This window comes from Flavobacterium shii (genome assembly GCF_025847235.1).
GTDB lineage: Bacteria > Bacteroidota > Bacteroidia > Flavobacteriales > Flavobacteriaceae > Flavobacterium > Flavobacterium shii.
The window spans coordinates 1-57,671 of the sequence record NZ_JAOZEW010000027.1; the positions used below are offsets into that span (position 1 = coordinate 1).

Below are 57,671 nucleotides of genomic sequence, written 5' to 3' on the forward strand. Positions count from 1 at the left end.
ACTAAGATATAAATATTTGTGTCCACACGGTAGGATGGAAACGGCATCCTTTTTCTGGCTCCTTTTGACAGAAAAAGATATAGTGTACAGCGGGAAATAGCTCCTGAAAAAGAAACTAATCCATGCATTCCATTAACAGTAAATCGCCATCGGTATGGGTAATTGTAACAATTCCATCTTTGGCAACGGCATTACTAATGCCAGTTCTATACCCGATTGTAAGTGTATCGTTTTGTAAGGGATATACCAAGTTATCTGAAGAAATACCGTTTACGACTCCAACTGGGATTAGCGAGATAGGAGTGTTGGCGGTGTACCATTTTTCAAATTTATTGGGTAATATAAATATTTTGGAATGATCGTCGAGAATTACAATCTTGAGTAAGTTTCGGTATCGAACAATATTGGTAAGGTTTGTAATGGTGTGATCGGCTCTTTTTCCTGTTGCCCAAACTACATTTGCAGCGGGGATTTTTCGCTCAATTAAATACTCAAAAGCTTTTTCCAAATCGGTTTTATCCTGATCTGGAGTATGTACAATCTCTATAGGATATTGAGATGTTTTATATTTTTCGGTGTCGAATCCACGATCGAAATCACCCAGAAGGACATCCACTTTTATACCTAATTCGACTACGCGCTCCATAGCTGAATCCAGTACTATTACCAAAGGAGACCATTCTAATAATTGTCCTAATAACTCAGGATTACAGGCAGCGCCATTGGCAATGATTAATGCAGGTTCTTGGTCGTCGCGTACGATATGGTGTGAGGACATTTATAGTATGGATTTATAATGTGCTGCAAATGTACGAAAGTAAAAAGTAAATGTTTTTCTACTATTAGGGGATTAAGGGAGTTTTTTACCATTAAGGGATTAAGTTTTTTTCTGCCACAGATTATGAAGATTTGAAAACTTTGCGAACCTTGCGTAGTTCTTTATGAATCTTTGCGGTTAATTTTTCTACCACAGCTTCTTAATGGAGTTTAATGCCTTAATGGTGAGTGTTTTATTTTTTTGACTTTGAAAGCAACTGCATCAACTTCTATTAACATTCCGTCGATGGCTAATCTTGGAACTGGAATTAATGTGCTTGCAGGGAATGGTTTGTTTTTCCATACTTTATTAATTTCTTCATTCCATATTTTTAGTTTTTCTTGTGAATGGTCTACTATTAGAATGGTAATTTTCATAACATTTTCTGGTTTTATTTTATAACTGTCCAGAACTGTTACAATATTTTTTAATGCTACTTGAGTTTGCTCTCGAAAGCTATTGCTTAAAAGGTGTTCTTTTCCTAATCCACCACTTTGTCCGGAAATGTAAACAAGCTCCCCAGTTGTGGAAACTGAGGATGTATGACTAAAGCGATAAGGTGTTGGATCGAATAGAGATTCTGGATTTTTGAAAGTTTGAGCTTTTGCATTAAATGCAAATAGGGAACATAGGGAAAGAAGTAAGTGTCTCATGATTTTAAATTTTTTGAATTAATTATTTGCAAAGGTTGCTTAATTCTAATTCTTAAACATTTACATATGTTGAGACTAGGTAGATTTATTGTTAAAGTATAAAAAAAATGCTCTCAATTACGAGAGCATTTTTTATGAATTTTAATATTTGTGTTTAATCGGAATCCAAATTTCTTCTTCGGATGTCGGATCTTCATGTTTGTATTTTTCTCCCATTACTGCAAAATGGGGTCTGTTTTCTAATGAGTATTCAGATTTAGGCAACCAATCGGTGAAAATATATTGATATGTTTCGTTTCCATTGCTTGCCGATCCTTTATGGATAAAAACTGCGTAAAGTCCGTTTGGGATTACGATGGATTCCATGTTGTGCGGAATCGCATCGAAATCTTCGACTTCGATACCTGCCCATTTTTCAAATTCATTTGCTGGATTAAAATGAACAAAATGAAATTCGGGATAGACTTCGATAGAATACAGTTTCGAACCGATATTGTTTTTTATTTCATTTCGGTTCGGCATAAAACTTTGCCATAGCTCTTTTGTTTTATTAATTGTAAAAGAGGTTATTATTCGTTTTCCAACGATTTTCTTTTTGGTCAGAATTTCAATTCTTGGTTCCATATTAAATGTTACTGAATTGTATATTTTCGAGTGTCAATTTCGCTAAGTGAAAAATACCCTAACGGATAGTTGCTCTTATCTGTCATGTTAATAACATTACCTCTTACTGTTGCAGGAGGAGATTGAAATGGACCACCACCATTACTACCGGCAATGCTTATTAAAATCTTCATGTAATTGTAATAATCTTTAGATATTCCTATTTGTTTAACCTCAACTACATCACCCGGCTTTAAATTTTCATTATCTGATGAACTAAACATTTCATTTCCGTTGGTGAATTTGTCTTCGTCGGCAGAATAGGTTGTAGTTACCTGATTGGAGTAAGCGTAGTGGTATAAATAGTAATTAGTTTCGTCGGCCGGATCATTAAAATATGTTTTTATTTCGATGTCTTTTTTTGTGAAACCACCATCATTTTTTTGTTCAATTCTGGTGATTGGTGCGACTGATTTAAAAATTTCGGTTGCATTATATGTAGCACCTCCACTTATAACTGTTAGAATATAGGTTTCGTTGATAACTGGCTCAAAATTATTGCATACATACTGTCCTGTTTGAGGTACTTCTGTAAAATTAAATACTTTGTTAGTACTGTTTTTAATAAAAATTGTAGCTCCAGATACAACTGGAATTGTATTATTATAATAATCTGTTGTAGTAGTTAGTTTTATAACTTGTTGATTTCCGGTAGTTCCTTTCGTCCAGTTAATGGCGGCTTCGACAACTAATTTTGGCGGCTGAGTTTCTAGATCAACATTTACAACTTCTTCACAACTTGTGAAAAACAATACTGAGAAGAATACGATTAATAAGGGTATCTTTTTCATATAAAATATTTTTATCTCCTTTTTGAAGGATTTAATTTAAAATTTAAAATTATAGGTAACTGCAGGAACCATTCCGAAAATTGAAGTTTTTACTGCTTCATTAACCCCTGTATCTGTGTTTTGTCTAAAATTAATGGACGCAGCATTTTGTCTGTTATAAAGATTATAAATGCTAAAAACCCATTCCCCTTTCCAGTTTCTGCCTTTGTTTGATCTTGGAGTTAATGTTGCCGAAATGTCTAAGTGATGGTAAGCAGGTAATCTGTTTTCATTTCGTAAGCCATAACTCGGAACTTTAACACCAAGATATTCGTATTGTCCATTTGGATAGGTTACAGGTTGTCCGGATTGTAATGCAAAATTAGCTCCAAAAGACCATTTCTCGTTTAGCGAATAAGCACTTGTTACTGCTAGATTATGAAGTTTATCATAAGCTGAGTTATACCATTGTCCGTTATTGATTCCTGTTTCCTCAGGAGTTCTTCCTGGAGTTTGTTGTTGTGATTTGGATAAAGTATAAGAAACCCAACCCGTTAGTTTTCCAGCATTCTTTTTAAGCATTAATTCTACACCATAAGAACGCATACGTCCATTTAAGATTACTTGCTCAATAGCATCATTTGCTATTAAATCGGCACCATCGATATAATCTAATCTGTTTTGTATTTTTTTATAATAGGTTTCTACTTCAAGAGAGTAATCTCCATCTTTAAAATTTTTAAAATAACCCAACGCAACCTGATCCGCAATTTGTGGTTTAATATACTGGTCACTTGGCATCCAAACATCAAGAGGAGTAGGTGATGAGGTGTTTGAAATTAATTGTAAATATTGTGCCATTCTGTTGTAACTAGCTTTAACAGCTTGATCTTCGTTTATTTGGTATCCTATAGAAAAACGTGGCTCTAAATTATTATAGTCATACATTGTTTTGTTATTGCCATAATACTGAGTTCCTATTGGGGTTGCCTTTTCATAAATTTGTCGGGCAGAATTAAAAATAACAGGGTTATTATTCTCATATAAGTTAAGAGTTGAAGCTCCTAAACGATAAAACGTACTAAAACGAAGTCCGTATGAAAGGGTTAGTTTCTTAGTGATTTGATTTTCGGCTTCAATATAAACAGCAGGTTCAAATGCATATTTTTTATCTAATTGATCTGGATTAACTCCAGAGTTTACACCTATTGGGGTAATAGTTCCAGGGTTAAATTGGTAGTAAATACCATTTAAACCATAATTTAATTTGAATTTATCTGAAATATAATTTTTGAAATCATATTTGATATTGTAATTTTTTATACCAGAATCCCATTTAAGTCCTGCTAAATCCAAATCAAGTCCATAATAATAATCGCTATATATCAAAGACAAATTTGAGAACAATTTATCAGAGTATAAGTGATTCCAACGTAAGTTAAAAGTAGTGTTCCCGTAGGTATTAGAAAAACTTTTGTTTATGCTAAATACATCACGTCCAAAATAACCGGATAAATATAAGCTGTTATTGTCATTTAATTTATAACTGAATTTGGCGTTCAAATCATAAAAGTATGCTGAGTTGTCTTTTTGATCTTCGGATAATTTAAGGAATAAATGTGCGTAAGAAGCTCTTCCTCCAATTAAGAATGAACCTTTATCCTTTACTATTGGGCCTTCAAGTAAAAGACGGCTTGAAATTAATCCGATTCCACCATTCATATGGAAATCTTTACTATTTCCATCTTTTTGATAAATATCAAGAACAGATGATGCTCTACCACCGTAACGGGCAGGGATTCCACCTTTGTATAGTTTTAAATCTTTAATCGCATCCGGGTTAAATACAGAGAAAAATCCAAAAACGTGAGAAGAATTAAAAATAGTAGCTTCATCAAGAAGAATTAAATTCTGATCTGCACCACCACCGCGTACGTTAAAGCCGGAAGCGCCTTCGCCAGCATTAGTAACACCAGGCAATAATAAAATAGATTTTAATACATCGACTTCCCCCATAACAACAGGCATTTTCTTTATTGCCGAGATAGAAAGTTTATTTACACTCATCTCGGGAGTACGCGTATTTGCTCTTCCTCTATTATCGGTAATAACTACCTCTTGGAGTTCTTCGCCACCTTCTTTTAAGGAGAAATTGTTTTTAACATTTTTTGTCAAAGAAATGGTGTTTTCAAAAGACTGATACCCAACATAACTTATTTCTACCTGATACTCTCCTTTTGGAGCAGTAATAGAGTAAAAACCATATTCGTTTGTTGTAGTGCCAATTTTTAATGAAGGGATGTAAATGTTGACTCCGATTAGGGTTTCATTATTTTTAGAGTCAGAAATGGTACCGCTTAGGGTAAATTTTTCTTGTGCGAACGAAGAAAAAGCAATGAGAAATACAATAAGAAACGAGCTAACTTTTTTTGTGATCATTGTTTAAATTTTGAATTCCCTAGTATGACGGTAGAAGATGGAAAATATTACAAAACTAATGTTAAATGTGCGTTAAAAAAAAAGACAGCCGTTTCGGGCTGTCTTTAATGTGAGAAATATAATGAGAACTTATATTTTAGCTATTTTGGCCAAGATGGCATTAAACGTTGGACTTGGACGCATTGCTTTGCTAGTTAATTCTGGATTTGGTTGGTAATATCCACCAATATCTTGAGGTTTTCCTTGAGCAGCAATTAATTCAGCATTTATTTTATCTTCGTTTTCTGCAAACTCAGCAGCGATAGGAGTGAAGATCGTTTTTAATTCAGCATCTTTATTTTGAGCAGCCAAAGCCTGAGCCCAATAGAAAGCTAAATAAAAGTGAGAACCACGGTTATCGATTTGTCCAATTTTACGTGCAGGAGATTTATCGTTTGCAAGGAACTTGTCATTTGCCTCATCAAGAGTTTCAGCAAGAACAATTGCTTTAGAGTTGTTTAAGGTTTGTCCTAAATGCTCTAAAGAAGCACCAAGAGCCAAGAATTCTCCTAATGAATCCCAACGTAAGTAACCTTCTTGAGTAAATTGCTCAACGTGTTTAGGAGCAGAACCTCCAGCACCAGTTTCAAACAATCCACCACCATTCATTAAAGGAACGATAGACAACATTTTGGCAGAAGTACCAACTTCAAGAATTGGGAACAAATCTGTAAGGTAGTCACGTAATACGTTTCCAGTTACAGAGATAGTATCTAATCCTTTAATGATTCTGTCAAGAGTAAAGTTTGTAGCATCGATTGGGTTCATGATACGAATATCTAAACTAGTAGTGTCATAATCTTTAAGGTAAGTTTTTACTTTCTCGATTAATTCTCTATCGTGTGCTCTGTTTTCGTCTAACCAGAAAACAGCAGGTGTATTAGATAAACGAGCTCTATTTACAGCTAGTTTTACCCAGTCTTGAATAGGAGCGTCTTTTGCCTGACACATTCTAAAGATATCTTTATCTTCAACAGCTTGTTCCATTAAAACAGTTCCGTTAGTATCAACCACACGTACAACACCATCACCTTTCATTTGGAAAGTTTTATCATGAGATCCGTACTCTTCTGCTTTTTGAGCCATCAAACCTACGTTTGGTACACTTCCCATTGTAGTTGGGTCGAAAGCACCGTGTTTTTTACAAAAATCGATAGTTGCAGTATAAACACCAGCATAAGAACGGTCTGGGATAATAGCAACAGTATCTTGTTGTTTTCCTTCTTTGTTATACATCTGTCCAGAAGTACGTATCATAGCAGGCATAGAAGCATCTACAATTACATCCGATGGGACGTGTAAGTTAGTAATCCCTTTATCAGAGTTTACCATTGCTAGAGCAGGACCGTTAGCAATAGCTGCGTCTAAAGCAGCTTCAACTTCGGCTTGTTGAGGAGTCCCTGCAATTTTTGCATAAACATCACCCAATCCATTTCTTGTATCAATATTTAATTGGCTAAATAAAGTAGCGTATTTTTCGAATACATCTTTAAAGTAAACTTCTACAATTGCACCAAAGATAATTGGATCAGAAACCTTCATCATAGTAGCTTTCAGGTGAACCGAAAGTAATAGGTTTTCTTTTCTAGCTTCTTCGATAGTTGTAGCAACAAAACTTTTTAAAGCATTTACGTTTAAAACAGCACTGTCAATTATTTCTCCTGCTTTTAGTGGAGTACTTTCTTTTAAAACAGTAGTAGTTCCGTCTTTTGCAACAAATTCAATTTTTACATCGGTAGCATTAGGAACAGTAAGCGATTTTTCACTTCCGTAAAAATCACCGTTTGGCATAGATGCAACGTGAGTTTTTGAGTTTGGTGACCAAGCTCCCATAGAGTGAGGATTTGCTTTTGCAAAATTCTTCACAGCTCTTGGCGCTCTACGATCAGAGTTTCCTTCACGTAAAACAGGGTTTACTGCAGAACCTAATACTTTAGCGTATTTAGCTTTAATTTCTTTTTCAGTATCGTTTTGAGGGTCTTCAGGGAAATTTGGAATTTTATACCCGTGAGATTGCAATTCGGCAATAGCAGCTTTTAATTGCGGAACCGAAGCTGAGATGTTTGGCAACTTAATAATGTTTGCCTCCGGTTTAGTAGCAAGTTGTCCTAGCTCAGCCAAGGCGTCCCCTGTTTTTTGAGAATCGGTCAAGTACTCCGGAAAATTAGATAAAATTCGAGACACCAACGAAATGTCTCTAGTTTCAATAGCAATACCCGCTGTAGCAGTAAATTCTTGTACAATAGGCAAGAAAGAATAAGTCGCTAATAAAGGCGCCTCATCAGTTAAGGTGTAAACAATTTTTGAATTCTGTGTCATTTTTTTTTTTTTTTTTAATATAATCGTATCGCCACGGAATGACGATGTAAAAGGTATGGTTGGCTCAAAATGAGCGAAGCAAATATAAGAAAAACAGTCCGAAAACGGTTGCGTTTTTATCAGAATTCCTTAAATTAACAGATTGCTATTTTAACGAGTTATAATTAACAGATCAGTGGTTTTCAAGCCAAAGAATTACTGTTTTGTTAGTTTGTTTAGAACAAAAAAAATCCCGATTCACAAATAATGAATCGGGATCTTTATGGTAAAGAGATAAATAATTATCTTCTTTTGTCTCTAATCTTAGCTTTTTTACCAGTAAGTTCTCTGAAGTAGAAAATTCTAGCTCTACGTACAGCACCTTTTTTGTTGATTTCAACTTTTTGTAAAGCTGGTAAGTTAACTGGGAAGATACGCTCAACACCAACAGCACCAGACATTTTACGAATAGTAAAAGTTTCTGTGTTACCAGAACCTCTTCTTTGAATAACAACTCCTTTAAAAAACTGAGTTCTTGTTTTTTCACCCTCTCTAATTTCGTAGTAAACAGTGATAGTGTCTCCAGCTGCGAAAACTGGGAAATCTTTTTTTGCAACAAATTCGTCTTTAACGAATTTCATTAAATCTGCCATGATATCTTTAATTATGGTTTTGTAATAGAGCAACATACACGGATTTCGCCAGAGGTTGGTCTAATTTGGCTGCAAAGATAGAAAAAATGTTTAATGTTTAAAGTTTTTCTTGTTTAAAGTTTTTAGACTCAGTTTACAGTTACAGTGTTCAGCCTCAATAATTAGTGTCCAGTTGCAGTAATCAGTCTTGATTTATGTTTATAGTATTTACTCTCAATTTTTAATACATACAATTTTCAAACAGATTACTGCGAACTTTTAAATTCTTTTTAATTTGGTTGTTGTTGCGTAACACAATGAATCATTCCTCCATTTGCATATAAATTACGAACATCAATACCAATTACTTTTCTGGAAGGATATAAATTTTGAATCAATTGATTAGCAATAACATCATTTGGGTCGTTATAATTAGGAACCAAAACAACCGTGTTTCCAATATAATAGTTTACATAAGAACCTTTGTATCCTAGTTTTTTGCCATAAGTTGTTACTACATTATTTTTAGATAATGGTAGTTTTATAAAAGTATAGCTTTTACCGTTTTTGTCTTTTGAGTTGTATAATGTGTTAATGTCAGTTTGTGGTACTTCCCAATACATCAAATCATTTTCATTCATAGTAACAATTGTGTTTGAATTACCAAAACGAGCAAAACCATCAATATGCATATCCGTAATTTCTCTCCCAGCTTTTCCTTCTAACCAAATAAAATGGGTTATTCCTAAATATTTTTTAAAATTTGTTTCGGCTTGTAATTGAGTCATTGCCGGATTGCGATTCGAATTTAAGATTGCGCTTTTGGTAGCTAATAAAGTACCATTGCCATCTACCTCTACAGCTCCACCTTCGTTAATCATTATAGAATTTAAATTTACAACAGAAATTTTTTGATCTTTTGCAATTTGCGCAGGTATAGTATTGCAATTTTCGAATGCAGCTTTTTTACCCCAACCATTAAAACCCCAATCCTGAATGACTAGTTGATTGTTTTTGTCTTTTACATAAATAGGGCCATTATCTCTTACCCAAACATCATCGGTTTTATATGTTTTAAAATCAATATTAGAGAAAGAAACACCATCAGCTTCTAGTAAAGTTGTGATTCTGTTTTTTTCAGTAGTATCATAAGCAACAATATGTACTTTTTCACTTCCTGTTAATGATTTGGTCATAGCGACCCAGGTTTTATCTAAGTCATTTCGATAGTCAATTCCGTATTGATATTGATGAGGCCATTGCAACCAAGTTCCTTCATGTGGGGCTGATTCTTCGGGCATAGTATACATAATTTCGGTATTTATTGATTCATTTGGCACTGCTGTAACTGTATCTTCTTGGCAAGAAGTGATTAAAGGAAATAGCAATGTAGTTAGAAATAACTTTTCCATCTTAGTTTGAGTTTGTTATAAATTTACTTGTTTAGCGTCATTTAATACTAGTAGCTTGACAAGGCAAATGTATTTCTAAAGAGGAACCATACAGTTGTCCAAAATGGACAAATTAAATAAGCGGAATAAAAATTGCCGTAAGATAATCAGACTCGTTGTCACAGTTGGCTTCATTTTTTATATACTTTTCAATCACAGGTGAATGTGAGAATTCAAAATCATTACTAAGAAACCATCCTCCAAAGATTTGTTGGTAAGTATCCTCTATGGTTTCATAACTTCCTTCATGAAAAAAACTTGCATACTTACCTCCAAAAATTGTCTTTAGTGGAAGGTTTTTAATTGTGACACTAGTAGCAATGCAAGCCTCATAAGTACATTTAGATTTTTCGGTAATCAAAATATCATCAGTTATAACGCCAAAGAAATCAGTATTGGTTCTGGGGAAATCATTTTTCAATATGGTATCCCAAAGATTTTCTATTTCAGGGTTGATGTAAGAAGTTTTACAACTCAGGTAATAAACGGTTATTTCGGGAATAAAAAATATTTCTGGTTTTAAAATACAAAAAATAGCTTGTTGAGGATGAAGATCATTCAATAAAAGTTCTTTTTGATTTCGTGCCAATGAAGGAGAACAATTGAAATGTTTTTTGAAAGTTTTCGAAAAAGACTGCACATCAGCAAACCCGACTTCAAGAGCAATGTCAGAAATTGGCGCATTCGAATACAAAAGTTTTTTATAACCATTTTCTATTTTCAATCGGGTTTGATAAGCACCAATTGTTTCATTAAATAAAGAATAAAAAATACGTTGTAAATTTCTGTATGAGTAACAAGAAATATTTTCAAGAGAATCTATTGAGATGATTTGATTGTAATGTGTCTCAATATAATTTCGAGTGTTATAAATACGTTTTAGATTAAAATCATTCATTTTTTAGTTTTCAGAAAGCAGTAATTAGATTATAGTATTTACTCTCAATTTTTAATACGCCAGTTTGTAAACTGTAACTGAGTACTGCCACTGAATACTAAAAACTTATTTCTCCTCCAGTAAATCAGGGCGTCTATTTTTAGTATGTTCATACGCCATATCTTCCCTCCATTTATCAATTTTAGCAAAATGACCGCTAGTTAAAACATCAGGAACTTTCCATCCCTTATAATCAGCAGGGCGAGTATATATAGGACCCGACAATAAATTATCCTGAAAACTATCAGTCAAAGCCGAAGTTTCGTCGCTTAAAACACCAGGAATCAAACGAATCAAAGCGTCAGATAAAACCAAAGCACCCAATTCGCCACCAGATAAAACATAATCGCCAATCGAAATTTCTTTAGTAATAAAATGATCGCGCACACGCTGATCAACACCTTTATAATGACCACATAAAATAATAATGTTTTCAAGCATCGACATCGTATTAGCCATCTTCTGGTTTAGTGTTTCCCCGTCAGGCGACATATAAATAATCTCGTCGTACGCTCTTTCGCTTTTTAAATGCGTGATGCAAGCGTCAATTGGTTGAACCGTCATAACCATTCCGGCACCACCACCAAAAGGATAATCATCAACACTCTTCTGTTTATTGGTTGTATAATCGCGTAAATTATGAAAATGAACCTCGACAATTCCCTTGTCAATAGCACGTTTCATAATCGAAGCTTCAAACGGGCTTCGCAATAACTCAGGTAAAACAGTAATAATATCTATGCGCATTTTTTCTTTTCAAAAGGTTCTAGGCTGCAAAGATACAAAGTAAATATTTTAGAAATTTAAAGATTAAAGAATATAGAATCAAGATTTAGAGAAACAAGAGAAGAGATTTAAAGAATTAAACAAATTGTTTAATTAGTATGTCACAATTATATGTCACAATTAAACGATTAACCAAATCAACGATTAAACTTTTTAAATTAACAACTAACCATTAATAATTCACAATTATAATAAGGAGCTATTTCCTGCTGTTCACTATATCTTTTTCTGGCAAAAAGAGCCAGAAAAAGGATGCCGTTTCCATCAGGGCTAGAATTGTTTGTATTGTATTTTTTTATTTTTTTGTAAAAAAAGTTTTCATAAATTATATTTTATATATTCGCTTTATTATGAAAATCTAGATAGGATGAAAAACATAATATAACATGAAATATTTGTAAGATTATGGTTGATAGTAACTTGTTGTCCGAAAGCCTCCAGATTAAATTGAAATTTAAATATTCAGCTTGGTTTTTTATTTTGGATCAAATATTGAGGTTCTTATTGTTAATTGCTTATTTACAAGATTATTTTCAAAAAATTCATTTTTTAGTTTTTCAATATTCTCTTTTGTTTATTGTTGGGCTACTATATAATTACTATAAGAATAAACTAGAAGGAAAATACTCAGCCTTTATTAATGTAAAATATAAAGATGAAAATCCTAAAATTACAATTAATGAAGAAATTCCATATGGGTTATTTATTTATCAAGCTCTTTTTGGTTTCATATTTTCTTTTTGGTTTTTCTATAATGATTTTGAATCACATGTTTGGTATATGTATATTGTTATATTTTTATTTTCTCTAATTTCTGCTGGATTTTGTATTTTGCCTCTAATTTTTACAATACGATATAGGGAGTCAATAGGTATAATAAGTGCTACACCAACCCTTGAAAAAAAAAATTAAAAAATCAAAAAACATTATTGAATCTGTATATGAGGATGTCAGTGATATTTATCCGGATTTATTTGTCTCTGATAAAGTTGTTGGATATGGAGCTATTGAATTAGATCCGGTTGATTTAAATGACACGAGAATAGCCAAATTGGAAAGTGAAATGAAAAATATTAACTATAGATCTGAAGCTTGGATGCTTGAAAGTGTTTTTTTAGGAGGATTAGCTTTTTCAGGTTTTCTAACTGTAGCATCAGCGAATTTTCTAGGTAAAGAACCAGAAGTATTCAGTGAATTTTTAAGACATTTTAAAATTTATTATGAAAAATGCTTTCAAAATGAAATTACAAGTTGGGTTACCCAAATTGGGAATCATTTTTTTAGAAACGATTTATATATTCTTATTATGCTATTATGTCTTTTAAGTAGTGTATTTTTTCTTCTTGTATTAGTTTTAAGATTTAGATTAAACAGTTTGACCTTAAGTATGGATCATTTAATCCGAATTTTAAATATTTTTAATCAAAAGAAGATGAGCTTTTTAATTTAAGAATGGAAAGCAAAAACGAGGATTATCAGAGGATTAGAATGGGTAAAATCCAAAAAAAAATTGATACAGCTTTAATCGATGCTGATAATTTATTAAGAGAATTGCTGCCTACTTCAATTATGATGAATACATATAGAATGATTGCAGTTCTTTTATTTTACATGGTACTGATTTTATCGGGGTTTTATTTTATGCCTTCTATTGCGGTATTAATTTTCTTTCTGTTCTTATTTACACAAGTTTTTGGTTATTTTCAAAAATATTCAAAAATAGAAAGGATTAGACATCTTTTGAAAAAACATTAAAAGTTTTGAATGCTAGCAAGAGTATCTCTACTAATTAATCTAAAGGAGCATTGAAAAATCTTCAAAAAAGATAAGTTTTGATCTTCTTTTTGCTGAATATTCTGAATTGACAAATAATTCTAATATTATTTATATAAGACCTATTGGGGATTTTAATACTTTACAAAAGAAACAAATTGAATTAGTTAGACAATATCTAGAGATTTTCTTTCAATTAAAAACCAAAACATTAGAGAAACTCTCTAATGATATAATTCCTAGTTCAGCCAGACGAATTGGACATGAAGATAATGAACAGTTCTTAGCAGGTTATATCTTAGACAGTGTGCTTAAAAAAGAAAAACCATTAAACAGAATTGCTTTAATGGCATTAACAGAAGTAGATTTGTTCCCTAAACCCGAATGGAATTATATGTTTTTGGGTTAGCATCTTATAGAGATAAAATAGGAGTAAGTTCCATTTATAGATTGCAAGATGAGGTACTAACGCCAACTAATTTTGATTTATGTTTATCTCGATTATTAAAAACATGTTCCCACGAAATAGGACATATGTTTGGATTGTATCATTGTATAGAAGCTGATTGTGTAATGAATGGGACAATTAGTCTGGTAGAAACAGACAACAGCACCATTAGATTATGTTCAGCTTGTCAGAGAAAATTAAATTCGAGTATAAAGTATGATAATAAGAAAAGATTAATCGAATTAGAAAAATATTTTGAGAAAGTTAAACTCAATGATGCAACTCAATTAATGAAGAAAGATCTTGAAAAGATTCAATAAAAAATAAGCTAATAAAAAATAAATAAAAATGAAAACTCCAGCACTAATCCTATCTCTTTTTTTATTGATAAACCTAAACGCAAGTTGTCAATCTAAAAACAAAGAAAGCAAGCCCGAAACTAAAAAAGAAACAGGAAAAGACAAAGAAGTTGTTATTGCCGAATTTGGTAAAATCCTCGATAGTTTAAAAGTAAAAGGTTCGATATTAGTTTACGATAGCAATAAAAAGACCTATTATTCTAATGATTTTGCTTGGGCAAAAAGAGGAAATATTCCAGCATCGACATTCAAAATTCCGAATTCGATTATTGCACTAGAAACAGGAGTAGTAAAAAGTGATTCGACAGTTTTTAAATGGAATGGAGAAAAACGATGGATGAAAGCTTGGGAACAAGATTTAACACTCAAGCAAGCGTTTAAAGTTTCGTGTGTTCCTTGTTACCAGGAAATCGCAAGAAAAGTAGGTGTAAAAAGAATGAGAGCCTATCTAAAAAAACTAGATTACAATACAATGGTTTTTGATACCCTGACGATTGATAATTTTTGGTTAGAAGGGAAATCTAGAATCTCTCAATTCCAACAGATTGATTTCTTAAAAAGATTGTATCTGTCTGAATTACCGATTTCTAAAAGAACCGAATTGATAATGAAAGATATCATGGAAGTTGAAAAAACGAATGATTATGTTTTAAGAGGAAAAACTGGTTTATCTGTTACTGACGAAATCAAGAACGGTTGGTTTGTAGGTTATCTAGAAAATAAGAATGGCGTTTACTTTTTTGCAACAAATATAGAACCAACTAAAGATACCAATCAAGATGATTTTATAGCAATCCGACTTAATGCAACCAAAGCGGCATTAAAAAATCTTCAAAAAAGATAAGTTTTTGGTCTTCTTTTTGCTAAATATTCAGAATTAATGAGTGAATTTTAGAAGGATTTATTATTTAAAAATATTTTTGTTTTATTAAATAAAATACTACTATTTTAGCAAAAGATTAGAAGATTAACTAACCACATAAACCACATTGAAAAAAACGCTTAAAATTATTGGTAGAATACTCATTGTATTCATTGCATTTATTTTGCTGTATGTTATTCTTGCTTATTCTGTTTCAAGAATAACTGTCGAGAAAGAACCAAATTCCAAAGAAGAAATTACTATTTATATTATGACAAACGGCGTTCATACCGATATTGTGGTTCCAACGCGTAACGAATTAATGGACTGGAGCAAAGAGATAAAGTATGAAAACACGATTTCTAAAGATACAACCTATCAATATCTGGCGATGGGTTGGGGAGATAAAGGATTTTATCTAGAAACGCCAAACTGGTCCGATCTTAGAGCCTCGACAGCTCTTAAAGCAGCATCAGGATTAAGTACTACAGCGATACACGCAACTTATTTTTCGAATATTAAAGAAAACGAAAATTGTAAAAAGATTATAATTAGTAAGGAGCAATATGTTCGCTTGACGGATTATATAAAAAATAGTTTTAAGAAAGATGAAAAAGGACAATTTATTCCCGTTAAAACAGATCAGAATTACGGAAAAAGAGATGCTTTTTATGAAGCAACTGGAAGTTATAGTTTGATTCATACCTGCAATACATGGGCAAATAATGCATTAAAAGCAAGCGGACAAAGATGTTGTTTCTGGACGCCGATAGATTCTGCAATCTTTTCAAAATATAACAAATAAATAAAATGGGATTAGCAACAAAAGGAGATCTGGAGAAAGTAATAGGAGGGTTATTCCTGATGATTATAAATACTATAATATGGACTTTAATTGCCGAATATTATTTAGCTAATAAAGATAATAGAATTGTAGGGGTTGTATTTGGAATTATAATTCTAGGTTTTTTATTCTTTTATTTTAGATTCATAAAATCTTATAAAGAGTTAAAGGATGGTAATGATTCGGTTATAACAAAAGAAGAAAAGATAAGAGATAAAAGATTTTTAACAATATTTGGGTTGGAGGCATTAGCAATTTTTCTCGCAAAGAATATTTTGGTTAATATAAATCACAATGAACTATTTATTCCAGTTTTTGCACTAATTGTTGGATTACACTTTTTTCCTTTAGGGAAGTTGTTTAAAAGAAAATTCGATTTTTATATAGGGACATGGACTATATTAATTGCTATTATAGGGATGTACATAATAATTGAGAAGATTACAACAGTAAATTTTGCAAATGCAATTGTTAGTATTGGCTGTGCGCTTGCAACCATTTGTTATGGAATAAAAATGATTATTGATGGTCAATTAGTAATTACAGATATCAATTTTTCTAAAGAGTAAATAAATTAACTAAACTAAAATTAAATTAAAAAATGGTACAAAAAACGTCGAATGCATTTATTGCCGCATCATGGATTGCTCTGGGAGCTGGGATTATTGGTTACTTAGTTGGACTTGCAAGAGCAGAAATGTTATTAAATGAAAAAGGATATTACTTTACGGTTTTAATGTTCGGATTGTTTGCAGTAATCTCATTACAAAAAAGTGTACGTGATAGATTAGAAGGCTTCCCTGTAACCGATATTTATTATGGAATTTGCTGGTTTGGAACAATTCTGTCAATTGCTTTATTAACGATTGGACTTTGGAATGCTACGATTTTGCCTAGTGAAAAAGGATTTTATGCTTTTGCATTTTTATTAGGGATATTTGGAGCAATTACTGTTCAAAAAAATACCAGAGATAATTTAGCTTTAAAAGAATAAAAAAAATACTTTTACAATAGCGGTTTCAAACGATTTGGGTCTTAGGCTTATTTTATAATCGTTTGAAACCGTTTTGCTTTGGCGATAAGCCGAATTTAGTTAAATTAAAATACAGTTATGAAAAAAATTGGGCTTGTTGGTGGGATTAGTTGGGTTTCGACAATAGATTATTATCGTTTTATAAACGAAGGAATAAATGAAAAGTTAGGTGGGCTTAATTTTGCAGAGTGTATTATTTACTCCTTAAATTTTGATGACTTTCAAAGGAATAATACAGAGAATAATTGGGATGCAACATTCGAATTGATTACAAATGCTTGCAAGAGCCTTGAGAAAAGCGGTGCCGAAGCAATTGTTTTATGTGCTAATACAGCACATGCAGTTGTAGAAAGAGTCGAAAAAGAAATTTCGTTGCCTATCATTCATATTGCAACTGCGACTGCAAAAGAAATAAATAAGCAAGGATTAAAGAAAGTTGGTTTGTTGGGGACAAAATTCACTATGGAAATGGATTTTTATAAAGACAAACTTGCCGAATATAATATCGAGACAATAGTTCCTTTTCTTCAGGATGAACGTGATTATATCCAGAAAACATTAAAAGAAGAACTGGGAAGAGGGATAATCAGTGAGCAAACCAAAAGAGCTTATATAATGGTCATCAATAAATTAATAGAAAATGGTGCCGAAGGGATTATTCTTGGTTGTACCGAAATTCCAATGATCATAAGTCAGGATGATGTCTCAGTTCCGGTTTTTGATACAACAAAGATTCATTCGAATGCTGCAGTAGAATTTGCTTTGTCATTAGATTAAAGAATTAAAAGATGGATGATAAAAAGAAAAAAATCTTTGCTATATCCGGAAGTACGAGAAGGAATTCAAGTAATTTTAAAATTCTGAAATTTATTTCGGAGCATATAAATGACCAATTCGAAGTTGAGATATTTGAAGATTTAGAGAGCATTCCCTATTTTAATCCTGATTTGGATAATGAGAATCCTCCAGAGATTGTAACTGTTTTTAGAAATAAAATCGCTGCTGCAGCTGGAGTATTGATTTGTACGCCGGAATATGTTTTTAGTTTACCAGGTAGTTTAAAGAATGTATTAGAATGGTGTGTTTCGACAACTGTTTTCTCAAATAAAAAAGTAGGGTTAATAACAGCTTCTGCATCTGGAGAGAAGGGACAGGAACAATTAAGCTTGATTATGAGAACTATCGAAGCCGAGTTTGATAATGAAACCCAACTTTTAATCCAGGGGATTCGGGGAAAATTAGATTCAGATGGAAATATTACTGATGAAAATACATTGATAAGCCTTCTAGCATTTATTAAAAGTTTTGAAAAACAAGTAGGAGAGTTGAACTAAAAATATAAATATCATGCAAAGTTTTGGAGCAAGTAAAAAATTTCTGTTTAATGATGAAATCGAGTGGGAAGTTGTTGGTGAAGGAATCAAACGCAAGATAATGGCATACGACGACAAGATAATGTTGGTTAATGTGCATTTTGAAAAAGGAGGTATTGGGGTTTTACACGAACATTATCATTCTCAAGTCACGTATGTTTCAAGTGGAAAATTTGAAGTAACTATTGATAACGAAACAAAAACATTAAAAGGAGGAGATAGTTTTTATATTCCGCCACATGCAATACATGGAGTTGTTTGTTTAGAAAGTGGGCTCTTAACGGATGTTTTTAGCCCAATACGCGAAGATTTTCTGAAAAAATAAAGACTTTAAATCAATAATAGCTATCGATATGTTATCCAGAAGAAATTTTATTGCCAATAGTAGTATGGCTACAGCTACAATTTTAATAATGCCATTATTTGCTTTTACAGCCAATAAAAAGGCAATAGGCTTGCAGTTGTATACGCTTAGAGATGAGTTACCAAAAGATGTAAAAGGAATTCTAGAGAAAGTTGCGCTTGCGGGATATACAGAAGTAGAATTGTATGGATTTTCAATCAGAGATAAGTTCTGGGGATTTTCTCCTAAAGAATTGAAGCAAATATTAGATTCAAATGGACTGAAAGCTATAAGTGGGCATTATGGATTAGGTACTTATTTATCTGACGGAAATACTACAGAACTTGAAGAGGCTATTAAAGCTGCAAAAATCATGGAAAGTGAGTATATAACAGTTCCTTGGATCGACGAGAGTTTAAGAAATAGCGCAGACGATTATAGAAAAATAGCTTCATTGCTAAACAAAGCAGGGAAGATGTGTAAAGAAGCCGGTTTAAAATTGGCGTATCACAATCATGATTTTGAGTTTAAGAAATATGCAGATATAACTGGTTATGAAATCCTGTTGAAGGAGACCGATAAAGATTTAGTCTTTTTTGAATTGGATTTATATTGGGTTGCTTATTCTAAAAAAGATCCAATACAGTTGTTTGAAGAAAATCCAGGACGTTTCCATATGTGGCATGTAAAAGACATGGATAAAAAGAATACAGCTTTAAATACAGAAATAGGAAAGGGGAGTATTGACTTCGAACTTATTTTTGCAAAAGCAAAACTTTCGGGCATGAGACATTTTTTTGTAGAACAGGAAACAAACTATAAGCCAAATAGCACAGAGTCAATAAAAATTAGTTGCAGATACATTGAAAATGAACTGATTTAGTCTGTTTGATTTTTAGGTAATTACGTTGTGATGGAGCAGCGTTTGGGGAATTTTATGCTTTTTTTTAAGTTTTGTTAAAAATTAGAATAGTATTTTTGCAAAATGAATTTATCCAAAACTAGTGTCCTATTTATGGCAGTTTGCACTGGACTTATAGTTGCAAACCTTTATTATTGTCAGCCCTTAATTGTTTTAATTGCCAACGAATTTAAGATTCAAGAAGCCGATGCAGGAACAATAACGTATCTTACACAAGCTGGCTATGCTATTGGGCTTTTTTTTATGGTGCCACTTGGCGACAAAATTGAACGCAAGAAACAAATTTTAATTACTACTCTTGCAACTGTAATTGCCTTGGTTATTGCAGCAACTGCTCAAAGTTTTTTAGTCTTAGAAATTGCATCACTTCTTATCGGAATCACCTCCATTGTTCCTCAACTAATTTTGCCTTTGGCAGCTTCGTTGAGTGAGCCTAGCCAGCGTGGTAAAGTCGTAGGAACGATTATGAGCGGTTTGCTTATCGGGATTTTACTATCAAGAACTTTAAGCGGAATAATAGGTGACCTTTGGGGTTGGCGGTCTATGTTCTGGATTGCTGCTGGTATATGTTTACTTATGTTTTTTGTTATGCAAAAACAGTTCCCATACAATAAACCAGTATTTCATGGTTCATATGGGCAATTATTACAATCGCTTTTTACACTTATAAAAACACAACCTTTATTAAGAGAAGCAACATTAATCAACGCATTTTGTTTTGCACAATTTGGCGCTTTCTGGACTACAATGGTATTATTACTATCAGATACTCCATTCCATTTTAGTAGTTCTACAATAGGACTCTTTGGTATCGTAGGAGCTTCGGGTGCTTTGGCAGCTCCATTGGTAGGGAAGTTGGGAGATAAAGGGAATTCGAGAATCGCTGTAGGTTACGGTTGTTTATTGATGTTGATTAGTTTCATTATTTTTTATTTTTCAGGAAGTAGTATTATCGGTATCATAATCGGAATCGTATGTATTGATGTCGGAATTCAGGGGGTACACATCTCGAACCAAACAAGAGTATATTCGTTATTGCCGGAAGCACGAAATAGATTAAACACCGTATTTATGTCATTTAGCTTCTTAGGAACTGCAGCTGGTTCGGCTTACGGCTTATTTTTGTGGAAAATAGGAGGATGGCACGCTGTAGCTATCGGATGTGCTGTTTTGGCATTATTAGCATTAACAGTTTATGGATTAACATATAAATCAAAAAAATAGAAAGGCAAACGAATATCAAATTAATTCGTAAATTTGCACTTCAATAAAAAACAAATACAATGGAAAACGGAATATACGCTAAATTCAATACTAGTAAAGGTTCGATTTTAGTAAAGCTAGCACATGATTTAACACCAGGAACCGTAGGGAATTTTGTAGCTCTTGCAGAAGGAAATATGGAGAATAAAGTAAAACCTCAAGGGAATAAATTTTATGATGGATTAACATTCCATAGAGTTATTCCAGATTTTATGATTCAGGGTGGTTGTCCTAAAGGAACTGGTACTGGAGATCCGGGATATAAATTTGATGATGAATTTCACCCAAGTTTAAAACACGATCGTCCGGGAGTTTTGGCAATGGCAAATTCTGGACCTGGAACTAATGGTTCTCAATTTTATATCACACACGTTCCTACTTCTTGGTTAGATGGAAAACATACAGTTTTTGGTCACGTAATCGAAGGTCAGGATATTGTTGATGCTGTAGCTCAAGGAGATACTCTTGAAACTTTAGAGATTATTAGAGTTGGAGAAGAAGCTGAGAAATGGAATGCTATTGAAGCTTTTATTGGTTTAAAAGGGGCTCGTTTAAAACGTGATGCTGCTTTAAAAGCTGAAACTGAAGCAAAAATGGAGCAATTAGCTGCAGGTTTTGATAAAACTGATAGCGGTTTGCGTTATAAAATGATTCAAAAAGGAGATGGTAAAAAAGCTGAATCTGGTAAAACAGTTGCTGTACATTACGAAGGTTCTTTGGAAAACGGAAAAGTTTTTGATTCTTCTTACCCACGTAAAAAACCAATCGAATTTAGATTAGGTCAAGGTCAGGTTATCGAAGGTTGGGATGAAGGTATTGCATTATTACAAGTGGGCGACAAAGCTCGTTTTGTAATTCCATCTGATTTAGCTTATGGATCTGCAGGTGCAGGAGGAGTTATTCCACCAAACGCAACTTTGATTTTTGACGTTGAATTAATGGACGTTAAATAATAAAAAATACACGAAATTATATTTCGGAATGTTTGAATCCCAAAGCGAGAGTTTTGGGATTTTTTTTATATTTACTCAAAAAATAACTAAAGATGAAATCAAGAATTTTAACTATAGCGGCTTTGGCTGTAATAGTATTTTCGTGTGCTACCAAAAAAGAAGCTCCTAAAGTTGTAGTTGCCGAGCCAGTAAAAGTTGTAGAGCTTACTCCGGCATTAGCAGCAGGGCAGAACTTGTATGATAATAATTGTGCTAAGTGTCATAAATTATTTAAGGCAACTGATTTTACAAAAGAAGATTGGAAACCTATTTTAGTACGTATGCAAAAGAAAGCACATCTTGATGATACGCAAATGGCTTCGATTTCAGATTATATTTCTTCTCAATTGTAAAAAGCATTTGTATAATCAGTATTATGAAACTATTCGGTGAGATATCTGGATAGTTTTTTGTTTTAAATAAGACATAAAAAAACACCTTCACAGATGAGGTGTTTAAAAAATTATTGATTGCTTACAGGTAGTACATTAGATACAGCAATTATTTTTAAAGTTTTTATTCCAGCAGGCAATTCCCAATCAACTTCGTCATTTTCTTTAAAGCCGATTATAGCAACACTTAAAGGTGCTAGGATAGAAATTCTTCCTTCTTTTACGTCTGCGTGTGATGGTAGAACAATTTGAATTTTCATTTGTTTATTAGCCTTTACATCTTCAATTGTTACATGAGAATTGATTCGGATAATGGAACTATCAAGGATGTCTCCTTTGCTTACAACAGCTCGGTCTAATTCTTGAGCAAGTTGCCCTACTTCTTTAGAGTTTGTAGCATTTTTACTTTTTAGTATCAATTCTCTCAAGAGTTGATAATCTGTTGTACAGAAAGTGGGTGTTGGTTTCATAACTATTATATTATTTTTTATTTGAATAAGATTTTCATTTATAGGCAATCTCAAAAGCCTTGTATTTGTTTTAAACTAAAATACAGAATACTGTTTATTGTAAATATAAAATTTGTAAAATTGTAAGAGGCGTAGAAATTTTGAATTTTAGTGCTTAGAGAAAATTCTCTGTGAATAAAATAAATAACTAAATTTTAAAATGTAATCCTCCGCCTGAAAGAAGAAATTGAAAATAGACGGAGGCCTAATTAACGAAGGCCTTGGTGTGCGAATTTAATACAACGACACGTGGTTTTCTTGTGAAAGAAAACAACAACGTAATAATCGTCAATTGTATAATGCTCAACATGAGGGTAATTTATTGTGATTTGCAAAGTTAATCAAAGTTTTCTAATGATTAATCTTATTTCCACTTAATGTTACAACCGATACTTGGCTTTTGTGGGTTTTTAATATTTCGGTTGTAAATTAGAGAATCAATAGCGTTACGTAAATCACTTCCGCTAAGCGTAATTCCATTTCCAGGTCTGGAGTCATCCAGCTGTCCATGATAAAATAATCTATCCTGATTGTCGAATAAATAAAAGTCGGGTGTGCATGCTGCGTCAAAAGCTTTGGCTACTTCTTGATTCTCATCATACAAATAAGGGAAATTTATTTTATGTGTAAATGCAAACTCTGTCATTAATTCAGGGCTATCTTGAGGAAACTTTGTCACATCATTACTCGATATGGCAATAACTCCGATGCCTTGTACGCGATAATCATTGGCAATCATAACAACTTCCTCAATTACGTGGAGTACAAATGGGCAATGATTACAGATGAACATTACCAGAGTTCCCTTTGTGCCTTTTAAGTCAGTAAAAGAATATTCAAAACTAGAATTAGTATCTTTTAGTTTGAAGTCTGGAGCCAAAGTACCAAGAAGAATATTATTTGAAGGAGTTTGTGCCATTTTGTACAAAATTAATTATTCAAATTTAACTTTAAAATTCTGCATAAGAGGGCATAAGTATTAAAAAAAATATCCAAAGAAGCATTTTATTTAGAAACATTAGCCCTTTGGATATTTATACATAATTTATGAATTCAAAAAATTTAGTAAATCGGTATTTAGTTTGTTTCTTTCAGTGTAAAATAATCCATGTGGTGCACCTTCGTAAATTATATAAGTATTATCACGAATAGATTCTGCTGCTTTTTTTGATGTAAGGTCGATGGGGACTATTTTATCATCATCACCATGAATAATTAAAGTAGGAACATTTATAGAGCTAAGTTCATCTCTGAAATCTGTAGTCGAAAAAGATTCTGCACATTTTAATGTAGCCCGAGGAGAAGCAAATGAGCATAACATTCTATAATATTCCAATAACGGAGTGCTTAGTGGTTTGTTAATGATGGTTATTCCGAAAAATATCTTTCCAAAATTATCCATAAAACCTATTCTGTCTTCTTTGATTGCATTAGCGGTTGCTTCAGTTTTTTCTTTCGGGCGACCTTCAGGATTATCATCGGTTTTTGGTAAGAAGGGTATAACCGAAGAAATCAAAGCTGCTTTTGTAACTCCTTTTCCGCCATGACGGCTAAAATAACGGACCACTTCGCCACCACCCATAGAGAAACCTATAAGAGTTGCGTCTTCTAGTTCCAGTTGATCGATAATTTCTTTTAAATCATCGGTTAGAGTATCATAGTCATATCCATCCCAGGGTTGCGAAGATTTACCAAATCCACGACGGTCATAAGCAATTACTCTATAGTTATTTTGAACTAGAAAGTCTATTTGGTATTCCCACATTTCATTAGAAAGTGGCCAACCATGAATAAGAATAACAGGCTTTCCCTGACCATAATCTTTTACATATAGTTTTACATTCGATGCTGTTTCTATATATTTGTCTGTAGAGGATTGTGTTGTATTGAACTTTGAATCTCTAAGAGATTGGGTGTTATTAATTAGAATGTTTTCCATTTTTATATCTTTAAGATTAAAGTTTATTAAGCTATTGATGTAAAAGTAGAATTTATAAAAATATATACGTTATAGAATTAATTGTAATGCTTACAATATTAATAGGTTATAGGAAAAAAAATAGTAAAACAAACATATGGATTTAACTTGGTCGGAATTTGAAAGAGTAGAAATGAGAGTAGGAACAATTATACAAGTAGATGATTTTCCTGAGGCTCGTAAACCAACATATCAGCTTACAATAGATTTTGGAACAGAAATCGGAATCCGAAAATCTTCGGCGCAAATCACCAAACGATACTCCAAAGAAGATTTAGCAAATAGACAAATCGTAGGTGTAGTTAATTTTCCTAGAAAACAAATAGGGAAATTTATGAGTGAATGTTTAGTAATTGGTGCAGTAGGAGAGAATGGCGATGTTATTTTGTTAGCGCCTGATTTTAAAATCGAAAACGGATTGCGTATTGGGTAGCTTGTTTTTAGTCTCGGTTTACAACTTACGGTATCTCAAGCTGAGATTGTAGACCTAGAATGTAAACTGAGACTGAGAACTGAGACTGAGAACTGAGACTAAATATACAAATTAATCTTCGCTATCAATTGCTCTAATATTTCTTGTCCTTCTTCCCAGTATTCCAAATCTGAAGCAGAATTGATATGTCCTTTTAGACCGATATCTATAAAATCGCTTCCCCACATTTCGGCAAGATAAGCAGTTCTTTCTATAGTTGCATATTCATCATTTTGACTTCCTACTACAATAGATGGGAATTGTAATTTTGTTGTTGGTATTGGAGAAAAATTACGGGTACATTCTGGTGTATGAATAGGGGAGTCCACATCGGCAGGAGCAACCAGTAATGCGCCTATGATATATGGATTGTTATTTGTTTTTGCCCAATGCATAACAAGAGAAACAGCAAGACTATGTGCAACGAGAATCGTTGGGGTATTGATTTTGGCTATAGATTCGTTTAATCTGTTTAGCCAATCATTCAGTATTGGTTCATCCCAATTATCCTGAACAAGTTTTGTAGTGTTTTTAAATTTTCTAAGCCAATAAATTTGCCAATGTTTTTCGCCAGAATCTCCAAGGCCAGGTAATATTAGTAGATTTGTATTCATTGCTGGGGTTTTGAATTTAAAGCTATAAAAAAAGTCCGAAAATGGGCTAGATTTTGGACTTTCTACTTTTTAACAGTCATTTGATTAAATATCATCAAAATCAATGTCTGTAAAACTCGACCTGTGTGATACTTGCTCTTCTTTATCAGAACCGTATTCTTTTTTGAAATCTTTCTGATGTCTTTCTGAAATTACTTCTTCTCCTTTGTGGTTTAAAACGTAAGAAGTCATTTCTCCTAAAATTTCAGCAAAAGCATTAAAATCTTCTTTGTACAAGTAAATTTTATGTTTCTTAAAATGGAAAGAACCATCTTCTTCTGTAAATTTTTTACTTTCGGTAATCGTGATATAATAATCGTCTGCTTTCGTAGCTCTTACATCAAAGAAATAGGTCCTTCTTCCTGCTCGTAGTACTTTAGAAAAAATCTCTTCTTTTTCTAACATGTCATTTTCTCTCATAATCCGTTCTATCAATTTTTTTTATTTAATAGCAATCAAAAATCTTAAAAATTTATTTATTATACAACAATTAAAGTAATTCTTTTTCGGAAAGTTGCTTTAAATATAATGCCGAATAATAGCCTTCTTGATTTATCAATTGATTATGAGAACCTTGTTGGATGATTTTTCCTTCATCGAGTATTATAATTCTATCTGCATTTTTGGCAGATGATACACGATGACTTACAATTATGGTAGTTTTATCTTTACAGATTTCAAATAAGTTATTTAAAATTGTTTCTTCAGTTTCAGTATCTACAGCCGATAGGCAGTCATCAAAAAGTAAAATAGCAGGGTTCTTAATAATAGCTCTGGCGATGGAAACGCGTTGCTTCTGTCCACCTGAAAGTGTTATTCCTCTTTCTCCTAAAATTGTGTCGTACTGTTTGTTAAAACCGATAATATTGTCATGTACTACGGCATTTTTGGCAGCTTCAATAACTTGTTCATCAGTAGCATTTTGATAACCAAACTTGATGTTGTTTTTGATACTATCAGAAAATAGGAATGCATCTTGTGGCACAATTCCGATATTGTTGCGTAGGTCGTTGAGGTTTAATTTGCTTATTTCACTATCGTCTACAGTTATTTGTCCTTTGGAAACATCATACAAGCGAGAAATTAAAGATAATATCGTAGACTTTCCAGATCCGGTTTTGCCTAAAATGGCCAGGGTTTCCCCCTTTTTTACTGTAAAGGATACACCTTTAAGGGCAGTTATGTTAGTGTCTTCGTAGGTATATGTTACATTATCAAAAGAAATTGTCCCTTCTATAGATGATGGATTTGGATTATTGTTTTTAATTTCCGGTTCAAGTTTTAAGAACTCATTTAGTCTTTTTTGAGATGCCTCAGCTTCTTGAACCATAGATGAAACCCATCCTAAAGAAGCTACTGGCCAAGTTAGCATGTTTACGTATAGAATAAATTCGGCTATTGTACCAATGCTTTTGATGCTTCCGTTAATATACATTACACCACCAAAATAAATTACAACAAGGTTGCTAATTCCGATTAAGGCAATCATTAATGGACCAAATAAAGATTGAACTTTGGCAAGATTCAGACTTTTACTTTTACTTTCATTTGCTAAATCAATCATATTATTTTGATGTTGATTCTCTAACGAATATGCTTTTATAACTCTAATTCCAGAAAATATTTCTTGCGTAAAACTGGAAACTTTCGATAAATATTGTTGGAAAACGGTGCTTCGTTTATTGATTTCGGTACTTAATTTAAAAATACAATAGGATAATATTGGTAAAGGTAAAATGGTATACAATGTTAAAAGCGGCGAAACATTGTACATATATATGATTACGATTGCAAAACGAATGAAAGTATTTATAGTGTACATTACAGCTGGACCTACATACATTCGAACTTTGGAGACATCCTCGCTTATACGATTCATTAAATCTCCAGTACGGTTTTGCTTGTAGAAATTCTGAGATAATTTTTCATATTGTTGGAAAACCTCGTTTTTCAAATCGAATTCGATATGACGAGACATAACTATTAATGTTTGTCTCATTAAAAAAGTAAGGAAGCCAGCAACAATTGTAGTGGCAATAATTAGTAAAACATTGTGTATGAGTCCGTCCCTGTAAAAAGCTAATACTGTTTCGGATGCTTTTTCTGCTTTTGGGAGTTTATCAAAATTTTCTATTGCACTTAATGATTTGCTTATTAGTTTTGGAGTAAACAGTGAAAATATTTGTGCGATTATTGTGATGAAAATTCCAAGGGAAAAACTGTATTTATATTTAATAAAATATTTGTTTAAATAACGTAATTCTTTCATTTTTTTTAAGATATTCTGTATTGAAATAATTTTGTTTTATTGATAAGTGTCAATTTTGAGCAATTTTCAAAGCATTTGTTAAAAGATATTCAATTGTTGTATTGTTATTTTTTAATTAAAAAAATGCTGTATGTATATTTTTTGTATAAATTTGAAATGTCTTTTTGACAAATTCGTAATTTTAACTAACAAAAAAATTATTGCTATGAATGCAGCTTTCGCAACTGGAAAGGAACTTCAAAAAATGGATCCCGTTTTTGGTCAACTATCATTTGATGATCACGAACAAATTGTATTTTGCAACGACAAAGATACAGGTTTAAAAGCAATTATTGGTATTCATAATTCGGTTATGGGACCTGCTTTAGGAGGTACTAGGATGTTTAACTATGCTAACGAATGGGAAGCATTAAATGATGTTTTGCGTCTTTCCAGAGGAATGACATATAAAGCAGCTATTACAGGATTAAATATTGGTGGAGGTAAAGCCGTTATTATTGGTGATGCCAAAACTCAAAAAACACCCGAATTGATGCGTAAGTTTGGAGAGTTTGTACATTCTCTAAGCGGAAGATACATTACTGCAGAGGATGTAGGTATGGAAACCAGAGACATGGATATCGTAAGAGATGTTACTCCTTATGTTACTGGAATTTCTGAAGAAAGAGGTGGTTCAGGAAATCCATCTCCAGTTACTGCTTACGGTGTTTTTTTAGGAATGAAAGCTGCTGTAAAACAACAGTTTGGTTCCGATAGTGTAGCAGGTAAAAAAGTATTGGTACAAGGAATTGGGCACGTAGGAGAAACTTTGGTTGATTATTTAACTAAAGAAGGTGCTATAGTTACTATTACCGATATCAATGAAGAGAAACTATATGAAGTAGCTGCAAAATACGGAGCTACAATTTTTGCAGGAGATGATTTATACAGTGCAGATGTTGATGTTTACGCGCCATGTGCAATGGGAGCAACATTAAATGATGAAACTGTAAAAAAAATAAAAGCTAAAGTTATTGCTGGTGCTGCAAACAATCAATTGGCAAACGAAAATATTCACGGAGCAATACTACAAGAAAGAAGGATACTTTATGCTCCGGATTTCTTGATTAATGCTGGGGGTATTATCAATGTTTATGCTGAATTGGAGCATTATGATAAAGCGGAGATCATGCGTAAAACAGAAAACATCTACAATACTACACTTGAGATCTTTGATTATGCTATAAAAAATGGTATAACTACACATCAAGCTGCATTGACGATTGCTCAAAATCGTATCGATTTAAGAAAAATAGAAAACAGTAAAAAATAAAAACCAGTTCGGTTTAAGGTTTTAGTCTCAATCTTGGTCTCAGTTTTCATAACATATGAAAACTGAGACCGAAATTGAGACTTTCTTTTACACTAAATATTGTGGCTCTTTTTTATAGGAGGAAACTAAGACTGATGGTCAAAACTATTCTTTAAATAAAGTAGTTATAAATTTTATTATCAGGTGTGAAATTCTTATTTTTGCAAACTAATTTTTAAATGTTCTTACAAGGTGGTAAATAGAAGACACATACGCGTTAAAGTAATGCAGTCCATTTATGCGATGCATCAAAACGGTTCTGATAATCTTGAAAAAGAAGAAAAATTTCTTTTTTATAGTATTGATAATATTCAGGATCTATATCTTGTGATGGTTTCTTCGTTAATCGAAATTTGTAAAAAAGAAACTATCTATTTACACTTATCAAGCAAAAAACATCTTGCGACTCCTCAAGAACGTAATCCAAATGAAAAATTTGTTAAAAATGCTATCTTTCAAATACTAGCCGAGAATAATTCACTCAGCATTGCACTTGAAAATCGTAAAATTAATAATTGGACATTAAATGATGATTATATTCTATTGCTTCTTAATGATATAAAAGCGAGTAAACAGTATGCGAATTACATGAGTAATGCTACAAATACGTTTGAAGAAGACAAGCAGTTTATTGTTGACTTATTTATGGAAGTAATTGTTCCTAATGAAAAATTATATGAGTATCTGGAGGATGATAAGCTTACATGGGTTGATGATATTCCAGTGGTAAATACACATATTATCAAACAATTAAAAGCAATCACTCCTGGGGAAGATGATAATTTTAGAGTTCCTAAATTGTTTAAGGATAATGAAGACAGGGATTTTGTAAAAGATTTGTTTAGAAAAACAGTTTTAAACGAAACAGAATTTGCAAAAGAATATGTAGATAAGACTCCAAATTGGGATAGTGACCGTATTGCCGAAATTGATACAATTATTTTGAAAATGGCAATTTGTGAATTTTTAAAATTCCCGTCAATTCCGGTAAAAGTAACTCTTAACGAATATTTAGAAATTGCAAAAGAGTATTCTACTCCAAAAAGTAGTATTTTTATCAACGGGATTTTAGACAATCTGGTAAAAGAACTGGAAGCCAGCAAGAAATTGATTAAAGCTGGTAGAGGTTTAATGTAATAATTAATAAAATAAAAACTGAATTTAAATTATGGAACAATTAACTCAATTTGCGCCGTTTCTATTAATGTTTGTAGTAATCTATTTCTTTATGATTAGACCGCAACAAAAACGTGCAAAAAACGAAAAAGAATTTGAAAGTAGCCTAAAAGTAGGTGATAAAATTATAACTAAAAGTGGTCTTCATGGAAAAGTTTCAGAGCTTGCAGAAACAACTGTAATTATCGAAACTATGTCTGGAAAATTAAAAATGGAGCGTTCTGCAATTTCTATGGAAATGAGCGCAGCTTTGGCTAAAAAATAGTAAGCTTTAAATAAGTGCTAAAATCCCAATCCGAATTTCGGATTGGGATTTTTTTTGTTGCAACAAAAAAATAATTCTTCCCTCTTTATAATCCCGTTCTGGGAGCTTTGTATCTTTTTTGAATGTGTTCCATGTTTTTAATCATTTATATGACTCTGTGTTCTTTTTGCGGATGCGTGGTTTTGTGCTGACTTGGTATGTTGTTCCGGTTTTATTTTATTTCGGTATTGATGAAATAGGTAAGTTTCTTTTTTACGTGTATTAATTTGTTTGTTATGCTGTTGTGCTTTTTCAAGGTATCTTCATCTGTTTTTGTAGGTTGTATTTTGTAGGAATTAATTAATGTTTTTTTGTTTTGCGTATTTATGAGTTACTTGGTGTTGGTTTTAAGGGTGTTTTGTTTTAAAAATAACTACACCCCTATTTTTTAGGTGGCATGATTCTTTTATTTTGATTTATTTTAGCTTTGTGCCCTGCTGTTTTTGTTTTTATTCTGATTTTTGTTTGAAATATAGTGGGTGTTCGTTTTTTTTGACTTGTTGATTTTTTTAAAAACCGCCCTTTAAAATGTAAAATAATTATATTTCATTAGTCTAATTTTTGTAATCCGTAATTCTTCCTAAAACGTGTCATAAAAATAATTTTTATAAGCCTATCTAATATAAAAGTTAATAAATTCGCCTCAGAAACATGTTTTACCAAAGCTATTTATCGGTTGTGAAATCATACCAGAGTTCTTTAGTTTACCATATGGAATATGAATAAATGGCATATATAAAAAATAACCAAACCAATTATTAACTATAACCAAATTATTAACCAAAACCATTTCAAACATGAAAAGAGTAGTACACATTTTAGCTTTGATGTTAACAAGTTCTTTTGCTTTTGCCCAAGAAGATAAAGAAACAACTTCCCCAGCAACAACATTTGGAGGATCGGCAGACATATATTATAAGTATGATTTTTCTAAACAACAAAACGGTTTAACAAGTTTTACAAATTCTCAGGATTCATTCGAATTAGGAATGGCATCCATTGAAGCATCACATAAATTCGGAAAAGCTTCTGTTTTTGTGGATTTAGGATTTGGAAAAAGAGCTGCAGAGTTCTCTTATAATGAATACGATACTAATGAGCCATCTTTTTTAATTAAACAGTTATTTCTTAAGTATGACGTTACAGATAGTTTCTCGGTTACAGCAGGTAGCTTCGGTACGCATATAGGTTATGAATTATTAGATGCTGTAGATAATAAAAATTACAGTATGTCTTATGCATTTTCATACGGACCATTTTTTAATACAGGAGTGAAAGCTCAGTATACTAGTGGGGCTTTTAGTGCGATGTTTGGTATTACCAATCCCACAGATTTTAAATCGGCTATGGAGGCTGGTTCTAGTCAAAAAACCTATGTTGGACAATTGGCTTATGTGGCTGATACGGGTAGTGCATACTTGAATTTCACATCAGGAAGTGCTAATCCTACTCCAGGAAGTACAATTCCGCCAATAGAAGAAAACAAAACCCAATTTGATTTTGTAGCTACAAAAACAATTAATGATGCGTTTTCTTTAGGATTGAATGCAACTTATGCAAAAACTACAAATGATTTTGACAGCAATCTTGATGGAGATTGGTTTTCATTCGTAGGATATGCTTATTACAAGTTTAAGGATAATCTTGGCTTAGCTTATAGAGTAGAATATTTTGATGCCAAAAATGCTGCGGCAAGTTTAGGAACACTTGCAGGTTCCAGTGTTTTTGCAAATACCTTATCACTTAATTACAAAGTTGGAAATATGACGATAATTCCAGAGGTAAGATTAGATAGTGCTTCCCAAGACATTTTCCTTGACAGTAATTCTGCCCCAACTGGCAAGATGGTTTTTGCATTGGTCGCTGCTACCTATTCTTTCTAAGATATTAAGATTGATATTTTTTTTTTTTTTTTTGAACTGTCAAAACATTTATTGTTTTGGCAGTTTTTTATTTACATGCCTTTGTAAATAAAAAACACGTTTTAGAGATGTCTAAAACGTGTTTTTTTTTGTTTGTATTTTAAGACAAATGTTATTTATTGTTTTTTGTATATAGAATAAATAGTGTTTATCGTTTTTCTGTCTAATACAGCATCAACTTCTGTTTGTATGTAATGTAGCTTAAAAGCGGTAATTGCTGCAGTAAGATTCTTTGTGTTGTATCCTATAATGCGTAAAGCAGGTTCTATTCTAAAATCAAACGGAGCTTCTTCTAATATTTCATCCTGCCAGATTCCAAAACCTAGTCCAGCTAGAGTTTTCCATGGAAAAAAAGCGCTAGGATCTTTTTTTCTTGCCGGAGCAATATCCGAATGACCTAGTATGTTTTGAGTTGGGATATTATATTCTTTCTTCAGTCTTGTTAAAAGCGCAATTAAACTACCAATTTGTGTCTCTGAGAAAGGTTGAACACCATTGTTATCAAGTTCAATTCCTATAGAAGATGAGTTAAGATCGGTATCTTTTCCCCAAGTTGAGTTACCGGCATGCCAAGCTCTTAAGTAATCATTTAGCATTTGTACGACTTTTCCGTCCCTTGAGATTATGTAATGTGCACTTACTTGTGTTTTGGTTTTTGTAAATGTATTTACAGTTTGTTGTAAAGAGTCCTGAGCAGTATGATGAAGAATAATAAAATTAGGTTTTCGTAAATTAAAATTAACGGTACCAATCCATTGTATGTTTATCCCATTTTGTAAAGGAGTAGATCCTGTCTGCGAAAGAGAATCTTTGTATATATGTAATTGTTTAGCATATAAAGTATCTAAACTTACAACTACATTAGTGGCAGGTATAGGTTGTACTTCCTTACTTGTGATTTGATTTTCAAGAGTTTTAAGTTGCTGGTCATATGCTTTTTCACTCGATTTATATGGATTTGTCGAGCAAGAAGTGATAGCAATTGCTAAAATCAGAGTATAAAAATGTTTTGTCATGTTTAAAGTCATTTTTTTGTTTTGTGAGAACAATTATTTATTTCTTCTTTTTAGACTTTTTAGTACCTGTTTGGTTTTTGCGTTGTTCGATGTAAATGGTATATTTCTCCTTTTGGCCGTTGTCTAAAAATTGTGTTACTCTTTTATTCGTAACTTCAGATAATGCTTGGATTTGACTTATTTTATCTTCTTGACTACTACTTTCATTTTTTAAAAGGATACCTTGTTCTTTAATGCTTTCTGTTAAAACATTTGATATAGCAATTTCTTGTAAGGCGTCAAGGTTAAGTTCGGTTTTCATGTCTTCCATGATTTTAGCAACGGTTTCTTCAACCGGAACCTCTTTTGGTTTAGTATTGAAATTGCTTTGACCTCCCATTCCTTGACTCATTCGGCCACTTCCGTAGCCATTTCCATTTCCGTAACCACCTCCACCATAGCCGTTACCATATCCTCCATTTCCATAACCATTCCCATATTGTGCGAAAGCAGGATTAATAGTGAATAGAATAAAGGCAAATGCTATTGCTGCTTGAATTGTTTTCATGTTTTATGTTTTAAGTAAAATATTGACAAGATCTGTAGTGTAAATTTAAACAGGTTCTCCGTATAAATCAAATTCTGTAGCTTCTATTATTTTAATATTAACAAACTCTCCTATTTTTACGTAGTGTTTCGATGCATCAATCAATACTTCATTGTCAACATCTGGGCTGTCAAACTCTGTTCTTCCAACAAAATGGGCGCCTTCTTTTCTATCGATAATACATTTAAAAGTTTGACCTACTTTTTCTTGGTTTAAATCCCATGAAATTTGAGATTGTAATTCCATAATTTCATTAGCGCGAGCTTGTTTTACTTCATCCGGAACATCATCTTCTAGTAGGTAAGCATGTGTGTTTTCTTCGTGAGAATAGGCGAAACAACCCATTCTGTCAAATTTCATTTCCTGAACAAAATCTTTCAGAATATTAAAATCTTCTTGTGTCTCTCCTGGGTAACCTACAATAAGTGTTGTTCTTATAGCCATTCCCGGAACGGCTTTGCGGAAATCTTTTAGTAACTGAGTTGTTTTTTCCTGAGTAGTACCACGACGCATCGATTTTAAAATCGAATCCGAAATGTGTTGAAGCGGAATATCAATATAATTACAAATTTTAGGTTCACGTTTCATTACCTCCAAGACATCCATAGGGAAACCAGAAGGAAAGGCGTAATGCAAACGAATCCATTCGATACCTTCTACTTTTACTAAAGCTTCAAGTAATTCGGCTAAATTTCTTTTTTTATAAATATCAAGACCATAATAAGTTAAGTCCTGAGCTATTAAAATCAATTCTTTAACACCATTTTTGGCTAATCCTTCAGATTCTTTAACTAGTTTTTCAATGGTTTGTGATACGTGTTTTCCACGCATAAGGGGAATAGCACAAAAACTACAAGGTCTGTCGCAACCTTCGGCAATTTTTAAATAGGCATAATTCTTAGGAGTAGTAGTTAAGCGCTCCCCTAGTAATTCATGTTTGTAATCGGCGCCCAATGCTTTTAATAATTGTGGCAACTCTGTTGTACCAAAATATTGATCTACATTTGGGATTTCTTTTTCTAAGTCTGGTCTGTAACGTTCGGATAAACATCCTGTAACAAAAACCTTATCTACTAATCCTTTTTCTTTTTTGTCAGCATACTCCAAAATCATATTTACCGATTCAGCTTTGGCATTATCGATAAAACCACAGGTGTTTATAACAATAATATTGCCTTCTTCGGCAGCAGGAGCTTCATGTGTTACTTCTTTTCCGTTAGCGCGAAGTTGCCCCATAAGGACTTCACTATCATATACATTTTTCGAACACCCAAGAGTGATTACGTTGATTTTATTCTTTTTTAAAGACTTGGTTCTCATACTTTTATAAATTGGAGTGCAAAATTACATTTTTTATTCCTAGAAACACTATGATTCCTTCTTTTTTCTGGAGCTATTCCTGCTGTTCACTATATCTTTTTCTTATTTCTCTTCCTTTGTCAGAGTAATAAGAAAAAGGATGCCTTTCAAAGTCTCGGTACCATCAGGGCTAAAAAAAGTCCGTCTTGAAAATAATCAGACGGACTTTTAATATTTATTTTTTATTAATGTATGTTATAGTTCAAATAGCATAGTTAATGAAACATTATTGTATTTGGTATTAATATTTGCGCCATCTGTAAATCCACCTTTGCTAAAAAAACTTTGTTGAGAATTTCTTTGGGCGTAAGAATAAGCTAAATCTATTTTGGTTGCCCCAAAATTATATCCTAAACCACCAGAGTAGCTATTTAAATCGCCAATTGTAGTGCTGTTTTTATATGGGCTTTGCTCGTATCTGTAACCAGCTCTTAGGCTAAGTAGTTTGATTTTGTACTCGGCACCAATTCGTACTTCGCTACTATTGGTTAATTGATTGCTCATTGTATTGTTTACTCCTCTAAAGTAGCTGTCGTTTGTAGGTTTGAATTTTGTGTTACCATAATCCTTAATGGCATAATCAACGCTTAATAATCCAGTTTTTCCAAAAACATATGCAAAACTGGCAGTCCATTTTCCGGGAGTTTGTAGTTTGTATGATTCGTATACATTAATAATTTGTGGGTCAATTACTCTTGGAGGCAATTCTCCTGTATTGTTGCCACTTACTGTTACAAGTTTTTGAGAAGTTTCGTCATAAAGATTGTACCAAGTATTCGATTCGTAGGCAAGACCTAGTCTAACTTGATCTGTTACTTTTGCAATTGCACCTATGTTAAAAGAGAATCCATTTCCGTATGTGTATAGTTGATTGTCAAAACGCAATCTGGTTATTTGGTCAACTGCAGTTGTATTATTGTTGTTGTCCTCATAAAAACTAGTATTTCTTGTGTAGTCTGCAAAATGAGAGTTTAGGTTTATCCCGATGTACAATTTGTCTTTATAGGATGTGGCAAAGTTGAATGATAATTTACCATTATATCCATTTGAGTAAACTTCATTTTCTTGGTAGTAATTTCCTCCTGCAGGAACATTGCTTGTATATTGGTCATTGGCGGGGACATCATTTACTGGATTAATTACAAAACCATAATAACCTAAATAAGCTTGTTGTGTTCCATAATCTAAGTTGCGGTATGGGTTGCTTTGTACTAGTCCTAGTGGTACTCCGTTAGCATAGCCTAGGAAATATTTATCGATAGAGTTTGTTGGGTTTGTACCCGCAGAAAATATACCATTGTTGAAGTTATTGGTGTTTTCGTAATTAACCGCAATAGATAATTTTTTCCAGTTACTTTTTTGGTCGTAGTTGTTAAAAACCATAACGCCACCGGCTTGATTTAATACAAATGAATTGTCGCTTTCACTTGTTTTTGTTCCAAAATAATTGGAATTATTTTTCGTGTTATAATTACTTAATGTTGCGCCAAATTGGTTATTTACAAATACAGCAGATCCAGCAGGATTCACATTTATTGAGGATAAATCACCACCAAGTGCACCGAAGGCACCACCCATAGCACGAAAACGGGCTGTCCCGTTTAAGTTGTCTTGCGAAAATCGCATGGCATCGGTAATATCTTGAGATTGTACCGCGCTAAAAGATAGTCCGGTTAGGATTAGGAATATATACTTTTTCATAGTTCAGATAAGTTTTAGTTTTGTGTAAAGGAGAAGATAAGGGATTATCTTCTTCCTCCGCCAGAAGATCTTCCTCCTCCGCCACCGCCACCTGACATTCTGGCTCCGCCACCGTCACTTGAACGACCTGATGAGCTAGGAGTGTAAGATCTAGTATTGCTAGATGGAGTGTAGTTGTTGTAACTTCTGTTAGTGGTGTTATCGCTACCTCTTCGTGTTGGATTATATGTGCTGTTTTGTGAACCCGAAGATTGATCTCTTCTGGTATAATTTGAGTTGTCGTTTCTATTTGTATTATAGGAGTCGTTTCTTCTGTAATCAGTATAGTTTGTGTTTCCTCTTCTATTAGTATAGTTTGAGTTTTGAGAATCGTTTCTTCTATAATCGGTATAGTTTGTGTTGCCGCCTCTTCTGTTAGTGAAGTTTGTGTTTTGAGTATTTCTATAGTCGTTACTACCTCTTCTATTAATAGAGTAGTCAGAGTTTCTAGAAGAACTTCTATTTGTATAATAACCGTTATTACGATCTAAGCCATTGCTATAATAGGAGCCTCTTCTGCTTGGATTGTATGTGTAGTTATTGTATCGGTAACCATATCCATAATAAGGTCTGTATCCGTAATAAGGATAGTATGATGGATAACCCCATCCGCCACCATAATATGGGTATCCCCATCCGCCTCCGTAACCATAGCCGAATCCGTAATAAGGATAGCCAAATCCAAATGATAATCCCCAAGTGTTTGGATATACGTTTACTGATACATCTTGAACGTTACTTCCCCATCCTGCATAATTAATGCTTGTATTTGCTATGCTGTCATCGGATTCATTGTAAGAACCATAATTGTCAACATTTGTGAAAATTTCTGTAGGTTCATCATTGTTTTGTAGGGAGCTAAAATAATCTCTGTATTGATTATTGGTGTTGTTTGTAGTAACTCTTTCAGTGTAATTATTAGATGATGTTCTGTATATTCCATCGCTGTCATAGTAAGAACTGTTTTGATAAGAACCACACGAAGTTACTAGAAAACACAATAGGGCTGTTAAAGAAAAAAGAGCCGTGTTTTTTTGGAAAAAAATATTAGTTTTCATATCTGTGGAATTTTTATTGTTGGACAATACAAAAATAGTTAGTTTTGTGAAACTATTTAGTTAAAATAAGATAAACAAAATTTGTGCCAAACTATTCAATATGAGTAAGAACCTTACTACAAGATCAGAAGATTATTCAAAATGGTATAACGAGCTGGTTGTAAAAGCGGATTTAGCCGAGAATTCAGGAGTTAGAGGATGTATGGTTATTAAACCGTACGGATATGCTATTTGGGAAAAAATGCAGGCTGAGTTAGATAGAAAATTTAAAGAAACAGGACATCAAAATGCTTACTTTCCGTTATTTGTTCCAAAGAGTATGTTTGAAGCTGAGGAAAAAAATGCCGAAGGATTTGCAAAAGAGTGTGCTATCGTTACTCATTATAGATTAAAGAATGATCCCGATAAACCTGGGAAATTAATGGTGGATCCTAATGCTAAGCTGGAAGAGGAATTAATTGTTCGTCCTACGAGTGAAGCTATTATATGGTCTACATATAAAGGATGGGTACAATCATATCGTGATTTACCTTTATTAATTAATCAATGGGCAAATGTTGTTCGTTGGGAAATGAGAACTCGATTGTTTTTAAGAACGGCCGAATTTTTATGGCAAGAAGGGCATACAGCACATGCTACGAAAAGTGAAGCTATTGAAGAGTCAGAGAAAATGATGAACGTATATGCTGAATTTGCAGAAGGCTTTATGGCGATTCCAGTTGTAAAAGGAATCAAGACAGAAACGGAACGATTTGCGGGAGCAGAAGAGACATATTGTATTGAAGCATTAATGCAGGATGGAAAGGCATTACAGGCGGGAACGTCTCATTTCTTAGGTCAGAACTTTGCAAAAGCATTTGATGTGAAGTTTGCAAATGCCGAAGGAAAGCAAGAATATGTTTGGGGAACTTCTTGGGGGGTTTCTACGAGATTAATGGGGGCTTTGGTGATGACGCACTCTGATGATAAAGGATTGGTTTTGCCTCCTAATTTAGCGCCTATACAAGTTGTTATTGTTCCTATACATAAAACAGATGAGCAATTGGCAGAAATTTCGGTTGTAGTGAATGAGTTGGTTTCTCAATTGCAAAAACTGAACATTGCTGTGAAATATGATGACAGAACGACGCAGAAGCCTGGATTCAAATTTAATGAATATGAATTAAAAGGTGTGCCGATTCGAATTGCGGTAGGTCCTAAAGATTTAGAAAATGGAACTTTTGAAATTGCCAGAAGAGATACGCTAACTAAAGAAACGGTTTCAAAAGATGGAATTGTGGCATATGTGAGCGGTTTATTGAGTCAAATTCAAGTTGATTTGTATAATAAAGCATTGGATTATCGAAATTCTCATATTACCGAGGTAAATAGTTTTGATGAGTTTAAAGATGTTTTGGAGAATAAAGGTGGCTTTGTATCAGCTCATTGGGATGGGACTGCAGCTACAGAAGAGAAGATTAAAGATTTGACGAAAGCAACAATTAGATGTATTCCTTTGGATGGAGTAAAAGAGGCGGGAACCTGTGTGTTTACTGGCGATTCTTCTTCAAGAAGAGTGTTGTTTGCTAAGGCATATTAATTTTTTTAATTTTTTTTGCTTCAGCTATTGTGCATCTGAAAAACAGTTGTATCTTTGCAACCGCAATACAGAAGCAGGCCCGTTCGTCTATCGGTTAGGACGCATGGTTTTCATCCATGTAAGAGCGGTTCGATTCCGCTACGGGCTACTACTTTTTTGCAGGATAAAAGTTATTTGAATATTGAAAAATAAAATGGCCCGTTCGTCTATCGGTTAGGACGCATGGTTTTCATCCATGTAAGAGCGGTTCGATTCCGCTACGGGCTACAATTTCAATTTTTGAGTAATTCATTAAAAAAAAACTTAGAAGAATACTGGTCCGTTCGTCTAGGGGTTAGGACTTCAGGATTTCGTCCTGATAACAGGGGTTCGATTCCCTTACGGACTACTAAATTAGTTGTGAATAAGTTTTGTAAAATAGAAACTGGTGTCTCGGTTTTTGTTTTATTAGTTAAAGCTAAAGTGATTGTTTTGCAATTGTGGGAGGCTTTTCTTTTTTAACTAGTATCTATAATAATTATTACATCTAAAATTAAAAGAAAATGGCAAATCATAAGTCAGCATTAAAAAGAATCAGAAGTAACGAAAAAAGAAGAGTTCTTAACAGATATCAACATAAAACTACTCGTAATGCTATTAAAGCGTTAAGAATAGCTACTGATAAACAAGATGCAACTTCAAAATTATCAACTGTAATTTCTATGATTGATAAATTAGCGAAAAAGAATATCATTCATGATAACAAAGCGTCTAATTTGAAATCTAAATTAACGAAACATGTAGCTAAATTGTAATAACAATTTTCTAAAAATATATAAAGCTCTCTTTTAGGGGGCTTTTTTTGTGCTTAAAAATAAGGCTTCTTATATTGATTTTGTCATTATAAGAAGCCCTTTTGATTAAATAGTCATTTTGTTTTTTATGTATTCCAACATTTGCTGTGTGATGGGTTTTGAAAGAAAGTCAAGTATCATTGGGTATTTTTTAGCTTTCTCTAGGTCTTCAGGGTCAATTGTAGAAGAGAGTATGATTATGTTGGTGGTGTTAAAATCGGTATAATTAGATGTAGAGAAATGGTCTAGGAATTCCCAACCGCCCATAACTGGCATGTTTAGGTCAAGGAGGATAAGTCTTGGTTTTTTATTGTCAAGATCGTTGGGTTTGGTGTTGTATTTAAGAGTGTTGAAATAAAGTAAGGCTTCTTCTCCATTTTGAGCAGTTATTATCTCATTTGAAAACGCTGCTTTTGTGATTACTTTTTTACATAACATTAGTGCTATGGGATCGTCATCTATGCATAAAATTTGATCAAACATTATTATTTGTTTTTAAATGTTAAGGTAAATGAGGTTCCTTTATTAACCTCGCTGTCGATGCTAATTGTTCCTCCCATTGTTTCTACTTGGGATTTTACAAGATATAAGCCGAGTCCTTTGCTATCTGGATAATTGTGAAATCTTTGGTATAATCCAAAAACCTTGTCTCGATTTCTCTCTAGGTCAATTCCGATTCCGTTATCTTTAAAAACTAAGATTACGCTATCTTCAAGTTGATCGGCAGAAATTGTTATTTTTAACTTTCTGTCTTCCGATTTGTATTTTATCGAATTGGTAAGTAGATTTAAGAGAATGCTTTCAATGTATGCTTTGTTGATGTTTAATACGGTTACCTTTTCGAATTTTAGTTTTATTATTGGTTTGTGTAATTCAATTTGAAAACTTAGTTGGTTGAATACATTTTCGAATACTTCATTTAGTAAAACTTCTTCTTTTTGTATAGAAGGGTTGTCTTTGATTATGATGACTTTTACCAGATCATTAATCGTTTCGTTTAGTAAATGGGTTGATTTATTGAATCCGTTTAGGATTTCTTTTAATTCTTCATTTTCAATCGGGATGTCCTCAATAAGATTTAGTAATCCTGTTAGGTTAGATAAGGGAGCTCTTAGGTTGTGTGAGGTTATGTAGGAGAATTGTTTTAAATCTTTGTTATTTTGAGTTAATTCTCGAATAAGGTGTTCCTTTTCTTTTTCTAGTTTTTTTTCTTCGGTTATATCGCGTTGTATTGAGATCCAGTGGGAGATGTCATTTTCGGCATTAAAAATAGGAATCATAGAATAGCGTACCCAATACTCGTCTTTGTTTTTGGTGTAACTAATGGTTTCGATTAAGCATTCTTCTTTGTTTTTTATAGCTTTTATTAGTTTTTTGAGTTCATTAGAGTCGGATTTTGGTCCTTTAAATATATTAAGGGATTTTCCTATTATTTCGTCAGATTGATACCCTGACATTTTTGAGAAAGAAGGATTAACGTATACTATACTAGGGATTTTTCCATCGTTGGAGACGGCTTCTGTTATTAATATAGAATCTCGGGATTGTGTAATTACAGTTTCCAGTAATTTAAGGCGTTGTTCTTCTTCTTTTTGTTTTGTTATATCTTGTATGGCCCCAATCATTCTAATAGCTCTTCCGTTTTCATCCTTTAAAAGGAAACTTCGGTGGAGAACATATTTGTAAGTAGAATCGGCACATCTAAAACGATATTGATCTTGCCATTTTTCTGTTTTTTGCTCTATAAATGAATATAGTTTTACAGACATTCTGATACTGTCTTCGGGGTGTATTTTGTCAAACCACCATTTTGAGCTATCACCAATTTCTTCCGGTTTGTATCCAAAAATATTTTCGATTCCTTTGTTCCATGTGATGTTGTCTTCCTGGATTTTCCAATCCCAGATGGTATCGCTGGTTGCTTTTGCTACTATGTTGTATTTTTCATTTGATTCTTTGATTTCGTCATTCGATTTTTTGAGTTTTTCGACGACAGAAATGTTTCTGTCGTCATTTTTAGATAGGATAAATCTGTATAGTAACCCTGTAAAAATGATGAAGATAAGGTCTTTTATGAAGCTGAAATAGTAGTATTGTGAATTTGAGGTATTATTAAGCAGGTACTTATGGCAGATTATCGCCAAAAATAAAGAAATGACAAAGTAAATTAATGTAATTTGATTGGTTTTGTTTTTCATTACTCAAATATAATTAATAATTACCAAATTATTAAACATCAATTATAAGATATTTAAATGTCTTGTTATAAAAGTAATTTTTGTGTGTAATCAGTTAACAATATGTAAACTATTGTCTAAATATTTTTTATATAAAAAAAAAGTGTACCTTTGCACCCATTAAAAATCTCAGATGGAATCTATTAGAAATATTGCAATTATTGCCCACGTCGATCACGGTAAAACCACTTTGGTTGATAAAATTATGTATCACTGTCAGTTATTTCGTGACAACGAAAACACAGGTGATTTAATTCTTGATAATAATGATTTAGAGCGTGAGAGAGGTATTACTATTACTTCTAAGAACGTTTCTGTTCAATATAAAGGAACAAAAATCAATATTATTGATACTCCTGGTCACGCCGATTTTGGTGGTGAAGTAGAACGTGTACTAAACATGGCCGATGGTGTATGTTTGCTAGTAGATGCTTTTGAAGGACCAATGCCACAAACTCGTTTTGTATTACAAAAGGCAATTGACTTAGGATTGAAGCCTTGCGTAGTTATCAACAAAGTTGATAAAGAAAACTGTACTCCAGAAGAAGTGCATGAAAAAGTTTTTGACTTAATGTTTGAATTAGGTGCTACTGAAGAGCAATTGGATTTTCCAACTGTTTATGGTTCTGCTAAAAACAACTGGATGTCTGATGATTTCAGAAATCAAACTGAAAACATTGAGCCTTTACTAGACATGGTAATTGCTAATGTTCCAGCTCCTAAAGTTTCAGAAGGAACTCCACAAATGTTAATTACATCTTTAGATTTCTCTGCATTTACAGGTCGTATCGCTATTGGTCGTCTTGAAAGAGGAGTTTTAAAAGAAGGTATGGCAATTTCTTTGGTAAAAAGAGATGGTAAAGTTATAAAATCAAGAATAAAAGAATTACATACTTTTGAAGGACTTGGCCGTAAAAAAGTAGAAGAAGTTATTGCAGGAGATATCTGTGCGATTATTGGAGTTGAAGGTTTTGAGATTGGTGATACTATCGCTGATTTTGAAAATCCAGAAGCTTTACAAACAATTGCTATTGATGAGCCTACAATGAGTATGTTGTTTACAATTAATGACTCTCCTTTCTTTGGTAAAGAGGGTAAATTTGTAACTTCTCGTCATATTAGAGAAAGATTGACAAAAGAATTAGAGAAAAACTTAGCTATGAAGTTAGGTGAAACTGATTCTGCTGATAAATTCATGGTTTTTGGTCGTGGAGTACTTCACTTGTCTGTTCTTATTGAAACAATGAGAAGAGAAGGGTATGAGTTGCAAATTGGTCAACCACAAGTTATTATCAAAGAAATTGATGGTAAAAAATGTGAGCCAATTGAGGAATTAACAATCGATTTACCAGAAAATCTTTCAGGTAGAGCAGTTGAGTTCGTAACACTTCGTAAAGGTGAAATGTTGAGTATGGAGACTAAGGGTGAGCGTATGATTATTAAATTTAATATTCCATCTCGTGGAATCATTGGTTTAAGAAATCAATTACTTACTGCTACAGCTGGTGAAGCTATTATGTCTCACCGTTTTATAGGATATGAGCCTTTCAAAGGAGAAATTGCTGGACGTAACAAAGGTTCATTAATTTCTATGGAAAAAGGAAAAGCTATTCCTTATTCTATCGATAAATTGCAAGATCGTGGTAAGTTTTTTGTTGAACCAAATGCTGAAATTTACGAAGGTCAGGTAATTGGAGAAAACTCTCGTGCTGATGATATGTGTGTAAACGTAACTAAAGAGAAAAAACAATCTAACGTTCGTTCTTCTGGAAATGATGAAAAAGCAAGAATCATACCTCCAATTATCTTCTCATTAGAGGAAGCTTTAGAGTATATTCAAAAAGATGAATATGTAGAGGTAACTCCAAAATCTATTCGTTTGAGAAAAATCTATTTGACAGAAACTGATAGAAAAAGATTTAAAATCTAAATAAGAAATTTATCTATATATTTAAAAAGCCATCCGATCGGATGGCTTTTTTTATGGATAACCTTTAACTGGAATAAAATATATGTAAAAAAATTACTAAAAATATGTTTGGTTTATAATTTGTGCAGAGTGTAATCTATCTTTTTAAACTAAAATGACCTTTTACTTCTTGCCCATCTACAAAGATCAAAGTAAACCAATAATCATCAGACGGAAGATTGCGACCTCCATATGTTCCATCCCATCCGATATTGAGAGAATTCATTTGTTTTAATAATTTTCCGTAACGGTCAAAAATAGAAATTGAATAATCAGGTAATTGATCAAGATTTTTAATTCTCCAAAGATCATTGTATCCATCTCCGTTTGGAGTGAAAAATCTTGGATAATCTAACACATAGAATGCAGATGATGTTGTGGTTCCACAACCATTTTTATCTTTTACATAAGCATAGTAAATGCCTGCAGGGACTCTTGTAAAAAGAGGATTGTCTTGAAAAGTTGTATTGTCCAATGAAAATTGATAGTTACCAATTCCGGTATATTCTATTAAAACCGAGTTGTCATTAGCTGCAAAATCTTTAATCTGAGTTCCAGTTACTACAGCTTTATCTGAAGGAATGATTGTAAATTTCTTAGTTTTTTCACAACCATTTATGTCAGATACAGTTACCGAGTAATTACCAGGAGTATTTACCGGAATAGTATTTAAGGTAGATCCTGTATTCCATAGGTAAGTTTTAAATCCTGTTGTTACAGATAAATTTATTGTAGCATCTTTACATAAATAGTCTGTTTCATTGCCAAAATTAGCTGGGTCGAATGTATTTATGATTAATTCAATTGGAGTTACAGCGTAACAATCAGGACCGTTTATGATACGAGCGTATATTGTTTGCTTAAAGGCAGTTGTATTTTTAAAATTGTTAGGTAAAGGATTTGTTTCAGTAATTGCGTCATTATTATTCAAATAATAGTTGGCTAATAATCCTGTCGGTAATCCATTTAAAAGTTGTGGGGTTACTTCGGAGTCTAAATTAAACTGATATATTCCATCTGTATCTTCATCACAAACCGAAATAGGATTTTGAGTTAGTATAATATTGTTGGCAATCTTTAGCTCAAGTTCGGCATATTTTGCACAGCCATATTGATTTTCGACTCTGGCATAAAGAGTTTGCTGATGTTGTTGCTTATTAGTATAACTTTTAGGATTGGTTATTGGATTCAATTTTGCTTCAGCATCCGATTGAGATTCATAATATACAACATCTTTTAAGGTCGTATCATTGTTCTTAATTATTGCGTCTGCTTTAGTTAAATTATATGATGTAAAACCATCAGAATCAATATCGCATTGCACTATAGTAGCATTTTTTAATATAATTTCGGATGTATATTCGATTTTTATCTCGTCGGTGGCTACACATGTTGAAGGCGTCATAATAACATTCACTCTATATGTTCCTGTCTCTTTAACAGTATATGCGGGACTTGTTGCGCTATTATCCTTAATCCCATCTTTATACCATTCATAAGTATAGCTTGTAGGTAGTTTTGTGTCTAAAATTATTTCCTCGCCATAACACATAGGGTTATTAGTACTTGATTGTCTATCTACTCCTAAATCTACCTTAGATTCAAAACTTCCTGCTTCAAGAAAAATAGCCGAATCAAAATATACATTTCTATCATCAGCAATTATTAATTTTATGTGATATGTTTTTCCGGCGATCACCTCGCTTTCAGATTTCATTACGGTAGTTTGTCCTGCATAATTTATTGGGCTGGATGCGGTATTAAATCCATTAAAATAAACTTCATTTACAGGAGGACACCCGTCAAACCTATTTCCGTAAATGTCAACTACCGGTTCTATTTTAGGATGAACATTCATTGAGGAAACAGGAGTAGCAGTGCCTGGTAATACAGCAAGATTTTTATATGGATTTGTACTGCCTTTTTCTTTTATAAGAAAGGCAAAACCATCAGAATATTGACAAGGGAAATAAGATTGGTATTCATTTGAAGCAAAAATGTAATTAAAACTAATAAAATTTGTTAGAGGGGTAAAGTCAAATTCCAGAACAGTAGCATTTATAGATTTAATTCCTAATATCTGATCAAGGTCGGAGTCGCCTAGCCATAATTTACTTCCACCGTCACCACTAGTTTGTGCATCAAATGGTCCAATCGAATTGCGACTAGTCCCAGTGCTGAGTATAACACCTTCTTTAAAGGGAAAATTGCTTGTGCCGGATGTGAAAGAAGCATAACTTTTTCGTCCTGGCGTGTATTCATCTCCAAATGCCAGCGGATTTGTTATTGTAACACAAGAACTATTGACCAATACTTTTTCTATTAATTGTTGTGGTGTTTTAGTATCATCAACAGTAATATATTGTGCATTGGTCTTTGTCCAGAAGAAACAAATAAAAAAAAATAATAAGATTATTTTGTTATTGCTCATAATTTGCTAATGAAATATAGCAAATATACTACAAATCTCTACTCTTAAGTAATTTATAAGAGAAGAATATAAATAAGAACGTCCAGATTAGAACAATTACAATTGATATGTAATCAACACTATAGTCTTTAGTATCTTCTACACCTATTTGAGCACTAATATTTTTTATAACAGATAATCTTGAAAAAGGTTCAACAATTAAATTAGACATGGCTTCAAGGGGAAGTAATCGAATAAAATAATCGGCTAGTTTGCTGCCAGGGAAAATTATAAAGGCAAAAACAGTTTTTAAAATACCTTCAAGAATACTCCATACTAACAGAAACCCTAGAGCAAATGCAGACCGCTTTACTAAAATCCCTAAGAATAAACAAAATGAAAAAAATCCAGTTAGCTTTACAAAAAAGGCTAAAAGGTAATCTAGATCCGAAAAAATAATTCCAATTTCGGTGTAAGAAGAAAAGCATAATCCTAAAATTAAGCTCATTGCAAAAACAAAAATAGTTGAACAAAAAGCAAATAATATAACTGTAAGAAACTTAGATAAGATAAATTCCTTTTTACTTAATCCATCGATAAGATTTTGTTTTAAAGTGCCATAACTATACTCATTGGCCATCATAGAGACAATTACGATTGCTAAAAAGAACTTTAACCAAGCAGCAATGTATGTATTGAAATGCCAAATAAATGGAAAATTAAAAATACCCATTTCGGCCAAATGAAATTTAAATGGACCTACATTAAATTTTATTGAAGCTATTAATGCAATAAAGGAAAGCAGTATAAAATAAGTTAATGTTAATACACGGCTGGCTTTATTTTTCCATATTTTTTGTAATTCTATAGAGAGAAGTCTGTTCATGGTTTAGTTATTTTTTGCTGAAGCATTACTGGTTAATTCTAAAAATTGTTCTTCTAAGCTGTTTTTACGTTTTACTAAATGACTTAGGGTGATGTTTTGTGAAAATAAAAATTTATTCAAGTCTGTGGGACTTAAGTCTGTTTTTAAATAAACTAAAACTTTTTCTTCTTCTTTTGATAGATGATCTACCGCTGGATGTGTTTTTATTGCAGCTATCAATTTTTCAGTATCATCTGCCTGAACTTCAAAGAAGCCTTCATTTGCAGACATTCCTCCAACTGGACCAGAATATAAAATTTCCCCTTTTCTTAAAACAATTACGTCTGTACATACTTTTTCGACTTCGTCTAATAAATGAGAAGCTAATAAAATAGTTGTTCCCTGAGAAGCAATTTTTTTTATAATATCTCGAATTTGATGAATTCCTTGAGGGTCTAAACCATTAGTTGGTTCATCAAGTATTAATATTTCGGGATCATTTAATAGTGCTGATGCAATGGCAAGACGCTGTTTCATTCCTAATGAAAAAGTACTGAATTTGCTTGTTTTTCTTTCATTCAATCCTACTAATTCTAGTTTTTCATCGATTTTAGAATAATTGATACTCTTGATTTTACAAACTAGTTTTAGATTTTCTTCGGCAGTCATATAAGGGTAAAAGTTAGGTCTTTCGATAATTGCACCTACTTTTTTTAATGCTTCATGTGTTTGTATTTGTCCGCCAAACCAGCTGTATTGCCCAGAAGTTTTGTTTACTACATTTAAAACTATTCCTAATGTTGTTGATTTTCCACTTCCATTAGGACCTAGAATTCCATAAACACGACCTTTTTGTATTTCGAAAGATACATTTTTTAGTGCCTGAACTCTTCCATATCTCTTGTGAAGGTTCTGTATTGTAAGTATTGTTTCCAAATTTATTGTAGTTTTAGTTTTTAGTAAGACGTGTCAGTTTAGTTTTTGTTACTGTCAGATTTTTATTTAATGTAAATTTGTATCAAATATATTCAAAAATGAGTGAGCCTCTAATGTTTTTTAAAAAACCGTCCTATCCTTTAACAAATTCTCTTTTGGATTATTTGGAGCGTTATGAGCGAATTTCGAAGGTTTCGGTTTTTTACGATGATTTGTTGCGTTTTTCGGGATCGATAAATGTATATGATAAAAACGATAAAGACACTCTATGGATTCGGGTTTATTATAATGAGTTTGAAAGAAATGAAATTGATTTGAATCTAAAAAAAATCTATTCACTCTTACATTCCGATGGGAATAGTGATATTATTCAGTTCTTGAATGTAGATGCAATTGATTACTGTACGTTTGGGAATTCAAAGCCTTTTAGAATAAAAGTTCGTAATATTTTAAATGATAATTACGTTCATTTTTATATAAAGAAAGCAGATGCTTCTCGAATTTATGGTCTTGAACTGGAGGAAATATTATCTCCCGATAAAATAAATTTTTTAGTTTATAAGGATACTTTAATTGAGGAACATATAATTGGTATTCCAGGAGATGTTTTCATGAATACGTTGCTTAAAAATTGCTCAGAAACCGAAAAATCCCAAATCGCCAAAGAGTTTGTTAAATTTAATGAGCGTTGTATGATTCGGCTTTTGGGTGATATGCGTGCTTATAATTATGTAATTGTTCCAATTCATGATTTTGATCAGGTAGTATATAAAATTCGTCCAATCGATTTTGATCAACAATGTTATGAGGGGAATTTTAAAGTATATCGTCCTCAGTTTTTCAAAGAAAATTATCCAATGATCGAATTGGTTAAAGATAAACTAGAGGACAGATCGATTGTGCAGTATAAAGATGAAGAGCGTGCCATTTTAGCCAAGCGTATTCACTCTGCAGATAACAGAATAAAAAAATTATTGCATATTATGAGTGAAGATAATATTTCACCCGAAGCCAATTTGAATCAACTAAAAATGGAATTGTACCGTTATACTAATGATCTGAATTTTAAAAATGCCAAGTCAATGGGGCATATCATGTCGGCAGCATTTGGATTTATTACCAGAAATTTTAAAAATACTAATTTGATATAGAATCTTAATTTACAATTATATGAAAAATTATATCTCAATCATTCTTGCATTTATATTATTAGCTTGTCAGCAAGATTCCAGCGTATTAAAAACGCTATATTCGCTGCCTAAAAAATTAAAGGAAGTTTCCGGAATTACTTATTTTTCTGAGACTGGTATACTTTGGACTTTGGAGGATAGCGGTAATGCTAACAAAATTTATGGATTAAATGCTCAAGGTAAGATTGCAAAAACGATAGTAATTACAAATGCTACAAACGTAGATTGGGAGGATATTACAAAAGATAAAGCGGGCAATTTATATATTGGAGATTTTGGTAACAACGATAATATTCGCAAGGATTTATGTATTTACAAGGTTGATAAATCGGCTTTAGGGAATGAAAATGCTGTTTCGAGTTATAAGATATCTTTTTCATATCCGGAACAAAAAGAATTTCCACCTAAGAAAACAGAACGATTTTATGATGTAGAAGGTTTCTTTGAATTCAATAATAATTTCTATTTGTTTACAAAAAACCGAAGTAAAAATTTTGATGGAACTGCTTTTATTTACAAGATACCAAATACGGCAGGAACACAAAAAGCAACATTAATAGGTACGTTTAAAACATGTAGTAACTACAACCATTGTGCTATTACTAGTGCGGCAATTAGTCCTGATGAAAAAAAAGTAGTTGTTTTATGTCATGATAAAGTGATACTTTTTCAAGGATTTCAAGGTGATCTTTTTCATAAAGGAACCCAAACGGAAATTAGTTTAGACCACTTTTCTCAAAAAGAAGCTATTGTTTTTAAAGACAATAAAACATTGATAATTGCCGATGAAAGAACTAAAAAAGTAGGAGGGAATGTATATGAATTAAGCTTGGGGAAATAATTAAAAACCAAATCCTATCCCAAATGCTATTCTGGCTCTCTCGTCCATACTCTTAAAATAAGTAATTCTGGCTGTAACTACATTCAATCCGCTTAACCATAATCCACCTCCAACAGATTGATGCCATTTTTCGGAATCTTCACCATTGAGCCAGACGCGACCATAATCAAATCCTCCCAAAATTCCATAGGACATTGGGATGATACTTTTTCTTATGCTGCCTAAGCTCCAGCGAATATCGCTACTTTGATAAAAAGATTGATTCCCTAAAAAGCGCTGATTTCTATAACCTCTCAGGTCATAATCTCCACCTAAAGTTGCGCCTTGGTAAAACTCAAAATTATTATTAAATAGTATTTTTGATTTGATAATGGTTGCAAAAACCACTTTACCATTGGAATCAATTTTGTGATTAAAATTAATTTTACTTTCCAGAGTAGGGAAATTTTGTTTTGTGTTATCCAGATTCGTTTTCCAGCTTCCAGCTACTGAGAAACCAAATCCCATACTAGGGAATGAAGGGAGGTCGTAGTTTTCATAACTATATTTAACGGTCGCTCCTGCATATTGCTGACTTTCGAAAACTTCGGGGTTTACAATTCCAGGTACGTTAATTAAACGGTTATTGGTTTCTTCAACTTTTAATCTCTCAAAAGTCGTTGAGAAATTAATTTCGCTACCATATTTTCCAATTTTTTTGATAGATGGACTTACTTTGAATGTTCTAAGGCGAACACGATTGTAATCCATTCCAAGTTCCTTATCGTTATTTACGGTTTCATTACCAAAACCAAAATAGTTTATAGTGAAATTTGGACTTGTTAAAACTGATTGAATATCAAAATCCCATTTGCCTAAAACTCTTGGGAAATGACCATCATAAATAAGCTCATATCCACTAGTTGCAAAAAAATAATTGGCTCTTAAAATATGCTTTTGTGTATAAGGATTCTGATTGAATTTATTTACTGTATAATTTGCTATAAAGCCTAGTTTTACTCCATCATCGGGGTTGTAACCTCCAAATGGTAAACCAGAGAAAGCATTATATTTTACTTTTTCATAATCATAAAGATTTGTTTGGTAATCATCTGTAAGTGCAACTTTGGTTTTAGAATCTAAATCGTAAGTATTATTCTTGGATTTGAAATCATAGATTTTAACTCTTTTTCCATTTTTAACTATATAAGAATCATTATTTTGTCCGCCTATTAAACGAATGTTTATTCGAGAATTATGATCCCCTTTTACCTCAAAAACATCATCATCATCCAATCCGTAAACCCAAATATTTTTGGTTTTACCAGCTATGAAATTTTTAGTGTAAATTAATTCGTCACCACTTTTTTTAATGCGATATACCTCGACATCAAGCTTGTCTTTTGCTTTATGCGTAATTATAAATTTATCTTTTTTATCTGTTCCAACTATTAAAACTGTTTTTTGGAGCACTCTGTAATATTCATGCGCATATTCCTGAAGTTTCTTTTTTCTTAGTTTTAATTTATGTTTGATGTCTTCGATAGTTTCATCTTGAACCTCTCTTGGTAAATTGTTAAAAGCGGTATCAATATCGGCGTCTGTTAGGTTCTCTTGAATATATTTGGCTTGACCGATCCAGTCTTCTTCATTTGCGGTTTTTAGGAAAGCAATATCCTGTGGATAAGGTTCACGATTGAACCATTTTACATTTGTAATATCATCTTTAAAAGTTTGCATGTGGCGTAATGCCGGCATATGCATCAGGAGAGAAAGTAATGTCCCATCGTATTTAGTAAAAGCCTGATCGCGATCTCTAGGGATTGGTTTGTAAGTTGTTTTTTCACCATCTTTATATACGCCCCAGCGCCATTGGTCACTATGTCTATCCCAATCACCAATTAACATATCAAATAATCGTGCTTTTATATATTCTTTTTCATCAACAGTATATTTTTCATCCTTGTGAATATTCTTCATCACATCATCTGTACTGATGATGTCAAGGGGATTCCCGAAAGTTTTCAGGCTTATCTGATTACTTGCAGGACGTTCTTCGACCATGTATAATTCATCACCAAAATTATAGTTAAAGCCTTTTAATGTAGGTTGTTTAGGTATGTAATACAAAACAGGATTAGTATGCGATACTCCAATTTTATCTGCCAGATTCCCAACTGCAAATGGTGTATAAGGATGTGAAGTTGTATAAAAATCGAATAAAAAGTTTTCGGCATATGTTTTATCAAATTGGCTTTCTATAAATTGATCTTTAAATGCTACTGATTGTAAAAAACGGGATGCACTTTTCTTTAAAGCTCTCATAACATATTCTTTTCCGTCTTTATCTACAATTCTTAATGATTTAGATTGATGTCCACCACCTTCTCGCGTAGGTTTAACTCCACCAAAAAGGGTGTCCAAGGAAAGCGTTGTGGCTTCTATTGGTAAGCTGTAATATTTTCTGTAATGTTGCCCGAATAAAAACTTATGTACAAGACTTTTTTGTGTCATCTCAGGCGAATAAATGGATGCTTTGGTAATCGCATTAAATTTACTGGGTAAATTCTCATGGTAAACAGTATCTTTTACCGTGATGATATTTTGATCAAATAAGAGTTTTTCTTTGTTGTTTTCGTTGCCATAAAAAGCAAGTCTGGCATCTCCGTTTTTGTAAAGAGTTAATGAAGCATAGCCATTGCCGCCATATGAAAAATCATTTGGGTATACCGCTTTAGCAGCCTCAGATTTTGATCCGGCACCACTAATAATCTGTTTAATGCCACTATTATTGATGTATTGTAAGTTATGGTCGTGCCCCGAAACAACAATAACATTATCCTGACTTTGTAATAATGTTTTTACTCGTTTTGTAAAAAGTGTGTACGTTTTATTTTGTAGATCCTGTGGGCTTATTCCAGATGTTTTTCGGATAAGATTTATTAATGAACCAATTACCGGAAGAGGAATTTTTTGTTCCAAAGGATATAATTGTTTTTTGACAGAGAATTGACCTCCATGTGTCCCATTACTCATTAATGGATGGTGAACAGCGACGATGACCGTTTTGCTTTGGTTTTTATTTAAAATACTCTCTAATTCATCAAAAAAAGCTTCACGAGTTTTAATATCGCAATTGTCGTTCATTGTTGGGTTATCATCCCAATCTTCTAGAAACCATTGACTGTCAATTGTAATTAAGGTTGTTTTTTTGTTTATTTTTAATTCCTCGATTGCGCAGGTTTTTTGCGGTAAGAATGCTTTTTTATCATTTAGATATGTAGTTACAAATTTTGATTGGCGTTCCATACCTTTAATTCCGCTATACCAATCGTGATTACCAGGAATAAATATTGTTTTTCCGTTATACCCTTTAGTCAATTCTAACTGATTTGTTAGTTTTTTTTCAGCAAGAGCTTTTGCTTCGGGATCATCTTTACTCGGGAATCCTTTTGGATAAATATTGTCTCCCAGAAATAAAAGAGTTGTATTTTTGTTTGAGTTTTCGAGTCTTTTATGTAAAAGCTCCAGCGTTTGTTGTGCTTGTTCTTCATCGGCATTACCAGCATCTCCAACTAAATAAAAAGTATGGGCAATTTTTGTAGTATCTGCTACGTTTTGAGAAATAGGATTTTTGACTTCTTTTCCAAATTGTGTGTGATGTGTAGCACAGGATTGAATTAAAAATATGGCAGAAATTACAATCAAATATTTGTTAATCTTATTTGTAAAATGATTATCCGAAAACAATTTCATAATTTAGTAGTATAAAAATATGTTTATGACCCTATTAGAGCAGTCCGAAGATTTTGTTTATAACTTACTCAAAGATAAACTTTCTATTTTATATTCATACCATAATTTCAGCCACACTACAGATGTTGTATGTGCAGTAAAAGAGTTATGTGATAATGAAAATGTAAGCGATCAGGACAAAGAGATGCTTTTGGTGGCTGCTTGGTTTCATGATACAGGGTATATTAATGGCTCTGAAAATCATGAAAAAGAGAGTATTAAAATCGCAACCGATTTTTTTAAAGATAAAAATAAGCCTTCAGATTTCTTAGATAAAGTATCCAGTTTAATTGCGGCAACAGCTAAGTATTATGAGCCAAAAACGCATTTGGAGAGGATAATTAAGGATGCCGATTTTGTACATATTATCAGCGATGAGTATGTATCTACTTGTGAACTTTTACGATTAGAATGGAAAAACACCGAGAATAAACTGTTTTCAAATAAAGATTGGGCAATATTAAATCTGGATTTCTTAGAAAATAAACATCAATTTTATACAGATTATGCTAAAGCAAATTGGCAACCCTTAAAAGAGAAGAATTTAAAACGGATTCATAAAAAAATAAATAAGCAAGATTCAAAAATGGCAGATGAGCTGAATAATGTTCCTAAAAAGAAGAAGGATAAAGTAGAAAAACCGGATCGAGGTATCGATACTCTTTTTAGAGTAACATTGGGTAATCATACCCGATTAAGCGGAATAGCCGATAGTAAAGCCAATATTTTATTATCTGTAAATGCTATTATAATTTCGATAGCACTATCTACAATTATTCCAAAATTAGATAGTCCTAAGAATGCGCATTTAGTGATTCCAACTTTTATAATGCTTATATCTAGTGTTATAACAATTATTTTTGCAATACTTTCTACAAGACCAAAAGTAACAACCGGAGTCTTTACCAGAGAAGATATCGAAGCCAAAAAGATTAATCTATTGTTTTTTGGGAATTTCTATAAAATGCCTTTGCATGAATATGAGTGGGCAATGAATGAATTGATGAAAGATAAAGATTATTTATATGGGACTATGATTAAAGATTTATACTATCTTGGGATAGTACTAGAACGAAAATACCGTTTACTACGTGTTGCTTACAATCTTTTTATGATTGGTATTATCATTACGGTATTGGCATTTGTAATTGCTTTTAGAACGCTTTAGCTTAATTTAGTTCATCTAATAAATCCTGATATGTGATTTTTTTAGCCGGTAAAACGTTATTTATAACTTTTACACGAATAGCTCTTAACCCAGATACACCTTGTAAATCTTCTACTTCAAATTGCTCTATTTGTGGTTCAAGTATTTTCTTAAACTGTAAATATTTAACGTATTTTAAGTACTCAGCCTCTTCACTGGCATGGGAATATACAATTGTTATTTTTTCTTTTTCGGTAATACGTTCTTGTGAGTTTTTGATGTGAGCTTTATCGATACGTTTTTTTACAACTTCATATCTTGCATTATAAGTTCCATCTACATCAAAACGTTTTTCATCCATTCGGAAGCGAATAGAAATAGGGGAGCTAAATACTAAAATTAATGATGTAACATCTAGCTCGTAAGGCAATGAAGCTTTAAGCTGATGATGTTCCAATTCCATTTCGCATAATGTTTGTAATTGCCACAATCTTAAATTGTGCAAATACATTATATCAAATGGTTTTGTAGGCGCTATCGAAGCCCCGATATATAAGTTATGTTCTACACCATCAGTTTTAAATCGCTCATAGTAATGAGGATATATTTGTTGTGCTTCAATTTGTTTTTTGTCCAGAATAGCAGCTAGTTTTTTATTGATAATAGACATTGCATTATCAAATTTCTTTCTTTCCTGATAAAATAAACCAGATTTCTCGTCTAGACTTTTAAAGTATTTTTGTTCCAGTTTTTCGGCTTTCGAATTGCTTTTCGTATTTTTTAAAATTGGATGAATTTCATCTTCAATATAACGTTGGATATGTTGTTCCGAATCTGCTTTTAATGGAGAATCAAGTTCTTCGAGAAGTGATTGTAATTCGAATTTTCGCTGTTCTAAAAGAATTAGATTTGAATTTTCTTTTTGATTATCAAAAATTTGCAAAAGCATTTCCAATTGATTTTTTAAATCATGCTTTACAGTTTCATTTCGATGTTCGGATGAGCCTTTAATGTCAATTTGCCCATATAAAGGGAAAACTTCTTTGAATACAATCTCTTTAAAAATATAATCTTTTGTGTGATTGTTGCTTTGAAAATATTTTTCGGATTCTCTTCTAAATTTCCAGTAAACACTCGGATGGATAGTAGTATATTCTCGTTGAATTACTGCTTCAATCTGATGTTGCATATCGGTATTGTATCTTTCTATCGTATCTATTAAATACGGTAGAAATAAATCTAACTTAGTTGCATTTATAGTATTAAGTACTCTTGGATTTGAAGAAACTAACTCTATAACTCCCAATAAAACATTGTCTTTCATAACAGGAGCAAAAATACAACTGCTGATGTTTTGACTTCGCAGGAGTTCACCAAGTTTTACATTCTCATTTTGTTCTATAAATTT

General features: G+C 32.6%; 55 protein-coding genes and 3 tRNA genes (1 of these 58 running past the window's edge). 30 read left to right on the forward strand and 28 right to left on the reverse strand.

The window, feature by feature from the left end; genetic code table 11:
* Positions 1 to 115: 115 nt before the first annotated feature.
* The 10 genes from OIU83_RS20525 to trmD form a co-directional block, all read right to left on the reverse strand.
* Positions 116 to 778, reverse strand: a complete 663-nt coding sequence (locus OIU83_RS20525; RefSeq protein WP_264208138.1) for a thiamine diphosphokinase — start codon at positions 776 to 778, stop codon at positions 116 to 118.
* A gap of 209 nt (positions 779 to 987) precedes the next feature.
* A complete protein-coding gene (locus OIU83_RS20530) occupies positions 988 to 1,470 on the reverse strand; it encodes a RidA family protein (RefSeq protein WP_264208139.1) in 483 nt (160 codons plus the stop codon).
* Between the two features lie 141 nt (positions 1,471 to 1,611).
* Complete coding sequence (locus tag OIU83_RS20535) at positions 1,612 to 2,094, reverse strand: GyrI-like domain-containing protein (RefSeq protein ID WP_264208140.1); 483 nt, start codon at positions 2,092 to 2,094, stop codon at positions 1,612 to 1,614.
* 8 nt (positions 2,095 to 2,102) lie between these two features.
* Positions 2,103 to 2,924 (reverse strand): DUF4249 domain-containing protein, encoded by an 822-nt coding sequence (locus OIU83_RS20540; protein ID WP_264208141.1) that lies wholly within the window; start codon positions 2,922 to 2,924, stop codon positions 2,103 to 2,105.
* 36 nt (positions 2,925 to 2,960) lie between these two features.
* Positions 2,961 to 5,342 carry a TonB-dependent receptor gene (locus OIU83_RS20545; RefSeq protein ID WP_264208142.1) on the reverse strand — a complete coding sequence of 794 codons (2,382 nt, stop codon included), beginning with the start codon at positions 5,340 to 5,342 and terminating at the stop codon, positions 2,961 to 2,963.
* Between the two features lie 129 nt (positions 5,343 to 5,471).
* Entirely contained in the window at positions 5,472 to 7,700 is a 2,229-nt protein-coding gene (locus OIU83_RS20550) for an NADP-dependent isocitrate dehydrogenase (protein ID WP_264208143.1), read from the reverse strand.
* A 281-nt stretch (positions 7,701 to 7,981) separates the two neighbouring features.
* Positions 7,982 to 8,332, reverse strand: a complete 351-nt coding sequence (rplS, locus tag OIU83_RS20555; protein ID WP_264208144.1) for a 50S ribosomal protein L19 — start codon at positions 8,330 to 8,332, stop codon at positions 7,982 to 7,984.
* Between the two features lie 269 nt (positions 8,333 to 8,601).
* Positions 8,602 to 9,723, reverse strand: coding sequence for an agmatine deiminase family protein (locus tag OIU83_RS20560; protein ID WP_264208145.1), 1,122 nt, complete (start codon positions 9,721 to 9,723; stop codon positions 8,602 to 8,604).
* A gap of 112 nt (positions 9,724 to 9,835) precedes the next feature.
* Complete coding sequence (locus OIU83_RS20565; RefSeq protein WP_264208146.1) at positions 9,836 to 10,660, reverse strand: AraC family transcriptional regulator; 825 nt, start codon at positions 10,658 to 10,660, stop codon at positions 9,836 to 9,838.
* 105 nt (positions 10,661 to 10,765) lie between these two features.
* Complete coding sequence (trmD, locus tag OIU83_RS20570; protein WP_264208147.1) at positions 10,766 to 11,446, reverse strand: tRNA (guanosine(37)-N1)-methyltransferase TrmD; 681 nt, start codon at positions 11,444 to 11,446, stop codon at positions 10,766 to 10,768.
* 444 nt (positions 11,447 to 11,890) lie between these two features.
* Between trmD and OIU83_RS20575 the strand changes: the two genes are divergently transcribed.
* The 16 genes from OIU83_RS20575 to OIU83_RS20650 all read left to right on the forward strand — a co-directional run bounded on the left by OIU83_RS20575 (position 11,891) and on the right by OIU83_RS20650 (position 22,050).
* On the forward strand, positions 11,891 to 12,397 hold the full coding sequence (locus OIU83_RS20575; RefSeq protein ID WP_264208148.1) for a hypothetical protein: 507 nt from the start codon (positions 11,891 to 11,893) through the stop codon (positions 12,395 to 12,397).
* A complete protein-coding gene (locus OIU83_RS20580) occupies positions 12,381 to 12,935 on the forward strand; it encodes a hypothetical protein (protein WP_264208149.1) in 555 nt (184 codons plus the stop codon). The genes OIU83_RS20575 and OIU83_RS20580 overlap by 17 nt, the downstream gene beginning before the upstream one ends.
* Before the next feature lie 2 nt (positions 12,936 to 12,937).
* A complete protein-coding gene (locus OIU83_RS20585; protein ID WP_264208150.1) occupies positions 12,938 to 13,240 on the forward strand; it encodes a hypothetical protein in 303 nt (100 codons plus the stop codon).
* Positions 13,241 to 13,346: 106 nt separating this feature from the next.
* Positions 13,347 to 13,667 carry a hypothetical protein gene (locus tag OIU83_RS20590; protein WP_264208151.1) on the forward strand — a complete coding sequence of 107 codons (321 nt, stop codon included), beginning with the start codon at positions 13,347 to 13,349 and terminating at the stop codon, positions 13,665 to 13,667.
* The gene (locus OIU83_RS20595) at positions 13,643 to 14,026 is read left to right on the forward strand and encodes a hypothetical protein (protein ID WP_264208152.1); all 384 of its coding nucleotides are present in this window, start codon (positions 13,643 to 13,645) and stop codon (positions 14,024 to 14,026) included. The genes OIU83_RS20590 and OIU83_RS20595 overlap by 25 nt, the downstream gene beginning before the upstream one ends.
* Positions 14,027 to 14,054: 28 nt before the next feature.
* Positions 14,055 to 14,909, forward strand: coding sequence for a class D beta-lactamase (gene blaOXA / locus OIU83_RS20600; RefSeq protein WP_264208153.1), 855 nt, complete (start codon positions 14,055 to 14,057; stop codon positions 14,907 to 14,909).
* Between the two features lie 145 nt (positions 14,910 to 15,054).
* A complete protein-coding gene (locus OIU83_RS20605) occupies positions 15,055 to 15,732 on the forward strand; it encodes a TIGR02117 family protein (RefSeq protein ID WP_264208154.1) in 678 nt (225 codons plus the stop codon).
* Between the two features lie 5 nt (positions 15,733 to 15,737).
* On the forward strand, positions 15,738 to 16,340 hold the full coding sequence (locus OIU83_RS20610) for a hypothetical protein (protein WP_264208155.1): 603 nt from the start codon (positions 15,738 to 15,740) through the stop codon (positions 16,338 to 16,340).
* A 32-nt stretch (positions 16,341 to 16,372) separates the two neighbouring features.
* Positions 16,373 to 16,765 carry an inner membrane protein YiaA gene (yiaA, locus tag OIU83_RS20615; RefSeq protein ID WP_264208156.1) on the forward strand — a complete coding sequence of 131 codons (393 nt, stop codon included), beginning with the start codon at positions 16,373 to 16,375 and terminating at the stop codon, positions 16,763 to 16,765.
* Between the two features lie 117 nt (positions 16,766 to 16,882).
* Positions 16,883 to 17,581 (forward strand): aspartate/glutamate racemase family protein, encoded by a 699-nt coding sequence (locus OIU83_RS20620; RefSeq protein WP_264208157.1) that lies wholly within the window; start codon positions 16,883 to 16,885, stop codon positions 17,579 to 17,581.
* 11 nt (positions 17,582 to 17,592) lie between these two features.
* Positions 17,593 to 18,138 (forward strand): NADPH-dependent FMN reductase, encoded by a 546-nt coding sequence (locus tag OIU83_RS20625; RefSeq protein ID WP_264208158.1) that lies wholly within the window; start codon positions 17,593 to 17,595, stop codon positions 18,136 to 18,138.
* Positions 18,139 to 18,151: 13 nt separating this feature from the next.
* Complete coding sequence (locus tag OIU83_RS20630) at positions 18,152 to 18,502, forward strand: cupin domain-containing protein (RefSeq protein WP_264208159.1); 351 nt, start codon at positions 18,152 to 18,154, stop codon at positions 18,500 to 18,502.
* A 28-nt stretch (positions 18,503 to 18,530) separates the two neighbouring features.
* Entirely contained in the window at positions 18,531 to 19,403 is an 873-nt protein-coding gene (locus OIU83_RS20635) for a sugar phosphate isomerase/epimerase family protein (RefSeq protein WP_264208160.1), read from the forward strand.
* Between the two features lie 132 nt (positions 19,404 to 19,535).
* Positions 19,536 to 20,666, forward strand: a complete 1,131-nt coding sequence (locus OIU83_RS20640) for an MFS transporter (protein WP_264208161.1) — start codon at positions 19,536 to 19,538, stop codon at positions 20,664 to 20,666.
* A gap of 59 nt (positions 20,667 to 20,725) precedes the next feature.
* A complete protein-coding gene (locus tag OIU83_RS20645) occupies positions 20,726 to 21,658 on the forward strand; it encodes a peptidylprolyl isomerase (RefSeq protein ID WP_264208162.1) in 933 nt (310 codons plus the stop codon).
* A gap of 92 nt (positions 21,659 to 21,750) precedes the next feature.
* Positions 21,751 to 22,050, forward strand: coding sequence for a c-type cytochrome (locus OIU83_RS20650; protein WP_264208163.1), 300 nt, complete (start codon positions 21,751 to 21,753; stop codon positions 22,048 to 22,050).
* A 110-nt stretch (positions 22,051 to 22,160) separates the two neighbouring features.
* Here OIU83_RS20650 and OIU83_RS20655 read toward each other — a convergent pair whose 3' ends face one another.
* The 3 genes from OIU83_RS20655 to OIU83_RS20665 all read right to left on the reverse strand — a co-directional run bounded on the left by OIU83_RS20655 (position 22,161) and on the right by OIU83_RS20665 (position 24,537).
* Positions 22,161 to 22,559, reverse strand: coding sequence for a GreA/GreB family elongation factor (locus OIU83_RS20655; protein WP_264208164.1), 399 nt, complete (start codon positions 22,557 to 22,559; stop codon positions 22,161 to 22,163).
* 403 nt (positions 22,560 to 22,962) lie between these two features.
* The gene (locus tag OIU83_RS20660; protein WP_264208165.1) at positions 22,963 to 23,517 is read right to left on the reverse strand and encodes a thioredoxin family protein; all 555 of its coding nucleotides are present in this window, start codon (positions 23,515 to 23,517) and stop codon (positions 22,963 to 22,965) included.
* Between the two features lie 126 nt (positions 23,518 to 23,643).
* The gene (locus OIU83_RS20665; protein ID WP_264208166.1) at positions 23,644 to 24,537 is read right to left on the reverse strand and encodes an alpha/beta fold hydrolase; all 894 of its coding nucleotides are present in this window, start codon (positions 24,535 to 24,537) and stop codon (positions 23,644 to 23,646) included.
* A 136-nt stretch (positions 24,538 to 24,673) separates the two neighbouring features.
* Between OIU83_RS20665 and OIU83_RS20670 the strand changes: the two genes are divergently transcribed.
* Positions 24,674 to 25,009: a tRNA-binding protein gene (locus OIU83_RS20670; RefSeq protein WP_264208167.1), complete on the forward strand. Its 336-nt coding sequence runs from the start codon at positions 24,674 to 24,676 to the stop codon at positions 25,007 to 25,009.
* A 98-nt stretch (positions 25,010 to 25,107) separates the two neighbouring features.
* On the opposite strand, the gene OIU83_RS20675 is transcribed toward OIU83_RS20670, so the two are convergent.
* From OIU83_RS20675 to OIU83_RS20685, 3 genes are all read right to left on the reverse strand, one after another.
* Positions 25,108 to 25,662: an RBBP9/YdeN family alpha/beta hydrolase gene (locus OIU83_RS20675; RefSeq protein ID WP_264208168.1), complete on the reverse strand. Its 555-nt coding sequence runs from the start codon at positions 25,660 to 25,662 to the stop codon at positions 25,108 to 25,110.
* Between the two features lie 84 nt (positions 25,663 to 25,746).
* Positions 25,747 to 26,121, reverse strand: coding sequence for a PUR family DNA/RNA-binding protein (locus OIU83_RS20680; RefSeq protein ID WP_264208169.1), 375 nt, complete (start codon positions 26,119 to 26,121; stop codon positions 25,747 to 25,749).
* Positions 26,122 to 26,191: 70 nt separating this feature from the next.
* Positions 26,192 to 27,970, reverse strand: coding sequence for an ABC transporter ATP-binding protein (locus OIU83_RS20685; protein ID WP_264208170.1), 1,779 nt, complete (start codon positions 27,968 to 27,970; stop codon positions 26,192 to 26,194).
* A gap of 205 nt (positions 27,971 to 28,175) precedes the next feature.
* Here OIU83_RS20685 and OIU83_RS20690 point away from each other — a divergent pair, with 205 nt between their 5' ends.
* The 4 genes from OIU83_RS20690 (at position 28,176) to OIU83_RS20705 (ending at position 32,684) form a co-directional block, all read left to right on the forward strand.
* Entirely contained in the window at positions 28,176 to 29,282 is a 1,107-nt protein-coding gene (locus OIU83_RS20690) for a Glu/Leu/Phe/Val family dehydrogenase (RefSeq protein WP_319005366.1), read from the forward strand.
* Positions 29,283 to 29,546: 264 nt separating this feature from the next.
* The gene (gene nusB, locus OIU83_RS20695) at positions 29,547 to 30,458 is read left to right on the forward strand and encodes a transcription antitermination factor NusB (RefSeq protein WP_264208212.1); all 912 of its coding nucleotides are present in this window, start codon (positions 29,547 to 29,549) and stop codon (positions 30,456 to 30,458) included.
* Positions 30,459 to 30,489: 31 nt separating this feature from the next.
* On the forward strand, positions 30,490 to 30,762 hold the full coding sequence (gene yajC / locus OIU83_RS20700; protein WP_264208171.1) for a preprotein translocase subunit YajC: 273 nt from the start codon (positions 30,490 to 30,492) through the stop codon (positions 30,760 to 30,762).
* 836 nt (positions 30,763 to 31,598) lie between these two features.
* Positions 31,599 to 32,684: a porin gene (locus tag OIU83_RS20705; protein WP_264208172.1), complete on the forward strand. Its 1,086-nt coding sequence runs from the start codon at positions 31,599 to 31,601 to the stop codon at positions 32,682 to 32,684.
* Positions 32,685 to 32,839: 155 nt separating this feature from the next.
* Here OIU83_RS20705 and OIU83_RS20710 read toward each other — a convergent pair whose 3' ends face one another.
* From OIU83_RS20710 to OIU83_RS20730, 5 genes are all read right to left on the reverse strand, one after another.
* A complete protein-coding gene (locus OIU83_RS20710; protein WP_264208173.1) occupies positions 32,840 to 33,739 on the reverse strand; it encodes an N-acetylmuramoyl-L-alanine amidase in 900 nt (299 codons plus the stop codon).
* 37 nt (positions 33,740 to 33,776) lie between these two features.
* The gene (locus OIU83_RS20715) at positions 33,777 to 34,286 is read right to left on the reverse strand and encodes a hypothetical protein (RefSeq protein WP_264208174.1); all 510 of its coding nucleotides are present in this window, start codon (positions 34,284 to 34,286) and stop codon (positions 33,777 to 33,779) included.
* A 45-nt stretch (positions 34,287 to 34,331) separates the two neighbouring features.
* On the reverse strand, positions 34,332 to 35,645 hold the full coding sequence (rimO, locus tag OIU83_RS20720; protein ID WP_264208175.1) for a 30S ribosomal protein S12 methylthiotransferase RimO: 1,314 nt from the start codon (positions 35,643 to 35,645) through the stop codon (positions 34,332 to 34,334).
* 234 nt (positions 35,646 to 35,879) lie between these two features.
* Positions 35,880 to 37,385, reverse strand: coding sequence for an OmpP1/FadL family transporter (locus tag OIU83_RS20725; protein ID WP_264208176.1), 1,506 nt, complete (start codon positions 37,383 to 37,385; stop codon positions 35,880 to 35,882).
* A gap of 44 nt (positions 37,386 to 37,429) precedes the next feature.
* Entirely contained in the window at positions 37,430 to 38,482 is a 1,053-nt protein-coding gene (locus tag OIU83_RS20730; RefSeq protein ID WP_264208177.1) for a hypothetical protein, read from the reverse strand.
* A gap of 100 nt (positions 38,483 to 38,582) precedes the next feature.
* Here OIU83_RS20730 and proS point away from each other — a divergent pair, with 100 nt between their 5' ends.
* The 5 genes from proS (at position 38,583) to rpsT (ending at position 40,855) form a co-directional block, all read left to right on the forward strand.
* A complete protein-coding gene (gene proS / locus OIU83_RS20735) occupies positions 38,583 to 40,061 on the forward strand; it encodes a proline--tRNA ligase (protein WP_264208178.1) in 1,479 nt (492 codons plus the stop codon).
* A 76-nt stretch (positions 40,062 to 40,137) separates the two neighbouring features.
* A tRNA-Glu gene (locus tag OIU83_RS20740) sits at positions 40,138 to 40,209 on the forward strand.
* A gap of 47 nt (positions 40,210 to 40,256) precedes the next feature.
* A tRNA-Glu gene (locus OIU83_RS20745) sits at positions 40,257 to 40,328 on the forward strand.
* Between the two features lie 49 nt (positions 40,329 to 40,377).
* Positions 40,378 to 40,449: transfer RNA gene (locus tag OIU83_RS20750), tRNA-Glu, on the forward strand.
* Between the two features lie 154 nt (positions 40,450 to 40,603).
* Positions 40,604 to 40,855 carry a 30S ribosomal protein S20 gene (gene rpsT, locus OIU83_RS20755; RefSeq protein WP_035622425.1) on the forward strand — a complete coding sequence of 84 codons (252 nt, stop codon included), beginning with the start codon at positions 40,604 to 40,606 and terminating at the stop codon, positions 40,853 to 40,855.
* Between the two features lie 105 nt (positions 40,856 to 40,960).
* Here rpsT and OIU83_RS20760 read toward each other — a convergent pair whose 3' ends face one another.
* Together OIU83_RS20760 and OIU83_RS20765 are read right to left on the reverse strand one after the other, a co-directional pair.
* Positions 40,961 to 41,377, reverse strand: a complete 417-nt coding sequence (locus OIU83_RS20760; RefSeq protein WP_264208179.1) for a response regulator — start codon at positions 41,375 to 41,377, stop codon at positions 40,961 to 40,963.
* A gap of 2 nt (positions 41,378 to 41,379) precedes the next feature.
* A complete protein-coding gene (locus OIU83_RS20765; protein WP_264208180.1) occupies positions 41,380 to 43,092 on the reverse strand; it encodes a PAS domain-containing sensor histidine kinase in 1,713 nt (570 codons plus the stop codon).
* A gap of 172 nt (positions 43,093 to 43,264) precedes the next feature.
* On the opposite strand from OIU83_RS20765, the gene typA reads away from it, so the two are divergent.
* Positions 43,265 to 45,061, forward strand: a complete 1,797-nt coding sequence (gene typA, locus OIU83_RS20770) for a translational GTPase TypA (RefSeq protein ID WP_264208181.1) — start codon at positions 43,265 to 43,267, stop codon at positions 45,059 to 45,061.
* A gap of 136 nt (positions 45,062 to 45,197) precedes the next feature.
* Here typA and OIU83_RS20775 read toward each other — a convergent pair whose 3' ends face one another.
* Genes OIU83_RS20775 through OIU83_RS20785 form a run of 3 tightly spaced genes read right to left on the reverse strand, consistent with a single transcriptional unit; the run spans position 45,198 to position 49,311 of the window.
* A complete protein-coding gene (locus tag OIU83_RS20775; protein ID WP_264208182.1) occupies positions 45,198 to 47,531 on the reverse strand; it encodes a T9SS type B sorting domain-containing protein in 2,334 nt (777 codons plus the stop codon).
* A gap of 28 nt (positions 47,532 to 47,559) precedes the next feature.
* The gene (locus tag OIU83_RS20780) at positions 47,560 to 48,396 is read right to left on the reverse strand and encodes an ABC transporter permease (RefSeq protein ID WP_264208183.1); all 837 of its coding nucleotides are present in this window, start codon (positions 48,394 to 48,396) and stop codon (positions 47,560 to 47,562) included.
* A 3-nt stretch (positions 48,397 to 48,399) separates the two neighbouring features.
* Positions 48,400 to 49,311: an ABC transporter ATP-binding protein gene (locus OIU83_RS20785; protein ID WP_264208184.1), complete on the reverse strand. Its 912-nt coding sequence runs from the start codon at positions 49,309 to 49,311 to the stop codon at positions 48,400 to 48,402.
* A 98-nt stretch (positions 49,312 to 49,409) separates the two neighbouring features.
* Here OIU83_RS20785 and OIU83_RS20790 point away from each other — a divergent pair, with 98 nt between their 5' ends.
* Positions 49,410 to 50,462, forward strand: a complete 1,053-nt coding sequence (locus OIU83_RS20790; protein ID WP_264208185.1) for a hypothetical protein — start codon at positions 49,410 to 49,412, stop codon at positions 50,460 to 50,462.
* 19 nt (positions 50,463 to 50,481) lie between these two features.
* On the forward strand, positions 50,482 to 51,342 hold the full coding sequence (locus OIU83_RS20795) for an SdiA-regulated/phytase-like domain-containing protein (RefSeq protein ID WP_264208186.1): 861 nt from the start codon (positions 50,482 to 50,484) through the stop codon (positions 51,340 to 51,342).
* Here the strand turns inward: OIU83_RS20795 and OIU83_RS20800 are convergent, their stop codons facing one another.
* Positions 51,343 to 55,077 (reverse strand): metallophosphoesterase, encoded by a 3,735-nt coding sequence (locus OIU83_RS20800; RefSeq protein ID WP_264208187.1) that lies wholly within the window; start codon positions 55,075 to 55,077, stop codon positions 51,343 to 51,345.
* 25 nt (positions 55,078 to 55,102) lie between these two features.
* Here OIU83_RS20800 and OIU83_RS20805 point away from each other — a divergent pair, with 25 nt between their 5' ends.
* Entirely contained in the window at positions 55,103 to 56,284 is a 1,182-nt protein-coding gene (locus OIU83_RS20805) for a Pycsar system effector family protein (RefSeq protein WP_264208188.1), read from the forward strand.
* A 1-nt stretch (position 56,285) separates the two neighbouring features.
* On the opposite strand, the gene OIU83_RS20810 is transcribed toward OIU83_RS20805, so the two are convergent.
* Positions 56,286 to 57,671: the 3' portion of a GAF domain-containing protein gene (locus OIU83_RS20810; RefSeq protein ID WP_264208189.1), read on the reverse strand. Its footprint extends 984 nt past the window's final position; 1,386 of the gene's 2,370 nt are visible here — the last part of the coding sequence; its start codon lies off the right edge, out of view — the gene reads right to left on this strand; it ends in the stop codon at positions 56,286 to 56,288.

Excerpts from the sequence above, each read along its gene's own strand:
- OIU83_RS20660 (WP_264208165.1), bottom strand. The coding sequence starts at position 23,517 with ATGGCACAAACTCCTTCAAATAATATTCTTCTTGGTACTTTGGCTCCA.
- OIU83_RS20675 (WP_264208168.1), bottom strand. The coding sequence starts at position 25,662 with ATGAATACAAATCTACTAATATTACCTGGCCTTGGAGATTCTGGCGAA.
- rplS (WP_264208144.1), bottom strand. The coding sequence starts at position 8,332 with ATGGCAGATTTAATGAAATTCGTTAAAGACGAATTTGTTGCAAAAAAA.
- OIU83_RS20665 (WP_264208166.1), bottom strand. The coding sequence starts at position 24,537 with ATGGAAAACATTCTAATTAATAACACCCAATCTCTTAGAGATTCAAAG.
- OIU83_RS20565 (WP_264208146.1), bottom strand. The coding sequence starts at position 10,660 with ATGAATGATTTTAATCTAAAACGTATTTATAACACTCGAAATTATATT.
- OIU83_RS20540 (WP_264208141.1), bottom strand. The coding sequence starts at position 2,924 with ATGAAAAAGATACCCTTATTAATCGTATTCTTCTCAGTATTGTTTTTC.
- OIU83_RS20725 (WP_264208176.1), bottom strand. The coding sequence starts at position 37,385 with ATGAAAAAGTATATATTCCTAATCCTAACCGGACTATCTTTTAGCGCG.
- OIU83_RS20640 (WP_264208161.1), top strand. The coding sequence starts at position 19,536 with ATGGCAGTTTGCACTGGACTTATAGTTGCAAACCTTTATTATTGTCAG.
- OIU83_RS20545 (WP_264208142.1), bottom strand. The coding sequence starts at position 5,342 with ATGATCACAAAAAAAGTTAGCTCGTTTCTTATTGTATTTCTCATTGCT.
- nusB (WP_264208212.1), top strand. The coding sequence starts at position 29,547 with ATGCAGTCCATTTATGCGATGCATCAAAACGGTTCTGATAATCTTGAA.
- OIU83_RS20730 (WP_264208177.1), bottom strand. The coding sequence starts at position 38,482 with ATGAAAACTAATATTTTTTTCCAAAAAAACACGGCTCTTTTTTCTTTA.
- OIU83_RS20760 (WP_264208179.1), bottom strand. The coding sequence starts at position 41,377 with ATGTTTGATCAAATTTTATGCATAGATGACGATCCCATAGCACTAATG.
- OIU83_RS20630 (WP_264208159.1), top strand. The coding sequence starts at position 18,152 with ATGCAAAGTTTTGGAGCAAGTAAAAAATTTCTGTTTAATGATGAAATC.
- OIU83_RS20710 (WP_264208173.1), bottom strand. The coding sequence starts at position 33,739 with ATGACAAAACATTTTTATACTCTGATTTTAGCAATTGCTATCACTTCT.
- OIU83_RS20800 (WP_264208187.1), bottom strand. The coding sequence starts at position 55,077 with ATGAAATTGTTTTCGGATAATCATTTTACAAATAAGATTAACAAATAT.
- OIU83_RS20645 (WP_264208162.1), top strand. The coding sequence starts at position 20,726 with ATGGAAAACGGAATATACGCTAAATTCAATACTAGTAAAGGTTCGATT.
- OIU83_RS20535 (WP_264208140.1), bottom strand. The coding sequence starts at position 2,094 with ATGGAACCAAGAATTGAAATTCTGACCAAAAAGAAAATCGTTGGAAAA.
- yiaA (WP_264208156.1), top strand. The coding sequence starts at position 16,373 with ATGGTACAAAAAACGTCGAATGCATTTATTGCCGCATCATGGATTGCT.
- OIU83_RS20715 (WP_264208174.1), bottom strand. The coding sequence starts at position 34,286 with ATGAAAACAATTCAAGCAGCAATAGCATTTGCCTTTATTCTATTCACT.
- OIU83_RS20765 (WP_264208180.1), bottom strand. The coding sequence starts at position 43,092 with ATGAAAAACAAAACCAATCAAATTACATTAATTTACTTTGTCATTTCT.
- rimO (WP_264208175.1), bottom strand. The coding sequence starts at position 35,645 with ATGAGAACCAAGTCTTTAAAAAAGAATAAAATCAACGTAATCACTCTT.
- proS (WP_264208178.1), top strand. The coding sequence starts at position 38,583 with ATGAGTAAGAACCTTACTACAAGATCAGAAGATTATTCAAAATGGTAT.
- yajC (WP_264208171.1), top strand. The coding sequence starts at position 30,490 with ATGGAACAATTAACTCAATTTGCGCCGTTTCTATTAATGTTTGTAGTA.
- OIU83_RS20585 (WP_264208150.1), top strand. The coding sequence starts at position 12,938 with ATGGAAAGCAAAAACGAGGATTATCAGAGGATTAGAATGGGTAAAATC.
- OIU83_RS20635 (WP_264208160.1), top strand. The coding sequence starts at position 18,531 with ATGTTATCCAGAAGAAATTTTATTGCCAATAGTAGTATGGCTACAGCT.
- OIU83_RS20595 (WP_264208152.1), top strand. The coding sequence starts at position 13,643 with ATGGAATTATATGTTTTTGGGTTAGCATCTTATAGAGATAAAATAGGA.
- OIU83_RS20560 (WP_264208145.1), bottom strand. The coding sequence starts at position 9,723 with ATGGAAAAGTTATTTCTAACTACATTGCTATTTCCTTTAATCACTTCT.
- OIU83_RS20775 (WP_264208182.1), bottom strand. The coding sequence starts at position 47,531 with ATGAGCAATAACAAAATAATCTTATTATTTTTTTTTATTTGTTTCTTC.
- rpsT (WP_035622425.1), top strand. The coding sequence starts at position 40,604 with ATGGCAAATCATAAGTCAGCATTAAAAAGAATCAGAAGTAACGAAAAA.
- OIU83_RS20670 (WP_264208167.1), top strand. The coding sequence starts at position 24,674 with ATGGATTTAACTTGGTCGGAATTTGAAAGAGTAGAAATGAGAGTAGGA.
- OIU83_RS20620 (WP_264208157.1), top strand. The coding sequence starts at position 16,883 with ATGAAAAAAATTGGGCTTGTTGGTGGGATTAGTTGGGTTTCGACAATA.
- blaOXA (WP_264208153.1), top strand. The coding sequence starts at position 14,055 with ATGAAAACTCCAGCACTAATCCTATCTCTTTTTTTATTGATAAACCTA.
- OIU83_RS20530 (WP_264208139.1), bottom strand. The coding sequence starts at position 1,470 with ATGAGACACTTACTTCTTTCCCTATGTTCCCTATTTGCATTTAATGCA.
- OIU83_RS20575 (WP_264208148.1), top strand. The coding sequence starts at position 11,891 with ATGGTTGATAGTAACTTGTTGTCCGAAAGCCTCCAGATTAAATTGAAA.
- OIU83_RS20795 (WP_264208186.1), top strand. The coding sequence starts at position 50,482 with ATGAAAAATTATATCTCAATCATTCTTGCATTTATATTATTAGCTTGT.
- typA (WP_264208181.1), top strand. The coding sequence starts at position 43,265 with ATGGAATCTATTAGAAATATTGCAATTATTGCCCACGTCGATCACGGT.
- OIU83_RS20655 (WP_264208164.1), bottom strand. The coding sequence starts at position 22,559 with ATGAAACCAACACCCACTTTCTGTACAACAGATTATCAACTCTTGAGA.
- trmD (WP_264208147.1), bottom strand. The coding sequence starts at position 11,446 with ATGCGCATAGATATTATTACTGTTTTACCTGAGTTATTGCGAAGCCCG.
- OIU83_RS20690 (WP_319005366.1), top strand. The coding sequence starts at position 28,176 with ATGAATGCAGCTTTCGCAACTGGAAAGGAACTTCAAAAAATGGATCCC.
- OIU83_RS20610 (WP_264208155.1), top strand. The coding sequence starts at position 15,738 with ATGGGATTAGCAACAAAAGGAGATCTGGAGAAAGTAATAGGAGGGTTA.
- OIU83_RS20650 (WP_264208163.1), top strand. The coding sequence starts at position 21,751 with ATGAAATCAAGAATTTTAACTATAGCGGCTTTGGCTGTAATAGTATTT.
- OIU83_RS20525 (WP_264208138.1), bottom strand. The coding sequence starts at position 778 with ATGTCCTCACACCATATCGTACGCGACGACCAAGAACCTGCATTAATC.
- OIU83_RS20680 (WP_264208169.1), bottom strand. The coding sequence starts at position 26,121 with ATGAGAGAAAATGACATGTTAGAAAAAGAAGAGATTTTTTCTAAAGTA.
- OIU83_RS20805 (WP_264208188.1), top strand. The coding sequence starts at position 55,103 with ATGACCCTATTAGAGCAGTCCGAAGATTTTGTTTATAACTTACTCAAA.
- OIU83_RS20550 (WP_264208143.1), bottom strand. The coding sequence starts at position 7,700 with ATGACACAGAATTCAAAAATTGTTTACACCTTAACTGATGAGGCGCCT.
- OIU83_RS20685 (WP_264208170.1), bottom strand. The coding sequence starts at position 27,970 with ATGAAAGAATTACGTTATTTAAACAAATATTTTATTAAATATAAATAC.
- OIU83_RS20790 (WP_264208185.1), top strand. The coding sequence starts at position 49,410 with ATGAGTGAGCCTCTAATGTTTTTTAAAAAACCGTCCTATCCTTTAACA.
- OIU83_RS20625 (WP_264208158.1), top strand. The coding sequence starts at position 17,593 with ATGGATGATAAAAAGAAAAAAATCTTTGCTATATCCGGAAGTACGAGA.
- OIU83_RS20780 (WP_264208183.1), bottom strand. The coding sequence starts at position 48,396 with ATGAACAGACTTCTCTCTATAGAATTACAAAAAATATGGAAAAATAAA.
- OIU83_RS20705 (WP_264208172.1), top strand. The coding sequence starts at position 31,599 with ATGAAAAGAGTAGTACACATTTTAGCTTTGATGTTAACAAGTTCTTTT.